Genomic DNA, 44,355 nt, shown 5'->3' on the forward strand with positions numbered 1-44,355 from the left:
AAAAGTTTAGTATTCAGTAGGTGTATTAAACTTACCCAAAATTATAATTCAAACAAAGTAAAGCACCAACAATTCGTTGGTGCTAATGTTTCACTTAATTTGGGACATTTTTAAAAATGATTGACAGTAAATTTTAAAATTAAGTACAAAATCCAAATTATCATTAACTATTATTATGATAATAGTTAATGATAATTTGGATTCTAACACTAAATCATCTCCTGGGTCGCTGCTAGAGATTCTAGAAGATGCATTGACAACTTCAGAAGGTGTTTAATTCTTTTACTGAAGTTTTCTATTTGTTAGGATATGTAACTTCCACTTATAGAAGTGAGAGATTTTCCTTCTAAAATGTCGTTAAACTATTAATTTCTACTTTGAAATAATGGCTTGCACTCTGCCAACCTGTCCATCTTCTAACATAACCTTTATTCCTCTATGATGTACTGCTGAGTTTGTTAGTATTCTTTGAACTACACCTCTAGTTAGGTTAGTTGTTCTTTGGTCCTTTTTTAACACAACATCTACTGTAGTACCAACTGGTACATTGCTTCTTGTTTGTCCTCTGTTATCATTTTGCGTATTCATGAGCTTGTAGTCTCCTTTAATAAAATTACTTAAAAACATATGTGTTATCTTAAATATAACCTTTATTTACATAAGCTTATCTAAAACAATACTCCATTTACCATTGTTTTGTCAAAATTAATTTTTTAAATGAATTTATTATAATAACTAATATGGAATAAAATAAATTAGTATGGAAATCCTACTATAGAAAATATTTTTTTAGAAAGGAGATATTGTGATGTTAGAATCATTATTATTCATACCTGACAATTTTATAAACCCAATTATATCATCTACTTCTATTATAATTGGTGCTATTTTAGGAGGAATCTTCAGTTGGTTCATAAATAAAAATTCTACCGCAATATCAATTAAGACACAAAGTAAAATTGAGAAAACTAATAGAGAATATGAGGAGCAAAATAAAGCATTAAAGCTCAGTGAATATGCAACAATTATTCAATTGGATATATGCACAACATTATTTCAGAGCTTACGAATGTTAAAAGAATTTGATAATGAGAACAAAATTAATATTTATCCTATCCCTATGAATTTTAATTATGCAAAATCGATTGTGGCTTTAGCAAATGATTTTAATCTGAAAGACATTAGTTACATTTATCAATTATATGGAATTATAGAAAAATTAAATAATGATACAAAAGGTTATCATTACGATGAAAAACATTATACTTTAATAAAAGAAGATTATGAGATGTTTATAAAAAAAATTTATGGAGACAATTTCTTAAAGGCTTTAGAATTTGATATTGATATAATTACATATGAAAAACTATATATGAATGAAATTATAAAACTAGGCTACAAAAATGTTCTTATTAAGTTACATAACATCACTCATTAAAGCCTATAAAAATGGAAATTAAGATAAATATTAAAAATAATAGAACTTTTGATAAAATATAATATTATTTTTTAATATTATATTGAAATTTTCAAAGAATTAAGATAAACTTATTAGTAGAGAACACAACAAGTTAAGTTTGAATGTATATAATAAAAATGTGGAAATTATAAATTAAACATAAATTCTATAGTATCTACCATTCTTGATTTGCTGCCGAAGGAGGAAGAATTTATGTCAAGCAATAATATTGAAATGATGAAAAAGATTATTGAAGAAAAGAAAAAGAGAAGTTCTGAGCAAAGTGGACTTTCAAGAGCTACTAAAGTTATTGGTAAAAAAAGTAAAGCAGCAAGAAGTACTAAAAAAACTGGTGGTGTATTTGATAAATAAAAAGTTAATCTTAATATGAACTTTATTACATAAAATAATTCAAATTAAATTAATAATAGTTAAAAATGAACTTCTATTTTAGGGGTTCATTTTTTAATGCAATCTTTTAACCATTTTAATAGTTTATAAAATTAACAATAAATTAAGCATACTGTGATGGTTATGAAAATACTTATACTATATAAAGAGTAAATGACATAAACAAAGCAGGAGGAATTTATGATATATCTTGATAATGCTGCCACTAGTTTCCCAAAACCGGTGGAGGTCTATTCCGAAGTATTAAATTGCATGGAAAATTATGCTGCTAATCCAGGTAGAGGGTCTCATACTATGGCGATTGAGGCTTCCTCTAAAATTATGGATACAAGGCAAGAACTAAGTGAACTTTTCAACATTCCTAATTTATTAAATATTATATTTACATGTAACGCTACTGAATCTTTAAATATTGGTATAAAAGGAATACTAAAGCCAGGCGATCATGTTATTAGCACAGTAATTGAGCATAACTCCGTTTTAAGACCATTGATTTATCTAAATAAAAAAGGGATAACGTATACTCTTCTCGGGGTAGATGAAAATGGATATTTAAATATCAACAATATAAAAAAATCAATACGTAACAATACTAAGGTTATTATAATAAACCATACTTCCAATGTATTAGGAACTGTTCAGGATATAAGAGGTATAGGTCAAATTGCGAAACAATATGGAATAATATTTATGGTTGACGCATCTCAAAGCGCAGGAGTTATACCAATAGATGTAGTACTTGATAATATTGACTTATTAGCTTTCCCTGGTCATAAAGGATTATATGGACCACAAGGTACAGGAGGATTATATATAAAAGAAGGGATCAATTTGGATTCATTTATTCAAGGAGGAACTGGGAGTGATTCACTGTCTATGAAGCAACCTAACTTTTTACCTGATAAATTTGAGAGTGGAACCTTAAATACACCAGGAATAGCAGGATTATATGAAGGAATAAGGTTCATTAGAAAAATAGGAATAGAAAATATAAGAAAACATGAAATTATGTTAGTAGAATATTTAGTAAAAGAATTAAGAAAATTATCTTATGTTAAAATTTATGGAGGAACTGATTATAAAAATAGGGGAGCGGTAGTTTCTTTAAATATAGACACTGTAGATGTATCTCAAGTAGGGGATTTTCTTAATAAAAATGGAATAGCGGCAAGAACAGGTTTTCACTGTGCACCACTAATACATCAAATAATTGGAACAGGACGAAGAGGAACAGTTAGAATAAGTCCAGGATATTTTAACAGTTTTGATGATATTGAAAAACTTATTAAAGTACTAAAAGATATACATGAAAAAAGACCCTTTTTATAGGGCCTTTTTATGTGTTTTAGTATTATTAGTATTACTGTGATTATCTTTCTACTACTAAAGCTGCTAGTGTTGGATTGTTAAAAGTTACAGTTGATGTTGTAGCTACCGTTCCAGCAGTAAGTGTAGCCGCTGTGCTTGCCGATATGAAATAAGTGCAACAATCACTTTCACAGTCACAACCATTATCGCAATCGCAATCACAAACAGTAAAAGCAATTATATCAGTTGCTGTTGCTGCTGTAGCATATACCCATGGATTTCCAATTACAGTTGCAACAGTTTCACCTTTACAAAGTTTGTTTAATTGGAATGTAACAGCCACTGATGTACCAGCTCCAGGTGCGACAACTATATTGGTTGAAAAATCAAATTTAACGCAGGGATCATGAAAACGACCTGTGTCTAAACTAATTGAAGCTAGTCTTGGAGTTAATACTGCAGTGCCAGGAGTACCTACAACGGTTCCTGATGTTGCTGTTACTGTTACTAGGCTTGAATCCTTACATTTTAATAGAACTTTAGTCCCTTCATCTTTTTGTTTTTTACAGCTACAATCTTTCTCATCTTGATAATGGCCTTTTGAATTAGAATTCATATATTTATTCCTCCTTAAATTTAAATGCATTATATTTAGTAAAAAGAATTCTAAATTGACTATTTACAAAAGCTGGCATATTAGAATTCTTATAGTATAATATATGATTTATACTTGCAAATGTTCTAATTAATTGTAATTTTTTTAGAAATTACTTACTCATCATCTTCACATTCATCATCAAATAAAGGCTTAAGTTTCTGATCCGGGAAGAATTTTGGAACTGGTGCTCGATCAAATTTTTCACAAGGATCATCTTCGCATTCCTCTTCGCATTGGCAAGGTATAGGACAATATCCATATGCAGGAATTAAAAGTTGAACAATTAGTTCGCATTTTACAATAAGATGAAATCCTAAGGTTATATCTAAAACACTTTCATCGCAATCATCCGTGCAAAAGATTCCATCTAAACATTCTGCTACTAATTCAAGCTTTATAATTTCAGAATCAAGATCACTAGATTTACCAGTTGGAACAGTTGTAGCAGATATTTGTGCAATTGAATCTGGACAATATAGTTTTGGTATTACTTCTGTACGATTAATCTCATAAAATTCACATTTTGTTTCTCCATCACAATTTATATATTCAGCATAAAATGAAATTACAAAACATACTATTACTTTTTTGTAACTAGGATTTTTTTTAAGTGGAATTTTCTCTACTGAAATAAGCTTTAACTTAAAATCCCTGCATCCTGTAAATACTCTTGGGTCATCAAGTGGATCACTTCTTAATTCAGCATCTGTATCTACCGTATCGGGTCCGCAACCATAAACTAAACATCTTTTAATTAAACATTGGTCAAAAACCTTTGGGATTTCAACACAAACTAGTTCTGACGGATCTGGAAGGTGTCCCTGCTTATTAATTACACCTGGTCTTGCAATAAAATCATTATGAGAAATAGTCATTAATTATCCTCCTTTTATGTTAAATGATACACTTTTAATTCGTGTTCTCTTTTTTATAGTATGCAGGTACACATAAGTTGTGATTGATAAATTTATTAATTTTAAAAAAATTTATAAGTTGCATTTTATTTTAAAAATTATATTATGTGAATATGATATGCAAGTTTTATCTAATAGTAAACTTATAAAAGGCTCGTTTTATTGAGCCATTTATTTACTACAGATTATGTGAAGCCTTAGTGATTTAGTGCTACCATAGCCCATATATTGCATTTTTAACACAATCAACTTGAGTAATTGAAATTTACTTTGTCATAGCTCTTACTCGCACTCTTCACAGTCATCATCATCAAATAAAGGTCTAAGCTTTTGATCTGGGAAAAATTTTGGAACCGGTGCTCGATCAAATTCTTCACAAGGATCATCGTCGAACTCTTCTTCACATTGTTTAGGTACTTGGCAATAACCATATGAAGGAATTAATAATTGAACAATTAACTCACATTTTACAATAAGATGGAATCCTAAGGTTATATCTAAAATGCTTTCACCACAATCGTCCTTAAAGAGAACTCCATTTAAACATTCAGCTACCAATTCAAGTTTTACAATTTCAGTATCCAGGTCAGTAGATTTACCAGTAGATATAAAAGTAGCGGATATTTGTGCTATTGAATCCGGGCAATATAGTTTTGATATGACTTCTGTACGATTAATTTCATAAAATTCACATTTATTATTACCATTACAATCTATAAAATCAGCATAAAATGAAACTACAAAACAAATTATCATTTTCTTATAATTAGAATTTTTCTTTAGTGGTATTTTCTCTATTGAAACAAGCTTTAGCTCAAAATCCCTACATCCTATAAATATTTTTGGATCATCAAGGGGATTACTTCTTAACTCATCATCCGTATCAACTGTATCTGATCCGCATCCATAAACTAAACATCTTTTAATAAGGCACTGATCAAAAACTTTTGGAATTTCAATACAAACTAACTCAGATGGGTCAGGAAGGTATCCTTGTTTGTTAACAAGACCAGGTCTTGGAATAAAATCATCATGAGTAATATCCATTATTTATCCTCCTTTTATGTCAAGCAGTACACTTTTAATTCGTGTCACTTATGGTATAGTATGCAAGTAAATATTAGTTGTGATTGATATACATTTCTATAACCTAAGCGTTAATTTAAAATCATATAATACAATATTATTTATGTACTATGTCTATTACTTCTAATATTAATTATTAGGTTATATATTACTTTATTATAAAATATAATTTCTATAAGGAGATGAGTGATATGACATTATGTAGTCCATGTTTATTATACGATGGTGAAGATCATATATGGAAATTCTATGTAAATGATAATAATGATTTACTATACAATATAATGTATTCTGAAGATAAATGGACTAAAGAGAAGAAAATTGATAATGATGTTTTAGATTTTGAGGTATGCTTAGATACTGATAACAAAATTTGCATTATATATAGTGTGAAAGTCGGAGAGCTTAAGTATTGTGTATGGGAAGTTAACAATTGGCTTGGAAAAACTATTTATACTTTTGAAAATAAAGACTATGATATGTTAGAATTAACTGTTATTACAATTCATAGATCAATAAATATATTTTTCATTGCAAAAAACAACTTAAATAAACTAAATTGTTCTCTAATTCATTTATGTTTAAATAAGGAGGAGAGTGTATTTAATACAATAGATACCATACCGTTTCAAAAGGATATTTTTTCTCATTATGAAGTACAAACTTTAGATAATGATAATTTATCTTTAATATTTATTAAAGGTGAAAAAAATGAATCAGCAATAAATGTCACAGAATACAAAAATAATAAATGGAGCATTCCAAAAAGATTATATGGCATTATCGGTAGTAGTGTTAATTTTTATACATCATTACATTTAAATAATATAAATATTATGAATATGTCTAAAGAAGGCTCTTTATATCTGTTAGAAAATGTACTAATCGAATCAGATGGGAAAATGAAAAGTTATAAAATACATGAAACTCCTGATAAACCTACTAATTTTTGTATAGTTGAAATAAAAGGAATCCTTTGGGCTATATGGTCTGAAAACAAAAATATTTTTGTGTCTTCATATAAACACAAATGGAGTGAACCTTACAAATATTATACAGACGTTACCGATGAATTTTTAATATACAAATATTTATCTTTAATTAATAAAAATAATGATATCAAATGTAGATATATATTAGGAACAAATTCTAAAGAAATAAAGTTAGTATTACCCACCTACACAAAAACTGTGGATCTTTCTACAATCAATAAAACAAATAAAAAAGAAACTCTAGATCCTTCTATTGAAACAGGCAAAAAAAATTTAAAAGAAGAAATTATGATTTTAAAAAAAAGCAACAGAGATCTGAAGAAAGAACTTATAGATTTGCAAATAAAATATCAACAAAAATTAAGAGTTATAGAGGAATCAGAAGATAATTTCTTTAGACTCACAACTGCAAAAAAACAAGCTGAAGAGAAACTTTCTATAATAGCTGAGATTCAAAAAACTTCTATGAAAAAGTTAAAGGTAATGGAAGTTGAAAAAATATCTAGTACGGTACTACTAGATAACTTAACAAATAAATCACAGCAACTTACTAATGAATATGAAGGATTAAAAGAACAAAAAATATCTAAATCTAATGTTATAAGTGACTTGAAAAATAAATTGCAACAATTAACTAATGAAAAGGAAGCATTAAGACAAGATTTAGATTTTGAAAAAAGCATCGGGATTGTAGATAGAATTTTTAAAAAAAGATCTTAAAAACAAATATAATATTAACATAAGAAACTCAAGATAAAATATTTCACTTAAATAAATAAACGAGCTTAGTTATCACAATAATAGTATGTTTTCATATTATAGAGTATCCAATAATTTCATTTAATATAAAATCATTTATAAACCTGATTAGCAACAAGGGGGGACTACAAGACTATGCAAATAGAAGAAACCGAGTATTTAGTTGTTTACCCAGGTCACAATAGTACAACACTTCTGTATCAAAGACTTTTAAAGAAGTCTTGCAATGTTGAATTAGTGTCAACACCAATAAAAATATCTTATGGTTGCAGTCTATCCATTAAATTTAAAGAAGTCTACATTGATATTGTTAATGCTGAAATTCTAAAAATTAGTATAAAACCCAAAGGGATATACAAGATCGTAAAAAAAGCAAAATTTAATAACTACGAAATGGTTTAGCTTACACTTATATTATTCTTGGATTTGGTTTTTCCGAATCCTTTTTTTTTATTTTGGGCATATTTTTTGAAGTTAAAGCATATTTTTTATTAATAAGGCTAAAGGGTGTGAGTAAAATGGATACAATTATAAGAAAAAAAATCTATTTTGTTTCAAATGTTAAAACTGGAACAATAACTATAATTGATGGTCTTTGCAATACAATATTAAAAGAAATTCCAGTTGGAGAAAGACCATTCAAATTAGCAATAAGAGATAATAATACCATTGGTGTTGCATGTGATGTCAATAATACAATTTCTTTTGTTAATTGCAAAAGTTACAAAATAGAAGAACACTTTATTTCTAATGATGGTAATTTCCTAATAGATAAGGCAAATCAAAAAATATATGTTTCAAATACTTCTGAAGTAATTATCTATGATATAAATTTAGATAAAATACTAAATCGTATTCGCGAATTCTCAGCAATTACTGATATAAAACTTAACATAAAAGGATCTAAACTATATGTATTAGACACATTATTGAAACAACTAAGAATTTATAATACTGATACTTATACACTTATAAATTCATTTGAAAATTTAGGTATTAATCCAACATGCCTTTTAATTTCAAAAGATGATAAAACCGCATATATTTCAACAAAGATTGATATTTTAAAAATAAATATTGATTCAAAACTTATCACTAACATAATTCTGCTCAAAGGATCTTTAATAACTGGAATGATAATAAACGAAAACACCTTATATGCATCAAACTTAGGGCTAAATAGAATAGAGTTAATCGATATTAATACTAATAAAGCATATAATTATGTTCTTACTTCAAGGCCTCAACCTACTAGTCTTTTTATAACTGATGACAATACTAAGCTATTAGTTTCTAATAGAAGCTGTGATGATTATGGTGGAATTGATATAATAGATTTAAAATCAAATTTTTTGATTAGTTCGATTCTCATGAATACAATTAATAGTCAGCCATATAATATTATTTCAATTAACATTCCTTTTACATACACTCCGAAAGTTGCAATTATCAATTTAAATGCAGTTAGTAACCAAATAGCAATATTAGCAAAACGAGTATTTTCCACATACATTGAAACTATAAAATTCCCTATAATAAGTTTTAATTTACCTAAAGAAACGAATTCTTCTTATATATATAAATATATGAAATTTGAACCGGGTATAATAGTGCCATCCACCGAATTCAGGAGTTATACCCCTACAACCTCTGAATTTTCAAGCATTAAATTTATTTTGAGAGTTAACTATATAACTTATTATCTTAAAAACAATATAAATAAAAGTATAAATGGTTTTTTTGAAAAACCTATAGATATTCTTTTAAATATTCCCAAAGAACGTAATTTACATGAATTTGAGCTTAATATTAAAACCACCACTAAATTTATAGATAGTCCTAAATTTCTAAACAATGTATTTAACTTTGGCGTTAGTACTTTAATGGAGCTAAAAGTAATAGGTGAAGATGAAATATATCTAACTAATTTAAAAGAAAATGATAATTTCGAAGAATTCACTGTTTTTGATAGCTCTATTTTCCCTGATGATACAATCATTCCTTTTTAAATACAATGCAATTAAAGTAAGTAGGTAGCACTAGAACTTAATTATTAAGATTCTAGTGCTCTTTTTCGTTTGGTTTTAATTCTTCTACTATAAATTTATCAAAATAAATTTCCTCTATAAAATTATTTTCATCGAAACTAGTTTTACGTCTTTTATTGTATTCATTAACATTAGGTTTCAGCCAATAAGGTGTTGAAATATCAAATTTGTAACATAACTCTGTTATACACATTTTTAGATTTTCTTGGTAACTATCATCTATTTCGGATATTGTAACTTCATCTCTTATAATTCTATTATCTTTTATTAATTTGCCCCAAATTTTTAACATTTCTGCCTCCCTTAATTGTATATCATATTAAAAAATATCATTTATTGTGTCTAATATTTTTTGCTAGTCCTAAGTTTATCATAATTATTAAATAAAGTCATGCTATATGTAATCATATTATAATCCTTTATGCAATAGTATAAATTGATTATTTTTGTGGAATATTGCACATACTTATTTTAATATATCTGTTAAATAAAATTTAAAAATATGTCTTGATATTTAATTTTTTAATTAATTATAAGTTATATAGTTGTGTGTTTAAGTATAAGACATAGGAGGGTTAAAAATACGTGGTAAATTTAGGTGTAATTCATTATGCATATATCATTATAATTATCATAATTACAATTATAATTTCTATAAAAAAAGATGTAATAGTTCCATGTATTTTAGGAATAGGGGTAATTGGTTATATATTTACAGGTAATAGCATAAGCGCTATTCAAATTATATATAAGGCTATAGTGGTATCAGGAAAAGAATTCATTGAAATAGTTGTAGTTATTGCATTGGTTAATGCAATGTCTAGTGCATTAAATGATTTGGGTGCAGATGAATTAATTATAAAACCTATAAAAAAATTAATGATAAACAAAACTATGTCATTCTTTGTTCTAGGTGTTACCGTAACGTTGACTTCGTGGTTTATTTGGCCAACACCAGCCGTAGTTTTTATAGGCGCCCTAATGGTGCCAGCAGCAATACAAGCTGGTTTGCCAGCAATATGGGCTGCAGTAGTTTTATGCCTATTCGGTAATGGCGTAGCTTTATCAAGCGATTTTGTCCTTCAAGCAGCACCATCAATAACTGCGAAAACTGCAAACTTACCTAATTCATTAGGAATAGTTAGAGAATGCCTTCCATTTTGGGGTATAATGAGTATAGTCACTATTACTATAGCATTTATACTTATGAGGAGAGACAAAACTACAGAAATCAAAATAAATAAAGCTTTAATTGGAACCAAGAAATCATCACAAAATAATTTAATAGGTACAAAGGCAATGGCAGTAGCTACGCCTTGTGTATTTATAATAGACATACTTTTTATAAAAAAGTTTAACTTCATAGGCTCTGAATCAACAGCCTTAATAGGCGGAACAGCGTCAATAATAATGATAATTTGCTCTATAATTAATACTAATTTTAAAACATCATTAGGTGAAGTTACTAAATATGTTAAGAATGGTTTCACTTTTGGTATAAACATTTTTGCTCCAATTATAATTATTGGTGCTTTTTTCTTTCTAGGAAGCGAAGGTACTGCTATTACAATATTGGGTAATGGAGCCACCGGAATTCTAAGTGACATAGGAGTATATGCTGCAAGTAAGATACCCTTATCTAAATATTCCGTCATAGGTATACAAACAGCAGTAAGCACTCTTCTTGGTCTTAGTGGCTCAGGCTTCGCTGGTCTTCCGTTAGTTGGGACTTTAGCTAATACATTTTCAACTACAATTAATATTGATAAAGAACAGGTTGCAGCATTTGGTCAAATAATTACCATTTGGATAGGTGGAGGAACTATAATTCCTTGGAGTGTGGTTGCCGCGGCAGGAATATGTAAGGTTGAACCTTTTGATGTTGCAAGGAAGAATATTATTCCTGTAACTTGTGGAATAGTTGCTACAGTAATATTAGCACTATTAATTTTATAATTATTAATACTAATACTTTAAGTAATAGTGACCAATGTCTTAATTAATGGTAGCATGATATATATACTAATATATTTAAGGAGAGCATGCATAAATGAATATTCAATTTTTCGGAACAAAAAAATGTTTTGATACAAAAAAAGCTGAACGTTATTTTAAAGAAAGAAATATAAAATATCAATTTATTGATTTAAATATTAAAGGACTTAGTAATGGTGAATTACAAAGCGTAAAAAAAGCTGTAGGATTAAATAATCTAATAAACACAAAGGCTAAAGATTATAAAAAATCTAACTTAAGCCAAATTAGGGGAGATGAGATTAAAGAAGACATTTTGTTGAAAAACCCCCAACTTTTAAAAACCCCTATAGTACGAAATGGGAAAGATGCCACTGTTGGTTATGCTCCAGAAATTTGGACAACCTGGGAATAGCAATGTTACATAGGAGGGGTTTAATGAATAAAGAACTAATTATAAATAAAACAATGGAATATGTAAAAAGCAAACTAGAAGGGGAAGGAACAGGGCATGATTACTTTCATATATTGAGAGTTTACAAAACTGCAATTTATATATGTGAAAAAGAAGGTGCAGATCTATTTGTGGTTGGACTAACTGCCTTATTACATGACATCGCGGATTGGAAATTTAATGATGGCAATAGTGATATCGGACCTAGACTTACGAGAAAATGGTTAGGAGACTTGGGCGTTGATGACTTTATTATTAATAAAATTAATATGATTATAAAAACTATGTCATTTAAAGGTGGTACTACAAACTCTAAACAAGAAACAATAGAAGGTAAGGTAGTTCAGGATGCTGATAGATTAGATGCAATCGGTGCTATAGGAATTGCAAGAGCTTTTGCATATGGTGGATATAAACAAAGAGAGCTATATAATCCAAATATTAAACCACAAAAATATAAAGATTTTGATCAATATAAGGTAAGTGTGGATACAACAGTTAATCATTTTTATGAAAAACTTTTATTACTGAAAGATTTAATGAACACTCAATCAGGTAAAACTATGGCAGAAGAAAGACATAAATTCATGATGACATATTTAAATCATTTCTTCAAGGAATGGGATTGTATTGAAACAAATTAAAAGTTAAGGTGGATTAACTTGCAACGTTAATCCACCACTTAAAGTTGCTCAAATTCTTCTAAGTTCGTCTATATTAACACATAGAATAGTTGCTATTGTTTCAATTATATTAAATGATGGATTTTTTTTACTTCCTCGTTCCAGTTCTTCTAAATAAGTTTGTGATACATGCACACTCAAATTCTTAGATAAAGTTGATATATCTTTGCTTGTTAAAGATTTATTAAGTCTTAATTCTCTAATCTTAGCTCCATTAAGCATATAAAAACCTCCTTATATAGATATATAATACATATAAGCTTATATCTTTATCATACTAAGTTGTACTACTTAAGTATACTATGAATAAAAGAAATAGCTATGTTACTATTATGGTTTTTTTGTTAAGATTAGAAGTGAATTAGAAAAAGTTGCTAGGTATAGAACATTTCATTAAAGCAGAGTTTAATAGTTGTAAAATTGATTTACAATTTGTTAACATATTCGCCATTCATGTGCCATAATGTATCTTTATTATATAATTATGACTAAAAATAATTGCATTAAAAAAACAAGGTATTACTGTTGGTATTATAAATACAAACTAATTTTATATATGATAAATTTGTAATTAAGGAGATTTTTATATGATGGAAACTATTTTGATAGTTGATGATGAAGAAAGAATTAGAAATCTTGTATCTATTTATTTAAGAAAGGAACAATATAATATTCTGCAAGCTGAAAATGGAATGGAAGCTATAAATGTCTTCAATAAAAATACAGTAGATTTGGTTATTCTAGATGTAATGATGCCAATCATGGATGGATGGGATGTATGTAAGGAAATAAGAAAGACTTCTAATATCCCAGTTATAATGCTTACTGCTAAATCTGAGGAAGATGACGAATTACTAGGTTTTGAATTAGGCACTGATCATTATATCACCAAACCTTTTGTTCCAAAGCTACTAGTCGCTAAGGTTAAGGCAATTATAAGACGAACTTATAGCACCGAGAGTGTTGTAAAAGAAGAAGACAACTTTGATGGGCTTGTAGTTGATAATTTAAGCCATGAGGTTACAGTCGACAATATAGAAATCAACCTATCGCCAAAAGAATTTGAACTATTAAATTATTTTATACTTAATAAAAGAATTGTATTAAGCAGAGAGAAAATATTAGATGCTTTATGGGGTATTGACTATTTTGGAGAGCTAAGAACAGTTGATACAGTTATAAAAAGATTAAGAGAAAAGTTAGGTGAAAAATCTTATCTTATATCAACAGTAAGAGGTACCGGATATAAATTCGAGGTGAGAAATGAAAAGTAAAAAAAGTATTACACGAAAACTTTTCGCTATAACTTCTATAGTTTTTGTGGTTTTCATAACAACTAATTTAATAGTGCAATCTGCATTTTTTGGTCAATTTTATATAAAATGGAAAAGAGACACTTTGTCGCATGATCTCGTTAAATTTAAAGATAAATATAGTTTGCTTAAAACAAATGATGAGGAGACTAGCTTAATTAGTACTTTTGAAGATCAGAATAGTTATAAGATAATTATAAGAGATAAAGCAGGTAATTTAAAATATCTTACAAAAACAGTTGACGCAAGAAAGGACTCTATAAAAGCAAGAATTATGGATCAACTAATGTCAAGTCAAATAGAAACTATAGGTGGGGTTGCTAAATTCAAAAAAGATAAAAAACCTTTAATCTTTCTTACCGATAATAACCTAGATTCGGAAGCAAGTGAGACTAGCATTTCCTACAGTGTTGCCGGCATTTCTTATGATGAAAAAAAAGATGAATTTATATATGTATATACTTCATTACAACCGGTAAATGAAGCAGTTCAAGTTATTAAGGAATTTTACTATTATTTTTATATAGGAGCCATAGTAATAATTTTATTCCTGTCTTTAATATATTCAAATATGATTGCAAAACCATTGATAAAAATAACTAAAACAGCAAGTAAAATGGCAAAGCTTGATTTTTCAGAAAAATGTGTGGTAAAAAGTAATGATGAAATTGGGGCTTTAGCGACTTCTCTTAACCTGCTTTCAGAAAATTTAAATGAATCTTTAACATCGCTTAAAGATGCTAATTTAAAATTAGAAAAAGATATTGAAAAAGAAAAAAAATTAACAGAAATAAGAAAAGACTTTGTGGCAGCAGTTTCTCATGAGCTTAAAACACCAATTACACTTATAGAAGGGTATACTCAAGCATTAAATGATGATATTTTAGAAGGCGAGGAAAAACAATATTTTATAGATGTAATAATGGATGAATCAAGGAAAATGAACAACTTAGTATCTGATATGCTAAATCTATCTCAACTAGAGTCAGGAAATTTTAATTTGGTTCAAGAAGATTTTTATATTGATGAACTAGTAAAACCACTTGCTAAGAAATTTTCATCCATGCTTAATGAAAAAAATATTAAACTTGGTATAAATTTAGTTCAAAACATAAAAGTAACCGCTGATTGGAACAGAATAGAACAAGTTCTAACGAATTATATGACTAATGCAATAAGGCATGCTAATAATGGTGGCTCCATAGCCGTAACAATTCTCGATAGAGAAGATACTGTCTGCGTTGAAGTTGAGAATAGTGGAAGTAAAATTGATGAAGCTGAAAATAATAAAATATGGGATACTTTTTATAAAATAGATAAATCAAGAACTAGAAAACTTGGAGGTACAGGACTAGGACTTTCAATAGTTAAAAACATAATATTACTTCATGGTGGTAGTTGTGGAGTATGCAACACGGAAATGGGAGTTAAATTCTATTTTATTTTAACAAAACACTAGTGACTTATAATTACAATTTGTATTATATTGTTTGAATAAGTCACTTCCTCTTTTTGAGTGATAGCTTTTTATAAAACTATCCAATTGTATTTGTACTTTTCACATTTACTTACTATATTATCAAGGTCAAAATTGTATAAATCATTATAATAATCGCAAACTAAACCATTCAATATAATAAAAGTTATATTGAATGGTTTAGTTTTTGTCTTAAATTACGCTTTTTACTCATTTTATATGTGATTTTCCTTGTTTTATGGTATACTTATGCATGTAAACATTATGTTTACATGCATAAACGCTTTAAATTCAATAGTATACATAAGTATACAATTATTTTTTATAAAAATTGATAACTAACTAGAACTAAATTTTCAAATGAATTGATAATAAATTGATAATAAATTGATAATAAATAAACCCAGATAAGTATTTTACATGATATTATTAATATTGTAGCGACCAGGAGATGATTTAAGAGGCAGTGACAATGTTTTAGTTATAAATAGGTTAAAATGTAAAAATAATTAAATTGATAATATAAAATACTGGTTTAAGAGAGGAAGTATATGATGGATGCAATATTAAGTGTAAGAATAAGTGATGAGTTAAAACAAAAGTTTAATGAATTAGCTCAAAGTGAGGGCATAAACAATAAAGAATTTATGGAGCAAGTAGTTAAATACTATGAATTAAATAGAGCAAGAGAAGAAGACAGTACTATGTCATCCGATATAAATGAATTACAAACAATAACAAGTAGAATTTCTGAGATATATATAAATATAGTCGAAAGAAATAGTATAAAAAGCTTAGAGGCAAAAAATGTTCATAAGAATGAACTAGTAGACAAAGAAAAAGAGGTTCAAAAGCTTTACGAAAACATCATTTCATTAAAAGAACAGAAAAAAGAAGAAAGCAAGAAAATTAACTTGCTTGAAAAAGAACAATCCGATAATAAACATATTGTTAAGGAATTACTGGAAAATACTAAAAGTTTGAAAACGCTAAATAACATGCAAGGTGAAAAAATATTAAAACTAAATGAAACCAATGAAAAATATATTAAATATAAAGACGAAATCTTAGTCCTAAAAACAGAACTTGGTAAACTAACAAATGAGAATATACAATTAAAACAGGACTTATCAAATAAAAATGAGGAAACTACAAAATTAACAAACCAGGTAAATGAATCAAATCAAATTAATAAGAATAATATAGATGAGTTAGAGAGAAAATCTAAACTAGACATTGAAATGCAAAAAGAAAGAGCAATTTTTCAAATGGACAAAGAGCTTTTAAAATTAAAAGAGCAACAACAATTAAAGATTCAAGAATTACAAGAAAGCTTTAATGAACGAATTAATAAATTACTAAAAGAAAAAGAGGAAGCTGCAGAGAAATTTAGAAATATGGTTTCAGAAATAAATAAAGCTCGAACTGAGCAGATTAGTATTAAAGAAAAGTAGCCTCATTAATATGTCAAACAGTTATAGAACAGAACATAATAAAAAAGATAAATATTAAAGGAGCATAACATATGGTTAAATCAATTATGAAAGACATATTCTTTCTTAATCAAAAATCAGAACTTGCTACAAAAGCAGATGTTCAGGTGATACAGGATTTGCTTGATACACTTAAAGCGAATAAAGAAGGTTGTGTAGGAATGGCAGCTAATATGATTGGTGTCAAAAAAAGAATTATTGTAATCAGTATGGGCGATATGAACGTTCCGATGATTAACCCTGTAATAGTGAATAAATCGGGTAAATATGAAACAGAAGAAGGATGTCTTTCACTTATAGGTGTTAGAAAAACTAATAGATTCAAAGAGCTAGAAGTAGAGTATTTTGATTCAGGATTTAAGAAGCGAAGGGGAAAATACTCAGGATGGATTGCTCAAATCATTCAACATGAAGTAGACCATTGTGATGGTATAGTCATATAGAAAAAAAGGTAAGAAATCTGTTTAAGGTGAAATCACAGCAATTAAAGGAAGATTAAGGTGACTGGCATGTTTTGGAAAGAAAATAATGTGTATAATGGAAGACAAATATAATATTACCTATAATCATAATTGTTAATGACTTCTATAATATTGTTAATTAAGTCAGTAGTTCTTTATATTGAAGTTTCTTATTTTACTTTTAGTATTGTATAATATCGGGCTCTCAATGGACAGTGATATAGTTAGGCACGTTCCGACTGCACCATAAAAAACACGAAGATCTAAAATTTAGATCTTCATGTTTTTTTAGTTTGTAATGAATTAGAGACGAGGTTTATACAACAGAAATTTTATTTAGCATTTATATCCAATACAGAAGTTCAATTAGTTAAAAAATTTATAATAATCTTACAATTATACTATAAAATTCTAAATAAGTAAATCAAATTACAGACAAAATTGACTAAATTGTTACTATATGATATTGTAATTAAGAATATACATATTTAGTTTTTATAAATATCAAAACAAAAGGAGTTATAATGAAATTTGAATATAAAACACTTGCTAATATTAGACACAAAGTTTTTACGGCTGTAAGTAAGATGGCTTTTGAAGACAATTTAAAAGAAATGGGAAATATTCCATATGAGATTGTTCCTGGAGATGTGGGTAAGTTTAGAGAAAATACATTTCTTGAAAGAGCAATAGTTAGTGAGCGAATCCGTTTGGCAATGGGACTAAATTTAAGATTAAGTGATAAATCAAGAGCAATTACGGAAGGATTAGAGGAGGCAACAAAACCTTCAAAATATTATGAACCACCACTTGTAAATATTATAAAGTTTGCTTGTAATTCTTGTCCAACAAATAGCTATGAAGTTACAAATATGTGCCGTGGCTGCCTAGCGCATCCTTGTGTAGAAGTTTGTCCTAAAGGTGCAGTTAGTATAGCCAATGGGAAAAGTGTTATTGATCAGGAAAAATGTATAAAGTGTGGTTTATGCGCTAAAGCGTGTCCATATTCAGCAATAATAAAACATGAGCGCCCGTGTGCTATGGCATGTGGAGTTGATGCAATATATACAGATGAATATGGTAGAGCATCAATAGATTATAGTAAATGTGTTAGCTGTGGAATGTGTTTGGTAAATTGTCCTTTTGGAGCAATATCTGATAAAAGCCAAATATTTCAACTAATTCAGGCAATTAATCAAAAGAAAGAAGTAATTGCAATTGTAGCTCCATCATATTTGGGGCAGTTTGGTAAAAATGTTGGATTTAACGATTTTAAAAAAGCGATGATTATGCTTGGATTTAAAGATGTTGTTGAAGTTGCAATTGGTGCAGATATTTGTACTATTGAAGAGGCAAATGATTTTATTAAAAATGTACCTGAAAAGCTTTCATTTATGGGTACATCATGCTGCCCTTCATGGTCTGCTATGGCTAAAAATTTATATCCGCAGTATGCCGAAAATATTTCAATGACTTTGACTCCAATGGTTTTTGCAGCTCGATTTGTGAGAGAAAAACATAAAGATGCACAAATTGTTTTTGTTGGACCATGTAGCGCGAAAAAATTAGAAGCTTCCAGAAAAAGCGTAAAAAGTGAAGTGGATTTTGTAATTACATTTGAAGAATTATCTGGAATGTTAGAAGCCAAAGAAGTAGAAATAATTGGTACAGATATAAGCTTGAGTAATGAAGCAACTGCGTCAGGAAGAGGCTTTGCGGTTGCCGGTGGAGTTGCTAAGGCTGTATCTGATTTGATAAAAAAAGAACATCCAGGGCGAGAAGTGAAGATTAAAGCTGCAAATGGGCTGAGAGAATGTAGAGAGATGTGTAATGATGCCATAAAAGGAAAGTATGATGGATATCTCCTTGAGGGAATGGGTTGTCCAGGTGGCTGTGTAGCTGGAGCTGGATGCATTGTCAAACCTAACATGTCTGGTTTTCAAGTTAAACAAGCAATTAAAAATTCTGAGCTTAAGATTTCAGATGAGTCTAAATATGCTGATAAGATTTACTTGTTAGATGAAAAAAATCTAAAGGAAGAATAGAAAATTAATGATCCAGTTGGAGTGAAATAAATTCACTTTGACTGGATTTTTTTAATTAAAAGATATGAGGAGATTATATGCAATTTTGCGTAATAGGTTATTATAGTCTAAGTTAGATAGCAAGAGATTAGAGGTTATAATTAACGCAGCCACGAGTGGATTAAGCTTTGAAATTTAAAGAGGTATGTCTTAGTGTTTATATGAAGTACGAAGCAATAGATTTATGGATCGAATTAGAGATTAAGTAGGATATGAGCAGTAGGAGGTCTTATAATGTGCAAGAAATTCAAATAAAGCATAAATCAGTTTTTTTCTATTTAAAGAACTGTTTTATTTGTAAATTCTATCTAGATAGCATACAATTTTATTATATTGGCTACATATTTAAGTCTTTCTTATTAGTCTTTCTTATTAGTCTATGTTAAAATTAATAAAGGCTATATAAATAGAATTGATTTTAGATATTCTATAAGCGAAGAAGTCTAACGTGGTTAATTTGCCACAATTAATATATAGAATAAGAAAAATACTCAATGACTTGCTAAACATCTGAATGCTATGAAAATAATTAAAAGTAGCTTTCAAAAATAACAAGTTAAAAAGGCAGTATAAATTTAAAGGATGGTGTATTAAATGTTAAATAAACGTAATATAGTAATAAAACCACAGCAAGAAGAGGAAATTCACGAAAATATAATGCCAGAAGAAACAAGGGTAACAATAACACCAAAAATAATAAAAGAACTATTAGATCAGTCTATAATAGGCCAAGAAGGCGCTAAAATAGAGTTATCTATAGAATTACATAATCATATGATAAGAATTGCAACCGGTATAGATATAGAAAAGCATAATATATTACTAACTGGACCAACAGGTACTGGAAAAACTTTACTAGCCAAAAAATTATCAGAGATTGCTCAAGTACCATTTGTTATTGGTGATGCTACAAGTTTGACCGAGGCTGGATATGTTGGTGATGATATTGAGAGTATGATATATTCACTTTTAGTAAGGGCAGATGGCGATATTGAACTTGCCCAGAAAGGAATTATATTTATTGATGAACTTGATAAGATAGCTAAAAAGGGTGAGACCATGACTATTACAAGAGACGTATCAGGTGAAGGAGTTCAGCAAGGGTTACTTAAGATGGTTGAAGGTAGCATTGTTAGAGTGCCAGAAGGTGGAGGGCGTAAAAATCCCACAAGTAAAATGATTGAAATAAATACAACTAATATTTTATTTATCGCAGGTGGATCTTTTGATGGTATTGAAACTATTGTAGAAAATCGTCTTAAATTTAGTCCAAATAATAGATTAAAACAGTTTAGTAAGCCAGGAGTTGTTAGAACATTAGGATTTAATGTATCTAGCACTGTAGAATCAACTGTAAAGAATTATGAAAAAGATTATGAATATACAAAGTATCTTAGATCTAACATAATTAAAAAAGATTTGCAGGAATTTGGATTGATTCCTGAGTTACTTGGTAGATTTCAAGTATTGTCAAATTTAGATCCATTATCAAGAGATAATCTTATTGAGGTACTTAAGCTTGATACTAGTGTATTTGAACAGTATAGAAAGATATTTTCTTATTTGGGTAAAACTCTTAAGTTTAACGATAATTGCTTTGAAGCAATTGCAGATATTGCTATTGAAGAAAAGATGGGTGCTAGAGGACTCGTTAGTATTGTTTCAAGAGTTTTAAGAGATTTAAGATATGATGCCCCTTCAGAAGACACTAAAGATTACTATATTGACAAAGATTATATACTTAATGTTTATGGTAAGATAAATAAAGATTTACCTATAAAAACTGATATAGAAGTTAAAGTAGAATCACAAGTAGCAGTTGAATCATTAGAAACTTCAAACCAATAGTATTATTATACTGACAGTATTATTTAGGTACTCTCATATATTAAATACTTGTTTAGTATATATGCTCAATAAAATAAGTTTACAATCATTAAATTAAAATGATTGCAGACTTATTTTTTTATAAATATACTTAACGGCTCTTTGCAAATTGCCACTTTAAGTTAGATATGTACTTTGATTTTATTATTGGTAGTAACTCGGATGGGATAAGAAGTAAAAAAACGAGATAAAAATAAAGGAGATTATTATGAAAAGAATTGCAATAATATCAGATATTCATGGAAATTTACCAGCACTAGAAGCAGTATTTAAAGATATTAGTGATAGAGGAATTAAAACTATTTATTGTCTTGGAGATTTAGCTGGGAAAGGTCCTAGTTCTGCAGAAGTGGTAGATAAAATCAGAGAACGTTGTGAAGTTGTAATTAAAGGTAATTGGGATTATTACATGTCTGAAGAATACAATGAACCTTTAATGTGGCATAAAAACAAATTAGGAGTTGAAAGGTTAAAATATATGAAAGAGTTACCCATATACAAGGAATTTTATATAAGTGGAAAATTATCAAGGTTATGTCATGCTTCTCCAAATGATCTTTTTCATCGAGTTTATCTTTCAACCGAGCAAAGCGAACGAATGAAATTGTTTACTCCGACGCCAACTCTAGCTATTGAAGCAGATGTAGTTGGATATGGAGATATACATAAAGCACACATAGATACTTTCAACGGAAAAACTACTTTTAATGTTGGAAGTGTTGGTAACCCATTGGACATAACCCAATCCTCATATGGAATAATTGAGGGTAAAATTAACGATAAAAATAAATCATCATTTCTTATATCTCTTGTTAGGGTACCATACAATATAAATTTAGCTATCAAACATGCTAGAGTAACAGACATGCCAGATAAGGAAGAATATATTAACGAATTAAAAACGGCAATATATCGAGGGCATAATACTAAATAATATTAATGGTATTTTCTCATAACAAATTCAAACTAAAACCCATTAGACCTGATTTTAGTGAAACATACCAAAAATTGCACCTGAAATAAAAGGTATTAGCCAAATAATCCACACAATAATACTAAATTTATGGAAATTAACCTTAGCTTTTTCATCATTTTTAATTAAAACAATTGTAGCCCAAAGTGCATGAAAAAGCATGAGAATTATTGCTAATAAACCTGTTACACCATGGAAGTTAATTTGAAAACCCTCGTTAACAATTTTACTCATAAGTGTTGTTCCTAAGGTATCGAATACTAACCCTAAGTAAAAAACTAGCAAATGCCATTTTTTTAATTCACCTTGTTTTTTTTCACTCCATACACCTATTGTATAAAGTATAAGTGCTAACGTAATAGACATAATTGCACAAATTAACATAATAATACCTCCTAAATTATAGTTTGCTATAATTTAATTTCATGTGAACAATGTTCATTTAATGTTAAAAAAATTACTTATATCAATACTTGTAAAGATTAAAGTAATTCTTTAAGAATAATTTCAAAGGATGAATACTTAAAGACGGGCATTTGCACCATTGTAATATAATTCATTAATATAAATTTAGCTGTTTCATAGGAATTTAATTTAAGATTAATTTTATTATTTCCTTCTTCTTTTAATAAAATTTTTTCTATCATAATTACTAATTTTTCTATATAAATATTTTGTTTTTCTAAGCTTTTTTTAATGCAGTCAGGATTTTCGTAAAGTTCGGGTTTAAGCCACACTTCTTTAAAAGTTTTAATGAAAATGCTTAGTTTATTAAATATTTCATTCAATTTATTATATAATGTATCATCTGAATTCAATATATCTTCAAGTATGTAGAAGTGCTCTTTCCAATAATCAGTCATCATATTAATGATAAGTTCTTCTTTATTTGAATAATAATTATATATAGTACCAAGTGCTATACCACATTTGCTTGATAAATTTCTCATGCTAAACTTCGTGTATCCTTCATTGTATAAAATTTCTTTTGCTTTGTTTAATATAAGCTGCTCTGGATTTTCAATTATTTTTGACAAACATAACACCTTCTAAAATAAATTATAAAGCTCACGTGAACAATGTTCATTATAAAATAATTAAACCTACTTGTCAATATAATCTTATCCTTATTGTATAAAGGAGCAAAATGGTTTTTATGAAAAAGTTTTTGGTAGTATACTAATGTTGGAAAAGATTATTTATATGAATGATAAAAAGCAAACTTATAATAATAATAATAAATATTAAAAATAGTGCTTTTAAAAAAGGTAATCGAAGAATAAATAAAGTTTAAGGAGAGAAAATTTATGATAGATTTAGAAACTCTAAGTGTAGAAGAAATGACTGGTCTTAATTACATGTGCTCATGTGGCAGAAATCATAGTGTTGGGATAGAAACTATAAAGGTTGGAAGTGGTGTTATAAGTCAGTTGCCAATTGTAATCAAACGTTATGAAGGCAGGAAAGTGTTTATTATAGAAGACACTCATACTTATGATGTTGCAGGTAAAAAAGTAGAATCTTTATTAAAAAACAAGTTTAAAGTAAGTAAATACATATTTAAAGAAGAACATTTACATCCTAGTGAATTATCTTTTGGTAAATTAATACTAGAAATTCCAGTAGATACATCAATTATAATTGCAGTAGGATCAGGTACTATTAATGATATCTCAAGGTTCCTTAGTTATAAGATTGGTATTCCATATGTAATTGTAGGGACAGCACCATCGATGGATGGTTATGCCTCAGTAGTCTCACCACTTATTCGAGATGGTGTTAAAGTTACTTATGACGCTGCATATCCACTCGCAATTGTTTGCGATATTGATATTATGAAGAGGGCTCCTATGCAGATGATTCAGGCAGGACTTGGAGATATCTTAGGTAAATATACAGCCTTAGCTGATTGGCATGTTGCGAATATTTTAAATGGTGAATATTTCTGCCCTGAGGTTGAAAAACTAGTCCTTAGTACTTTGAAAAAGTGTGAGCAAGCTTCAGGTGGCGTAACAAGTAGAGATGCTAAAACTGTAGAAAACATAACTGAAGCATTAATTTTATCAGGTATTGCAATTGGCATGGTTGGAGCCTCAAGACCAGCTTCTGGTGGAGAACACTATATGTCGCATTGTTTTGAGATGATGTTTATGAATAGTGGTAATAATACAAACTGGCTTCACGGTAATACTGTAGGTGTAGGTGTAGGTGTTGGAATTGTAGCTTATGCATATAAATATGCAAAAGACATAGATCTTAATGAAATACTTAAAAAGGGTGACTATTTACATCTGGATAAAAACAAATGGATGAAAAATATTACAGATGTATTTACTATAAGTGGTACAAACATTATTCAATTTAAGCAAGATAGTATTAATTTTAATACGAGTGAAAGAGAAGTTGCTATGCAAAAGATAGTATCTAAGTGGAGTGCTATAAAAAACATTTGTGATGTATTCGTACCAGAACCCACTGAAATAATTAAAACTTTGAAAAAAGCAGGTGCAGTGTGGAATCCTAAAGATTTAGGCTTTGATAAAGAAATATTTAGAAAAAGTTTTATTGCTGCAAAAGATATGCGTAATAAGTATGGCATTCTTCAACTTCTTGAAGATATAGGAAAGCTTGATGATGCTGCCGATTATATAACAAATATTTATTATAAATAAATGAGATATCACTCTACTTACCTCTATTTAAGGTAATTATGTTGAAATACATTCGACATGATTACCATTTTGTTTGTTTTAATGTTTGTTTAGGGTGTGTTACAAAACAACTCTTGTCAAATTAGCCAAAACTGTTTGTTTGTAATTATATGTAAAATACCAAACAGTTGTCCTTTGTGGTATACTTTAAACGGAAAATATGTTAATATATAGTAAAATATATGACGAATATAAAGTTAATATAATAAAAGGGGTTGTTTATATGAACATTGCTTATACCAAGGTAAGTTCAAATCAGCAAAGTGACGACAAACAATTTTCAGAACTTAAAATTTACAACATAGAAAAATGGTTCAATGAAAAATTAACTACAGTCGAAATCCGCCCAGAATTAAATGCAATGCTTGACTTTATAAGGTCTGGAGATACAGTTTACGTGTTTGATTTTAGTAGGTTTGCCAGTTCAACCACTGAACTTCTTGATCTAGGTGAAAAGTTAGAAAGTAGGGGAATTTATCTAAAAAGTATTAATGAAAAGTTAGATACTAGTACTGTAGCAGGTAAACTTATGTTTACTATGATTAAATCTATTGTCGAGTTTCAAAAGAATACTTCGTTAGAACGTCAACAGAAAGGTATTGCAATTGCAAAAGCAAATGGGAAATATAAAGGCCGTAAAAAAATTAATTACCCATTAAATTGGGAAGAGATTTATAACAAATATAAGGATAGAGAATTAACAGGAACTAGCGCAATGGAGTTATTAAAACTTAAAAGGAATACTTTTTATAAACTGGTTGATGAATATAAAAGGACAAAATAATTAATATAAGAAAAATATTTATGAAATATTATATTAATAAAAATAACGAAACTGTTGTATACTGTTTTGTAAAGGTAGTAATTAAAAAATGAAAAAAAGTATTTTATTATTAAAAAGGGGGTGTATAAATGATTAGGGACGCAAACTTAAATGATTTACATGATATTTTAGAAATTTATAATGATGCAATATTACATACGACAGCTATATATGATTATAAAGCTCATACTATTGAGGAGCGAATTCAATGGTATGAAAAAAAGATTCAAGAGGGATATCCAATAATAGTGTTTGAAGAAAATAGTAAGGTTATTGGATTTGCAACATTTGGATCATTCAGGCCATGGCCAGCGTTTAAGTACACTATTGAACATTCTATTTATGTTCATGAAAAATACAGCAATAAAGGGATAGGAACCACACTACTTAAAGAGATAATACGAATTTGTGATGAAAGAGAGTTTGCAACCATGGTAGCTGGAATTGATGGTTCAAATGAAAATAGTATAAAAATGCATGAAAAGTTAGGTTTTAAATATTCAGGTACTATAAATAAAGCTGGATATAAATTTGAAAAATGGCTTAATCTAGTTTTTTATCAATTAGAACTTAAAGGTCCTAATAATCCATTAGAGAATTAAAAAATAAAATTACATAGAAAGTAGGGGAGACATCATGTCTGAATTATGTGATATCTATAATATTAAGGGTAATAAGACCGAAAAAGTCTTTGAGCGTGGTGATGCTTTAAAGGATGGTCAATTTCAGCTAGTCACAGATATTTGGATTATTAATAATAATTTACAAATATTAATTCAAAAAAGATCTAAGAATAAAAAAATCTCTCCAAATATTTGGGCAACTCATGGTGGATGTGTAGCTACCAATGAGACTAGTGTAAATGGTTGTATAAGAGAATCTTATGAAGAAATTGGAATTGTACTTAAAATTAAAGATATAGAACTATTAATTAGAAGTACCAATGATAATTTAATTATGGATAGCTATATAGTGATGCAGGAATTTAATATTTCATCAGCTGTATTACAGATAGAAGAGGTTAGCGATATAAAATGGGTATCACTAAATGAATTAGAGGATATGGTTAAAAATAAATATTTCTTTAATTATCTAGAACTACCATACGTAATTAAATTTATTAATACCCAAAAATCAAATAGGCAATTATAACTATTACATATAATTAAACAATAAACTATTATAATACTTTATTGTTTAATAGGAAGGGGCTAACATGGAACCTTTTACAGAAAGAGTTGTGGAAATAATTAAAGGTATACCCACAGGTAAGGTCATGACATACGGTCAAATTGCAACGCTAGCTGGAAGCCCTAGAGGGGCTAGGCAAGTAGTTAGGATTCTCCATACCTTAAGTAAAAAATATAAACTGCCTTGGCATAGAGTTGTAAATATAAAAGGGGAGATTAGTATAAATGATTGTGAATCCCATAATGTGCAGAGAATGTTTCTTGAGAACGAAGGTATAAAATTTAATGAGCACAACTCTATCGATTTAAATGAATTTCAATTTAAATATTTGACTAAAATAATAAAAAATACTTCATAATAGTTTATGAAGTATTTTACCACTATTATTATTATGAGTACTATATAATAATAGAAAGTAGTAGCTAAGCCTTTCTACTTCTGAATATAAACACGATAATATTAACAGCAGATAACCCTACTAAAATGTATATAAATCTAGCTAGGAATGGTATACCTCCAAAGATTGTACTAACTAAATTAAAATTTAATAAACCTAAAAGTCCCCAGTTTAATGCGCCAACCAATACAAATATAAATGAAAGTTTGTCTATATTATTAAGTTTATACATAATTACCTCCACACTATTATAATTATTTCTAGTTGTTTAAATTATATTAGAAATATAATATTTTAGAACTATTTAATGACTTCTTTAGAGTATTATTAATATGAGTGGAGATGAATTTATAATTTCAAAGTTTATTTAGATTTTATAGCTAGCATATACGAACATTTACATTACTATTTACAATATTGTATGTTATAATATGAATGATAATCGTTTTATATCTTAATACGTACGTGTGGAGGCAAAATATGAGAAATACTTATAATACACCATTAAATAGTAGATACGCATCAAAAGAAATGAGTTTTTTATTCTCAGATGATATGAAATTTAAAACTTGGAGAAAGCTTTGGGTAGCCTTAGCTGAAGGTGAAAAATTATTAGGACTTAATATAACGCAAGCTCAAATTGATGAGCTTAAAGCCAATGTTGATAATGTAAATTATGAAGTTGCTGAGGAAAAAGAAAAGGAAATAAGACATGATGTAATGAGCCATGTATATGCATACGGTGTTCAATGTCCAACTGCAAAGGGAATAATCCATTTAGGAGCTACTAGCTGTTATGTAGGTGATAACACAGACCTTATCATCATGAAAAAGGCTTTATTATTAATTAAGAAAAAATTAGTTAATGTAATTAGTAAATCTTCAACATTTGCATTAAAATATAAAGATATTCCTACTTTAGGTTACACGCATTTACAACCAGCACAATTAACTACTGTAGGTAAAAGAGCTACACTTTGGATTCAAGATTTAGTAATGGATCTAGAAAATTTGGACTTCGTAATTAATAATATTAAGTTACTTGGAGTAAAGGGAACTACTGGAACTCAAGCTAGCTTTATGAACTTATTCGAAAACGATGAGAAGAAGGTTAAAGACTTAGATAAATATGTAGCAAATAAAATGGGATTTGTTGATACATATCCAGTTACTGGTCAAACTTATTCTAGAAAAGTAGATTCTATAATTTTAAACACACTTTCAGAAATAGCTCAAAGTGCTTATAAATTTAGTAATGATTTAAGAATACTTCAAAGTATGAAAGAGTTAGAGGAACCATTTGAGAAAAAACAAATCGGATCTTCTGCAATGGCATACAAAAGAAATCCTATGCGTTCTGAACGAATTAGTTCTTTATCTAGGTATATTATAGTAGATTCATTAAATCCTGCTATAACAGCAGCAACACAATGGTTTGAGAGAACACTAGATGATTCAGCTAATAAGAGAATATCTGTAGCTGAAGCGTTCCTCGCACTTGATGGAGTATTAAATTTATATATGAATATAGCAGGGAACATGGTTGTGTATGAAAAGGTAATTACTTCTCATGTGAATCATGAGCTACCATTTATGGCTACAGAAAATATCCTTATGGAAGCAGTTAAAAAGGGCGGAGACAGACAAGATCTTCATGAACACCTTAGAGTTCATTCTATGGCTGCAGCAAAACGTGTCAAAGAAGAAGGGCTAAACAATGATCTTATAGAAAGAATCATAAATGATCCAATCTTTAAGATGTCAAAAGAAGAGATTATAGCTGTAATTGATCCAATTAAATTTGTTGGAAGAGCACCAAGTCAAGTAGTAGATTTTATAGCGGAATATGTAAATCCAATACTCACAGCTAATAAAGATGCAATTGGCGTTGAAACAGCTATCAACGTATAATATCAAATATTATATAAATTAAACTGCAAAAGGCTATCAGTAAAAAAAACTGATAGCTTTTTAATTTTATAAAAATTAAAAAATTCTATTATATTTCAAAATAAGTATGATTTTACCCCCTCTTTTGTAGTATAATAATGTCGTGAAATGTAAGTTTCACGACATTATTATGTATTTTGGAGGTTATTATGAAATCTGATATTAATGGTATTTATAACAATGAACTCCCACCGTTTCTAAATGATTATTTTAATTATTTAGCTACTATTAAAGGCTGTTCTATTAATACGATTGTTGCTTATACTGCCGATTTGTCACTACTATTAAAGTTTCTAAAAATGTATAAGGGTTTAGTCTCTTCAGATAAGAACTTAAAGCTCGAAGACATTATAATTAGCGATTTAACCTTAGATGAATTAAAAACTCTTACGCTCCAAGATTTATACGCCTTTATCTCCTATCTTGGTAAATATAGAGCTAATGGCAATTATGCTAAGGCTAGAAAAATTGCATCCATAAAGTCCCTATTCAAGTATTTAACAACTAAGGCTAAAGTACTAACTGTAGACCCAACAATAGATTTAGAATCCCCCAAACTTGGCAAAAGAAGTCCCGTTTTTTTAACCTTAGATGAAAGTAAAGACCTACTTGAGGCTACAATCTCTCGAGATAAACATTCTATTCGCGACCATACTATTATTACATTATTTTTAAACTGCGGTCTCAGACTGTCAGAACTTTGCAGTATAAATTTATCTGATATGAAAGAAGATACATTATCTGTAATTGGGAAAGGAAATAAAGAGCGAACAATTTATTTGAATAAAGCATCACTTAGAGCAATCTATAAATATTTACCTATTAGGAATATGAAAATAGATAAAATTCATGTTGAGGATAAAGATGCCCTCTTTATAAGTGGAAAATTTGGAAGAATTAACAAAAGAACTGTAGAAAGAATTGTAAAAAAACATATTGGGGATGCTGGGCTCAATAAAAATAAATATACTCCTCATAAATTAAGACATACTTCAGCTACCCTTATGTATAAATATGGGAATGTAGATATTCGTAGTTTGCAAGACATATTAGGTCATGAAAATATTTCTACTACTCAAATATATACTCATGCGGACAATGAAAAACTAAGAAATGCTGTTAAGTCGAATCCTCTCTCTGATGAGCAATAGCAATAAAAAGGAGTATATAATATCACAGATGTGATATTATATACTCCTTTACCCTTTTACTCTATATAATTTGCACTTTCTGCTTATACCTTCTTTAGTCTTATAAGCCCTGGAAATTCTTCCTTAAGAAATTCTGAATTATCTTCTTCATCCTCAAGTAACTCTTTTGCTCCATCTATGTCATCTATAAATTCCCAAACCTCATTGTTTTCAGGTATGTATTTATCTTTATTCAGCTTTTCTTGCTTTTCCTCAGCTAAAAATGCTTCATAAGCTTTAATTTTTGACGCTTCCTCATCTTTCGATGTTTCTTCAACCTTATTATCTATTGTCCCTTCCTCGAGTGCTGGTTCATCAATTTTATCCACGTTATAAATATCATCATCTAACTTTCCAGTTCCCGCATTCTCAAAGACTTCGTCAATTTTTATAGCCTTAACATCAAAACCTTCAAGTTCTAAACATTTTCCACAGTTATCACATTTCTTATTTGAATTTAATTCGCAGACTTCACAATCACCACAGTCATTACAAATTTTCTTATTATTAAATATACAGTTTTTAGACATACAACACCCCACTACATTTATTTCAAATACTATCATAATAGACTATTATAACAAATAAGGTATCATTAATCAAATACTTATACAATTTGATTATCTATTATGCATTTTATATAGTCGTTTTTTACACTTATGCCCTAAAACAGAACATTTGTTTGATGTTTTTATATTTATATGGTATAATTTCAGCATGAATGTGAGGTGTTTACATGTTAACTCCAAAAAAAGATAAACAGAGTGAAATATATAACTTTATAAAAGATCAAGTTCAATTAAAAGGATATCCACCCTCAGTAAGAGAAATATGTGTAGCTGTAGGATTGAAATCCACCTCAACTGTTCATGGTCATTTAGAAAGATTAGAGAAAAAAGGATATATACGTAGAGACCCTGCTAAACCTCGTGCTATAGAACTATTAAAGGATTCTGTTATAAGAAAAGAACTTATAGATATTCCTATTATAGGTAAAATTACTGCTGGTGTCCCAATCCTTGCGGTTGAGAATGTTGAAGATACATTTACTATACCATTAAATTTTACCAAAACTAATAATGAACTATTTATGCTTAAAGTTTCTGGTAGTAGTATGATTGAAGCCGGAATATTAGATGGTGATCTTGCTATAATTGAGAAAGTTAATGCAGCTAAAAATGGAGATATAGTTGTAGCTCTTATTGATAATGAAGCAACTATTAAAAGATTTTTTAAAGAAAAAGGACATATAAGGCTTCAACCTGAAAATTCTACTATGTCCCCTATCATATTAGATGATTGTTCAATTTTAGGTATACTTGTAGGCATTTACAGAAAGTATTAACTATCCCTTTAAAATAAGCAAAAGAGACTATAATGATTAAATCATTGTAGTCTCTTTTGCTTTTCTACTATGTTGATAGGAGTAAATATAACATACATAAATATTTACATTTAAGTTATATAACTTTTGAAAGAGCTATTAATATTCCAATTTTAGCATGATCAAATGTTAATCCGCCCTGTAAATATGCTATATAAGGTTCTCTTATTGGAGCATCTGCAGATAATTCTATAGATGACCCTTGAATAAAGGCACCTGCTGCCATTATAACTTTATCTTCGTATCCTGGCATATCCCATGGTTCACACTGGGCAAATGAATCAATTGGAGAACCTGCTTGTATTCCTTTTATGAAATTAACTAACATTTCCTTATTCCCAAATTTAATAGCCTGAATTATATCACTTCTTCTATCAGTATATTTAGGAAGAACTTCAAACCCCGCAAGTTCCATAATTCTTGCACAGAAAATAGCACCCTTCAATGCCTCCATAGTTACGTGTGGGGCTAGAAACAATCCTTGAAATAAAGAACGCATTACTCCAAATGTTGAACCACATTCTCCACCTATGCCTGGAATTGTTAGTCTATATGAAGCTTGCACAACATATTCTTCTTTACCTGCAATGTATCCACCTGTTGGTGCAATTCCACCACCAATATTTTTTATTAAAGAACCCGCAACTAAATCTGCACCAACATCTGTAGGTTCTGTAGTTTCAATAAATTCTCCATAACAATTATCTACAAAACAAATTACATTTGGATTTATAGCTTTTGCTGCTTTTATAATTTCTTCTATTTCACAAATTAATAAAGCTTTTCTCCATCCATATCCAGTAGATCTTTGAATATGAACGAGCTTTATTGATTTATCTTCAATCATTGTTTTTTTCATTAGCTCTATATCAACCTTAGAATTATTTAATTCTAATTGTTTATATTTAACACCAAAATCTTTTAATGATCCTATATCTTTCTTATTAGTTATGCCAATTATGTTATGTAATGTATCATAAGGAGTTCCACATACAGAAAGCATGGTATCATTAGGTCTTAAATTACCAAACAATGCTGCCCCAATTGCATGTGTCCCATTAACAAAATGTGGCCTAACTAATGCACTTTCACAATTAAAAATTCTTGCATATACTTTATCTAATGAATCTCGTCCTATATCTCCATAACCGTATCCAGAAGAATTTGTAAAATGAGATTCACTAATTCTCTCATCTTGAAGTGCAGTCAAAACCTTAAGTTGGTTAAACTCACGTACTTCATCAAGCTTTTCAAATTCTCCTTGCACATCTTTTATTGCTATATCATAGAGTCCTATCGTTTTTAAATTTATTTTATACTTCTTTTGAAGGTATTCTTTTGTAATATCTAACATGATCCATGTCCCCTTTGTATTATGTATTTTAATTTACCTTATTAATAATAACATACATCTACTCTATTTTATTCATATTGTGCCCTTTATTTGAATTACCTCAGAATCAAAGGCTTCTATTCCTGCTTTTTCTTCTACTGCAACTTTATACATAGCTTTTGCCACAGTATTTCCGTATACAGGTTTATATTTTTTAAAAGTGCCGTTAAATATAAAGGGAATGCATTTTGAAATAACTTCTGCTGCTTTTTCACCAACTCTAAATTCTGATCTATCTCCTAACAGTAAAGAAGGCCTAAAAATTTTAAGGCCTCTTAACCATAAATTGCTAATGTCAGTTTCCATTTGACCTTTAACTTTCTTATAGAAAACAGCAGACTTTATATTAGCTCCCATTGCTGAAATTACAAGAAATTGGGATACATCATTTTCCTTTGCTTTCTTAACTAAAGAAACTATATATTCCAAATCAACTCTTTTAAAAGCTTCTTTACTCTTAGCTTTTTTTATCGTTGTTCCAAGGCAGCAAAATATATGATTAACCCTATCTTCAAGCTTATAGGTATCTAGCAATTCAAAATTAATTATTTTCTCTTCAAGCTTTTTATTATTTATTCCTGTAGATTTTCTAACCCAAACTATCACCTTTTCATACTCAGGAGCTTCTAATAAAACATTAACTAAATTTCCTCCAACAAGTCCTGTAGCTCCAACTACCAAAGCAATTTTCTTTTCCATACTTACTCTCCTTCTTTAGTTTTTATTTTTCATTATTCTTAACTTCTTCAATAATTTCTCTAACTGTTTCCATTAACTCCTCCCCCACTTTTTTATACTCAATTTCAAATTTTTCATTTTGATTTTTTATAAAGTACATTAAAGCATAATAAGTAGGCTTAAATTTATCATTTAGCATTAATTCTTTTTCATTAAATATATTTAATAATGAGTTATACTGTTTTTTAGCCATTAATAATATAAAATACTCATTAATAAACTTATTATATTTATCTGTATCATTGGCCACTTGTAAAAATAAACGAGCCTTTTGCATGGATTCTTCTATTTTATCCTTAAGAAGTAAGGTTTTCGATAATTCATAGACAGTGCTAAAATCCTTGCTTTCAGTTTTATTAATTAAAGTTTCCCTACTACACCAGGTTCCTAAAAAATCCACAAGCCATAACACCTGCTGTTTTTCTTTTTCGCCTCCAAATCTTATGAGATACCAGACGTTAAAGAATCGGTCCTTAATTTGATACATATAATTTTTCTTATTTACAGGTATTTTATTTATTACACCATTCTTTTCTAATTGATTTAGCTGAGCGGACACTTCTTTGCTTTGCATTCTTATTATACCTGCAATTTCTTTTGTAGTTATACAATCAAAGTTTAACGCTATAATATCAACAATTTCTTGTTGCACTGGAGATAAATTATCCATAACTTGTTTATAAATAGGTGTTAGTCTATCGGATAATGTATCTATGTCTTTAAAGACGAGTCCCATATTGCAACGTACACTATTGAAAAGTAATGACATTATTCTAGGCACACCACCAGTTAATCTTCTAAATGCTTCTATTTTTCCTTTATTGCTTTTGATTAGCTCGTTCATATCTTTCTTATTAAAACTTTCTCCTAATTTCTCAAGAAATTTATTAGTTTCCTCGGTAGTTAAGCCTTTCAACTTTATTATTTTAAAGAAGTCATAAAAAGGTTTATCATAATCAAAAGTAAATTCTAAAACATCTGAGGATGCTCCTATAAAACGAATCTCAGCAGAGGTTAATAAGATTTCTCTAAGTTTTTGTTGCTCAATAAGTTTAAACTTTTTCAAGATATATTCAGTATTATCTATTAGAAGTATTAATTTTTTATTTTTTTCCTTAAGTCTTTGTTCTATTATTTTAAAACAGATATCTTCGTAGTCATCTTCCTTGCTATGTTTATACATTTGATCATAAAGGCCTATAAATTCATTACTTTCTAGTTCAAGATCTTGTGCTACTACCTCCCAAAGCTTAAATAATCTACGTATATTATATTGTTCCTCTGGTAATATAACAGGAATAAGTCTTTCTTTTAACTGTGTATCCCCTTTTATTTCAAAGTATAACCTTTTAAGTAAGGTTGTTTTACCATACCCCTTTTGAGCCTCTATCATATAATGCTGCTCTGGATATATCATATCTGAACTTTTTATATCATTTATAATTTTTTGAAATTCTTTTTTCCTTATTACAAAGCTATCAACTAGCTCTTTCTCTGTTAAATTATTGGGGTTATAAAAACTTACACTACTAGTTTGCATACTTTTTACACCACCACATTCTTAATATTGGAGAAGTAAATGTATAAAATTTCCTCTCATCATCATTATTTATATATCCATCATCTATAAGAGTATTTAAGAGATCTTTATATGTTTCGCAAAGATTATATTTCACAGCTAAATTGTGTATTTCATTATAAGTTATCTTCTTAGCCTCTGATGTGGATATTAGATCTAATGTTTCTATAATGAATTTATAATCATTATTTTTGTACACCACAAGTCTCTCATGCCAACTACTAAATTTATTGTTTTCTTCTATCATGCGTTTAATTGCAACATCTACTGATTTATTATGTATGACGCATAAATTATCTTCATCATAAATATCCTGAATTTTATCCATAGCAAGTTGAATATAAAAAGGAATTAACCACTTAATCTCATTAAGCATATGATTTATAGTACCCTCGTCCATAGTAAAATCTAGTCCTTTAAGTAGCTCATTTATAAGATTTTTACCTTCTGATTCACTTAGTGGAGTGACTTTTACTATGTCTAGGTCATTTATAAACTTTGAAGAATCCATTCGTCTTGCAATACCCTCGAGGCTTATGGAACCTGTATATATAAATTGAAATTTATTATTTATATCACTATTTTGTCTTAAAACTCTATTACTCTGGAGGAGATGAACTGCATATGAGGTGCCTTCCTTTTGTTGAATGTTTTCTATTGTTTGAGCAAATTCATCTATCATTATAATTAATTTGTGCCCTTCTAAATCAATAGTTCTCATGATTTCTATAAATTTGTCATAATAATTATATTCAATATTTTTGCTAAACTTAACGGAATCTATACCAACCTCATCTATGCTTTTGAAAACATTTTTAGCTATATCCTTTATAGAATTAATTACTTTATCTCTTTTTCTTATTGAATCACAATTTAAAATAGCCTTTACAATTTCCTTATAATACTTATTCTCGTTATATACTGACTCTGTAATTACATAAACTACATAGTACTTCTCCCTTGGGTTATCTTCTACATATCTCATTAAAGATGTCTTTCCTACTCTTCTTGGAGCTGAAATTATAATGCTACTATCTGAATCAATTTTTCTCCATAATTTGTTTATTAGAATAGGTCTCTTGAAAAAGTTTTCACCTCGTGCAGCTTGACCAGTTGTAATTTTCATAATTAGCACCTCCTGCATTCCTTATATTTACAATTATACTTGACAAAAAATATATTGTCAAGTAATTTAACAAAATATTTTTTGTCAATTTAAATAAGGAACTAAAAAATAAATATTTCTTATGTAACCTTATTCATCTTTTTATACCCAAAACAATAAAATAAGAAACTACCTATTGAAAATAATATTAAATCATACAATATAATCCCTATACCTGTTATTTTACTGTATATATCAATTTGAAATAATGACATAACATTTAACTGCTCAACTAACCCAGTGCTTGGTAATATAACCCCTGTAACTACCACATAAAACAAAGGTAATAACAGTATCAAAAATTTACTTTTTGTTAACGTTGATATTCCTAAAATAAATGTTGAAAATGAAGCTGCACTAATAAAGGTTATAAAGAGTGAAATAATAATATAAGCAATTTTAGACTTATTATAAATAGGACTAAATGCCCCCACAACATCTGTATGAATATTGTTAATGCCATAAGCACTGATTAAAAATATAAGTAATATAGTATTAGTTATTAAAAATACAAACCCACTAACTAAGGCATTTACTATCAAACGACTAGTGAAATACACTTTTGGCTTTACTATTGTAAAAAGTTTGTTAAAAACATCCTTTTCCTTATCTATAATATAAGAATTAGAAAATGGAATACTAGCAAGTAATGGGGCGATAAAAGGAAGATAACTAAAACCACCAATTCTTATAAAATAATTAATGCCATCCACTCCAGGATGTGGGAATTTAATTTCACTGAAATAAGGTATTAATAGCAATACTAAAACTATTAGACTTGCTATTAAACTTTTTTTATAAAAAAAAGCTCTTTTAAAATCAAATTTTAAAAATGTTTTCATTTTTTTACTCCTCTCATTTATAAATTATATAAGCAGTTGATATTGATAATTAGTATTTATCAACCACTGCTCCAAGGCTAGAAGCCTTAATAAAAGATTTATTTTTAAGAAGTGTTAAAGAATCTTTATCACCAGTAACGACAACTCCTAAAATTTTTATATTATCTTTCGTAATTTTTACTTTATCCGTGCTTAACTTACTAAACAGAGTTTTATATACTTCTTGATAGGTTCCTTTATTTGTTTTTCCAGAGGAAATTGTATCAATAAAGTCTTTCTCAGGTGTTTCTTTATTTTTATCTGCTTCATCTATTGCTTTAATACCATATACCTCATTCTCATATAGTATAATACTAGGGCTTATTTGTTTTTCTCTTTTATTTACTGGTATCTCCTCTTCATTTGCTATTTTTTCAATATGAGAACCCAATTCAGTGACTTCACTTTTCGTATACGTATCCACCCAATACCAATTCAGTGTTACGTTTTGTGGTATCATATCCTTCACCTGAGAAATAATATAAGGTTTATCAAATGATAACGAGATTTCCATAACTTTATCTTCTCCAATTTTATTAAGTATTGCTAGATCGTCTCTATATTTAGTATATTTTACATTAGGATGGTAAAATTGCATTAGATTTTTGCCGACATTGTTATATCTTTTAGATTGTTCATCTCCACTAGCCTCATATAACAATCCACTAATATCACCATAAAGGCCATTTATTAACGGAACATAGCTATAAGATTCTTTGTTGTTACCATCAACAATAGCTTTGTTCCCTAAAAATCTATAAGTAACATAATCAAATTCACCAGTCAAAAGTCCATCATCCATTTGGTTACTTCCAATATATGAATTAGGGTGGGCTATTCTGTAATAATTTTCTAGCTCGATTTTCTTAGTATTTCCCAATTCGTTTAAAGTTGTAGCATTAAAGATTAAACCAACAAAACTTGCTACTGTGAATACTAATATACTAGTTATAACACCTCTTATGATAGAGAAAAGTTTTGCCTTTTTTATAACCTTATCAAAATTAGACGGACCTTTATCTTCAAACAATTCTTCTAATTTTTCTTCATCATTCATTATACATAACACCCCACTTATTTTTAAATTGCTCTCTTGCTCTAAATAAATATGTTTTCACTGTACTTTCATTTATATCTAAGACGTTAGATATTTCTTTATAGGATAAGTCCATATTATATTTTAGAATCAATAAATTTTTTTGTTCTACACAGATCATAATATCTATTAATTGCAACTCTAAAAAGCCATGATGATATTTGAGAAACATCTATTCCATCAATATATTTTAATGCTTTATAAAAAGTATCTTGTGTTATATCCTCTGCATCCTCCTGATTGCAACCTAACTTTATTAAATAACAATGTATAATATTCATCTTATCCATAAATATTTTGCTTATTAAATCATTTTTCATTTTATCCCCCTAACCTAAAGCAAAATATATGTTGAAATAACCATTTCAGAAGTCCCTCTATTACTAAAACGATTATAGGGCTAAAAAGTATACAACTAATTCATATATTGTTTTAATAGTATAATTTAGTTGCTTTTTAGAACATTTAAAAAACTATAAGAATTTATTATAAACTCTTATAGTTCTTATAGGTGTAAATTGTAAATTACTTATTAAAACTAAATTCATATTTTTACAAAAGTCATGAGTATTCTTTTCACTCCCATAAATTATCTATCGGTAAATCACATTTTTGAGACAGCTACGTTAAGTTGATTGGCAAGATTTTCAACATAATCACGTTTCCCTATAACAGCAAGCCATTCTTTTGGAATACTATCATAACCATAATATAGCCCAGCAAGGCCGCCTGCAACCGCTGCAACAGTATCTGTATCCTCACCAAGATTAACAGCTAATAAAACGCAGTCCTTGTAGTTTTTAGAATTAAGTAAGCACCAAATTGCAGCCTCAAGCGTATCAACCACATACCCACTACTTTTAATATCTTTGACAGGTGTTTTAGAAAAATTCATATTGCTCAGTCTTTTATAACAAGGCAGTTCATCAGCAAACTCATCATGTCTTTTGTAATAATCTAGTGCACTATGAATACCCTTTTCAATTGCTGCCACAAGATCTATATCTTCTGTTATTCTGCTAGCAACAGATATGTATATTCCACAGGCAATTAAGCTACGTTTATGTGCATGAGTAAGTGATGAAACATTGTGAATTATGTTCATCGCTTCATCATTTTCAGTTATATCTTTTCCATAAATAGATTGAAGATAAAATACAATAGGCAAAATTCTCATAAGAGATCCATTACCGTTATCACTATCAGCTAGGCCCCCACACTCTAATGGCGATATTCCATTTGCATACCTAGTCAATGCTTTTCTTGTTGCATTTCCAACATCAAATACCTCTCCATATGGAGTATAATCACCTGCATTAATCCACTTACTAAAGTTATTCATTATATCGTTATAATTAAGCCCCTTAGAAAGGCTATCTATTAGACATAACGTCATACTCGTATCATCAGACCATGTCCCAGCTTTCTGGTTATAGGTGCCAAATGAGCGCATATCAATTACGCGATTTTGTATAAGCGTTTCTCTGTTTTCAAATTCAACTGGCACACCTATTGCATCAGCAACACATGAACCCATTACACTATTTAATATATTGTTTATCATTCTTTCTCCCCTTTCATATATGTATCATTTAAATTTGTTATAAACCTAACATATACTCTCACCTATGAATTTCCCCATAATTTTTTTAAATTTGTTCCAGTATGGTGGATATTCATTACTACCACACTTACTAATTTTATTACTATCAGAAAAACTTATTTTAAGATTCCACTGTGTTCCGTCACATATATCATTATCATAATATTTATCTTTCCAACAGCTTATTTCTAAAGTAGTTAGTGCTTTTATAAAATCAAACCATTGTTCTGATGACAGAGGTATTTCTTTTAATAAGATATCTGGATTAAGATTAACATCACTCTTTGGATGTTTTAAATCTACAAACATTCCACCTGAAGTTTCTGCATACCTGATTAGCTTATTTTTTCTCTTTCCATCAATCAATATAAATTGAGATGTACCAAAATATCCACCCACGGAAAATTTAAACAAGGTCATCTCAGATAAAGGATATGGTTCATTGTAACCAAAATTCTGTTCGCAGATTTTGCAATGTCTAGACGGATTTGTTATTGTAAGACAACAACCACCTAATACTAAATCTCCTCGTTTCGCTGATTCAAATGCTTCACTCGTTGGCATACCATATAGTATCTTCACCGTATCCGTTGAACCACAAGCAGGACATCTTTTCTTAGTCATCTATGTCACCCCTTCTGTTTACAAACCTTTAATAGATTTATCTTTTCTTGCTTGATTTTGTCTCTGTTAATTTCTAACTATAAGAATAATGATCATATTTTATCTAAAAAATTTAAAGTTGAGGCTGAGAAGTATTGGAATAAGAATGTTTAGAGGATTAATTGAAAGTATCACTTACCTCTTTTATATAGGTAAGTGATACTTGTTGATATACAATGAATATTGACCCCCCTTTTACATTGAATGTTGACCCCAGCACCTTAAAATATTATTCTTATGAGTGAGTAGATTAATTAACTCATAAGGAGGAATCAGAGTGTAGGTGAAAGACTTGAGGGATTGGCATACGATTAAAAATATGTATAACAAAGGGGTACCAATAAAACAAATAGCACGTGAACTTAATATGTCAAAAAATACTGTTAAGAGTTTAATAAAGAAGGATGTGGAGCCCAAATATTTAAGGGCGATTAGCCCTACTATAATTGATGAACACAAAGATATCATTCGTAAATGGTATCTAGATAAAGATTATAATTTCAATGGTACGAGAATCTATAATGAATTGTGCAAATTAAAATATACTGGAACCATAAATCCGATATATAGATATCTTGATACCTTAAATGAAGAAAAGACTCTAATAAGTAGACGAGCTACTGTTAGATTTGAAACCCCTGCCGGGGATCAGGCACAATTTGATTGGGGAGAATATGTAATGCTTATAGCTGGTAAAAAAACAACAGTATATTGCTTTACTATGATATTATCCTATTCAAGGAAAAAAGCAGCTATTTGTTCATTATCAGCTAATGGCGTAGCCATTTACGAAGCTATACAAGACTTATTTATAGAGCTTGGTGGAGTTACAAAAGAGATTGTTATTGATAATCCAAAGGCCCTAGTTATAAAACATAAAAAAGGTGAAGAAGTAGATTATAATGACAGTGCATTAAAACTATTTACATATCTTAAAACCGAACCAAATGCATGCCTCCCAATGAGGCCTAGGACAAAAGGCAAGATAGAAAAGCCATATCAGTATATTGAAGAGCAATTCATTAAAGGAAGTAGCTTTAAGAGTGTTGATGCACTTAATGTAGAAATTAAAAATTTTATGAGGTCTTGGAATAAAAAGATTCATGGTACAACTAAAAGAATACCAGATGAAATGTTTGAAGAAGAAAAGAATAGTTTGACTAGATTAAGCAAGAAGCTAGTTATTGATACAGAATTGGAAACAAGAACTGTTAGTACGGATTCCTATGTAAATGTAGGCGTTAATAGATACAGTGTTCCAGTAAAATATGTGGATAGAAAAGTAAAAATAAGGATAGTATATGGCTATATTCTTGAAATATATGATTTTGATTTCGGTCTAATAAAGAAGTGGAATGTACTTGAAGGCAAAAATAAAACAATTGAAGATAAAGATGATTACAAAGATATTGCAGTAAAAGTTCCGCACTCGATTCCAGAGATTCGGAGGGTTTTTGAAAAAACATTTCTATATGGAAATGAATTTTATATACTGGCTTCTAGAGTAACAAAACAACCGCATTTTCACGCAAGAGAATTTTTAAAGTTAAAAGATTTATACGATGTTACTGATCTAGATATAATTCTTAAGCATTGTATAGATAACCGTATTTTAAAAATAGATGATATGAAGTCATTAATTAAAGAAAAATATTTAGAGCTAATTATTGAACATGAAAAAACAGGATTAGCCTTAGTTAAAGCAACTAAAAGCAAGTATACCTTAAATAACGAAAAAGAGTTAGTAAGGAACCTTTCTTACTATGGGAAAGGAGATCAAATTTAAAGTGAGAAGTGAAACAAGTGAAATTAACTCTGAGATACAGCGCTTGCTTAAACAGTTTCGACTTCCTGATATACGTGACAGATATGATGATGAAGTTAAAGTTGCAGTTGAAAATAATATAGGTCATAGAGAGTTTTTGTACAAGATTTTAAAAGTTGAAGAGCAAGGTAAAATGGACCGTTTAAGAATAAGAAACATTAAAAATGCCCATTTTGATAGTCAAAAAACTATTGAAGAATTTGATTTTAATTTTCCTACTAATATAAATAAAACAGAGGTTATTGATTTACTCACTTTAAGCTTTATGGATAAAAAAGAGAACATAGTATTTATTGGGCCACCAGGATTAGGGAAGAGCCATCTTTCTACTTCGATAGGTATGAAAGCATGTGAGAAAGGTAAATCAGTACTTTTCGTAAATGCAATTGATTTAATGGACGAGCTATATGATGCAATAAGTTTAGGCGCTTTAAAACAGAAATTTATTAAATTAGCTAAAATAGATTTATTGATAATTGATGACATGAATTATCTTAAAATGGATAAAGAAAAAGAGAGCATATTTTTTCAGTTAATCCGGCAAAGATACGAAAAAAGCTCTCTTATAATAACAACAAACTTACCTTTTAATAAGTGGGATGAGATATTTACTAGTGAATTAGCAGCTACAGCGGTGCTTGATAGGCTTCTTCATCATTCTCACGTTATAAGTATAACAGGCGATAGCCATAGAGTAAATAGGCATTTTAAGGAGGCGTAATCATTGAAAAATACAATAGATATAGATTTTGATGAGTTTGTTAATGTATTCAATGAAAAAGGCAAGAGTGAGTCCCAATTACTCGCAAAAGAAAAGTATAATCTTAGTTTTGTACAAATCAAGCGAAGAATGGATAGATATACTGACTATTGTTTTGATTTATCATTGAGAATGTATAAGCATAAGAAGCAAGAAGATATAATAACTGCTGAATTTATGAGCATAGATGAACTTAATAGTCATAAGACCAAAGATACTATAATTAGAGAAGTTGTGCCCCTTTCGGGGCCTGGTTCCAATTCAAGCTATGATGAACTTGTTAAGGATCTTATTAAAGATAGAATAATAATATTAAGTAAATATGTATCACTTGAGCAAGAAACAAGAAAATTAGTAATTAATACAAAGAATTTAAAACGAGACGATTTTGACCTGGTTATAATTTAAATGGGAGGGGGTCAATATTCAACGTAAATAGGGGTCAATTTTGCTTGACAATCGAGGGTGTAAATTATTTTGTGTATTCTCTTTCTTTAAGCAAAATAATTGAATTATTTAATTATGAAAAACTGTTAATATAGTTTATAGATATTGTTACTTTGTAATTACTT

At 28.8% G+C, this 44,355-nt stretch carries 47 protein-coding genes; 27 read left to right on the forward strand and 20 right to left on the reverse strand.

Features of this window, described 5'->3' with window-relative positions:
• Positions 1-372: 372 nt before the first annotated feature.
• Entirely contained in the window at positions 373-588 is a 216-nt protein-coding gene (locus KPL37_RS12675) for a YwbE family protein (protein WP_216108471.1), read from the reverse strand.
• Positions 589-808: 220 nt separating this feature from the next.
• Between KPL37_RS12675 and KPL37_RS12680 the strand changes: the two genes are divergently transcribed.
• The 3 genes from KPL37_RS12680 (at position 809) to KPL37_RS12690 (ending at position 3,199) form a co-directional block, all read left to right on the forward strand.
• The gene (locus KPL37_RS12680; protein WP_216149925.1) at positions 809-1,438 is read left to right on the forward strand and encodes a hypothetical protein; all 630 of its coding nucleotides are present in this window, start codon (positions 809-811) and stop codon (positions 1,436-1,438) included.
• A 234-nt stretch (positions 1,439-1,672) separates the two neighbouring features.
• On the forward strand, positions 1,673-1,831 hold the full coding sequence (locus tag KPL37_RS12685) for a hypothetical protein (protein ID WP_216149927.1): 159 nt from the start codon (positions 1,673-1,675) through the stop codon (positions 1,829-1,831).
• A gap of 219 nt (positions 1,832-2,050) precedes the next feature.
• Complete coding sequence (locus KPL37_RS12690) at positions 2,051-3,199, forward strand: aminotransferase class V-fold PLP-dependent enzyme (protein WP_216149929.1); 1,149 nt, start codon at positions 2,051-2,053, stop codon at positions 3,197-3,199.
• A 40-nt stretch (positions 3,200-3,239) separates the two neighbouring features.
• Here the strand turns inward: KPL37_RS12690 and KPL37_RS12695 are convergent, their stop codons facing one another.
• The 3 genes from KPL37_RS12695 to KPL37_RS12705 all read right to left on the reverse strand — a co-directional run bounded on the left by KPL37_RS12695 (position 3,240) and on the right by KPL37_RS12705 (position 5,797).
• Entirely contained in the window at positions 3,240-3,794 is a 555-nt protein-coding gene (locus tag KPL37_RS12695; protein WP_216149931.1) for a DUF4489 domain-containing protein, read from the reverse strand.
• A gap of 155 nt (positions 3,795-3,949) precedes the next feature.
• Complete coding sequence (locus KPL37_RS12700; RefSeq protein ID WP_216149933.1) at positions 3,950-4,711, reverse strand: hypothetical protein; 762 nt, start codon at positions 4,709-4,711, stop codon at positions 3,950-3,952.
• Positions 4,712-5,032: 321 nt separating this feature from the next.
• A complete protein-coding gene (locus KPL37_RS12705) occupies positions 5,033-5,797 on the reverse strand; it encodes a hypothetical protein (RefSeq protein ID WP_216149935.1) in 765 nt (254 codons plus the stop codon).
• 230 nt (positions 5,798-6,027) lie between these two features.
• Here KPL37_RS12705 and KPL37_RS12710 point away from each other — a divergent pair, with 230 nt between their 5' ends.
• The 3 genes from KPL37_RS12710 to KPL37_RS12720 all read left to right on the forward strand — a co-directional run bounded on the left by KPL37_RS12710 (position 6,028) and on the right by KPL37_RS12720 (position 9,596).
• Positions 6,028-7,548 carry a hypothetical protein gene (locus KPL37_RS12710; protein ID WP_216149936.1) on the forward strand — a complete coding sequence of 507 codons (1,521 nt, stop codon included), beginning with the start codon at positions 6,028-6,030 and terminating at the stop codon, positions 7,546-7,548.
• A gap of 174 nt (positions 7,549-7,722) precedes the next feature.
• Entirely contained in the window at positions 7,723-7,989 is a 267-nt protein-coding gene (locus KPL37_RS12715; RefSeq protein WP_216149938.1) for a putative Se/S carrier-like protein, read from the forward strand.
• Between the two features lie 116 nt (positions 7,990-8,105).
• The gene (locus KPL37_RS12720; protein WP_216149940.1) at positions 8,106-9,596 is read left to right on the forward strand and encodes a YncE family protein; all 1,491 of its coding nucleotides are present in this window, start codon (positions 8,106-8,108) and stop codon (positions 9,594-9,596) included.
• Positions 9,597-9,648: 52 nt separating this feature from the next.
• Here KPL37_RS12720 and KPL37_RS12725 read toward each other — a convergent pair whose 3' ends face one another.
• Positions 9,649-9,927, reverse strand: a complete 279-nt coding sequence (locus KPL37_RS12725; RefSeq protein ID WP_216149942.1) for a hypothetical protein — start codon at positions 9,925-9,927, stop codon at positions 9,649-9,651.
• Between the two features lie 293 nt (positions 9,928-10,220).
• Here KPL37_RS12725 and KPL37_RS12730 point away from each other — a divergent pair, with 293 nt between their 5' ends.
• The 3 genes from KPL37_RS12730 to KPL37_RS12740 all read left to right on the forward strand — a co-directional run bounded on the left by KPL37_RS12730 (position 10,221) and on the right by KPL37_RS12740 (position 12,707).
• The gene (locus KPL37_RS12730) at positions 10,221-11,591 is read left to right on the forward strand and encodes a TRAP transporter large permease (RefSeq protein ID WP_216149944.1); all 1,371 of its coding nucleotides are present in this window, start codon (positions 10,221-10,223) and stop codon (positions 11,589-11,591) included.
• 94 nt (positions 11,592-11,685) lie between these two features.
• Positions 11,686-12,024 (forward strand): arsenate reductase family protein, encoded by a 339-nt coding sequence (locus tag KPL37_RS12735; RefSeq protein ID WP_216149946.1) that lies wholly within the window; start codon positions 11,686-11,688, stop codon positions 12,022-12,024.
• A gap of 23 nt (positions 12,025-12,047) precedes the next feature.
• Positions 12,048-12,707: an HD domain-containing protein gene (locus tag KPL37_RS12740; RefSeq protein ID WP_216149948.1), complete on the forward strand. Its 660-nt coding sequence runs from the start codon at positions 12,048-12,050 to the stop codon at positions 12,705-12,707.
• Positions 12,708-12,755: 48 nt separating this feature from the next.
• On the opposite strand, the gene KPL37_RS12745 is transcribed toward KPL37_RS12740, so the two are convergent.
• Positions 12,756-12,968 (reverse strand): helix-turn-helix domain-containing protein, encoded by a 213-nt coding sequence (locus KPL37_RS12745; RefSeq protein ID WP_171297056.1) that lies wholly within the window; start codon positions 12,966-12,968, stop codon positions 12,756-12,758.
• 365 nt (positions 12,969-13,333) lie between these two features.
• Here KPL37_RS12745 and KPL37_RS12750 point away from each other — a divergent pair, with 365 nt between their 5' ends.
• The 7 genes from KPL37_RS12750 (at position 13,334) to KPL37_RS12780 (ending at position 22,395) form a co-directional block, all read left to right on the forward strand.
• On the forward strand, positions 13,334-14,020 hold the full coding sequence (locus KPL37_RS12750) for a response regulator transcription factor (RefSeq protein WP_281418688.1): 687 nt from the start codon (positions 13,334-13,336) through the stop codon (positions 14,018-14,020).
• Positions 14,010-15,518, forward strand: coding sequence for a HAMP domain-containing sensor histidine kinase (locus KPL37_RS12755; protein WP_216149950.1), 1,509 nt, complete (start codon positions 14,010-14,012; stop codon positions 15,516-15,518). The genes KPL37_RS12750 and KPL37_RS12755 overlap by 11 nt, the downstream gene beginning before the upstream one ends.
• 569 nt (positions 15,519-16,087) lie before the next feature.
• Entirely contained in the window at positions 16,088-16,990 is a 903-nt protein-coding gene (locus KPL37_RS12760) for a coiled-coil domain-containing protein (protein WP_216149952.1), read from the forward strand.
• Between the two features lie 71 nt (positions 16,991-17,061).
• Entirely contained in the window at positions 17,062-17,472 is a 411-nt protein-coding gene (locus tag KPL37_RS12765) for a peptide deformylase (protein ID WP_216149954.1), read from the forward strand.
• 542 nt (positions 17,473-18,014) lie between these two features.
• Positions 18,015-19,535, forward strand: a complete 1,521-nt coding sequence (locus KPL37_RS12770) for a 4Fe-4S dicluster domain-containing protein (RefSeq protein WP_216149956.1) — start codon at positions 18,015-18,017, stop codon at positions 19,533-19,535.
• A 633-nt stretch (positions 19,536-20,168) separates the two neighbouring features.
• The gene (gene clpX / locus KPL37_RS12775; protein ID WP_216149958.1) at positions 20,169-21,422 is read left to right on the forward strand and encodes an ATP-dependent Clp protease ATP-binding subunit ClpX; all 1,254 of its coding nucleotides are present in this window, start codon (positions 20,169-20,171) and stop codon (positions 21,420-21,422) included.
• 247 nt (positions 21,423-21,669) lie between these two features.
• Positions 21,670-22,395 (forward strand): metallophosphoesterase family protein, encoded by a 726-nt coding sequence (locus KPL37_RS12780; RefSeq protein WP_216149960.1) that lies wholly within the window; start codon positions 21,670-21,672, stop codon positions 22,393-22,395.
• 54 nt (positions 22,396-22,449) lie between these two features.
• Here the strand turns inward: KPL37_RS12780 and KPL37_RS12785 are convergent, their stop codons facing one another.
• Positions 22,450-22,818, reverse strand: coding sequence for an HsmA family protein (locus tag KPL37_RS12785; RefSeq protein WP_216149962.1), 369 nt, complete (start codon positions 22,816-22,818; stop codon positions 22,450-22,452).
• Positions 22,819-22,916: 98 nt separating this feature from the next.
• Positions 22,917-23,471 (reverse strand): TetR/AcrR family transcriptional regulator, encoded by a 555-nt coding sequence (locus tag KPL37_RS12790; protein ID WP_216149964.1) that lies wholly within the window; start codon positions 23,469-23,471, stop codon positions 22,917-22,919.
• A gap of 270 nt (positions 23,472-23,741) precedes the next feature.
• On the opposite strand from KPL37_RS12790, the gene KPL37_RS12795 reads away from it, so the two are divergent.
• The 5 genes from KPL37_RS12795 (at position 23,742) to KPL37_RS12815 (ending at position 27,517) form a co-directional block, all read left to right on the forward strand.
• Positions 23,742-25,106, forward strand: coding sequence for a sn-glycerol-1-phosphate dehydrogenase (locus tag KPL37_RS12795; protein ID WP_216149966.1), 1,365 nt, complete (start codon positions 23,742-23,744; stop codon positions 25,104-25,106).
• Between the two features lie 262 nt (positions 25,107-25,368).
• A complete protein-coding gene (locus tag KPL37_RS12800) occupies positions 25,369-25,929 on the forward strand; it encodes a recombinase family protein (RefSeq protein WP_216149968.1) in 561 nt (186 codons plus the stop codon).
• Between the two features lie 128 nt (positions 25,930-26,057).
• A complete protein-coding gene (locus KPL37_RS12805; RefSeq protein WP_216149970.1) occupies positions 26,058-26,570 on the forward strand; it encodes a GNAT family N-acetyltransferase in 513 nt (170 codons plus the stop codon).
• Positions 26,571-26,604: 34 nt separating this feature from the next.
• The gene (locus KPL37_RS12810) at positions 26,605-27,120 is read left to right on the forward strand and encodes an NUDIX hydrolase (RefSeq protein ID WP_216149972.1); all 516 of its coding nucleotides are present in this window, start codon (positions 26,605-26,607) and stop codon (positions 27,118-27,120) included.
• 64 nt (positions 27,121-27,184) lie between these two features.
• On the forward strand, positions 27,185-27,517 hold the full coding sequence (locus KPL37_RS12815) for an MGMT family protein (RefSeq protein ID WP_216149974.1): 333 nt from the start codon (positions 27,185-27,187) through the stop codon (positions 27,515-27,517).
• A 64-nt stretch (positions 27,518-27,581) separates the two neighbouring features.
• On the opposite strand, the gene KPL37_RS12820 is transcribed toward KPL37_RS12815, so the two are convergent.
• A complete protein-coding gene (locus KPL37_RS12820) occupies positions 27,582-27,788 on the reverse strand; it encodes a DUF378 domain-containing protein (protein WP_216149976.1) in 207 nt (68 codons plus the stop codon).
• 248 nt (positions 27,789-28,036) lie between these two features.
• Between KPL37_RS12820 and purB the strand changes: the two genes are divergently transcribed.
• Together purB and KPL37_RS12830 are read left to right on the forward strand one after the other, a co-directional pair.
• Positions 28,037-29,467 carry an adenylosuccinate lyase gene (gene purB, locus KPL37_RS12825; protein ID WP_216149978.1) on the forward strand — a complete coding sequence of 477 codons (1,431 nt, stop codon included), beginning with the start codon at positions 28,037-28,039 and terminating at the stop codon, positions 29,465-29,467.
• 188 nt (positions 29,468-29,655) lie between these two features.
• A complete protein-coding gene (locus tag KPL37_RS12830; RefSeq protein WP_216149980.1) occupies positions 29,656-30,657 on the forward strand; it encodes a tyrosine recombinase XerC in 1,002 nt (333 codons plus the stop codon).
• Positions 30,658-30,740: 83 nt separating this feature from the next.
• On the opposite strand, the gene KPL37_RS12835 is transcribed toward KPL37_RS12830, so the two are convergent.
• Positions 30,741-31,226 (reverse strand): hypothetical protein, encoded by a 486-nt coding sequence (locus tag KPL37_RS12835; protein WP_216149982.1) that lies wholly within the window; start codon positions 31,224-31,226, stop codon positions 30,741-30,743.
• 206 nt (positions 31,227-31,432) lie between these two features.
• Between KPL37_RS12835 and lexA the strand changes: the two genes are divergently transcribed.
• On the forward strand, positions 31,433-32,041 hold the full coding sequence (gene lexA, locus KPL37_RS12840) for a transcriptional repressor LexA (RefSeq protein WP_216149984.1): 609 nt from the start codon (positions 31,433-31,435) through the stop codon (positions 32,039-32,041).
• Positions 32,042-32,156: 115 nt separating this feature from the next.
• Here lexA and KPL37_RS12845 read toward each other — a convergent pair whose 3' ends face one another.
• The 10 genes from KPL37_RS12845 to KPL37_RS12885 form a co-directional block, all read right to left on the reverse strand.
• On the reverse strand, positions 32,157-33,434 hold the full coding sequence (locus tag KPL37_RS12845) for a methionine gamma-lyase family protein (protein ID WP_216149986.1): 1,278 nt from the start codon (positions 33,432-33,434) through the stop codon (positions 32,157-32,159).
• A 72-nt stretch (positions 33,435-33,506) separates the two neighbouring features.
• Complete coding sequence (locus KPL37_RS12850; protein ID WP_216149988.1) at positions 33,507-34,172, reverse strand: NAD-dependent epimerase/dehydratase family protein; 666 nt, start codon at positions 34,170-34,172, stop codon at positions 33,507-33,509.
• 22 nt (positions 34,173-34,194) lie between these two features.
• The gene (locus KPL37_RS12855; RefSeq protein ID WP_216149990.1) at positions 34,195-35,751 is read right to left on the reverse strand and encodes an ATP-binding protein; all 1,557 of its coding nucleotides are present in this window, start codon (positions 35,749-35,751) and stop codon (positions 34,195-34,197) included.
• Positions 35,741-36,916, reverse strand: a complete 1,176-nt coding sequence (locus tag KPL37_RS12860) for an ATP-binding protein (RefSeq protein WP_216149992.1) — start codon at positions 36,914-36,916, stop codon at positions 35,741-35,743. Before KPL37_RS12860 ends, KPL37_RS12855 begins: the two co-directional genes overlap by 11 nt.
• Positions 36,917-37,035: 119 nt before the next feature.
• Complete coding sequence (locus KPL37_RS12865) at positions 37,036-37,797, reverse strand: hypothetical protein (RefSeq protein WP_216149994.1); 762 nt, start codon at positions 37,795-37,797, stop codon at positions 37,036-37,038.
• 49 nt (positions 37,798-37,846) lie between these two features.
• On the reverse strand, positions 37,847-38,893 hold the full coding sequence (locus KPL37_RS12870; RefSeq protein WP_216149996.1) for an anti sigma factor C-terminal domain-containing protein: 1,047 nt from the start codon (positions 38,891-38,893) through the stop codon (positions 37,847-37,849).
• A complete protein-coding gene (locus KPL37_RS20265) occupies positions 38,886-39,104 on the reverse strand; it encodes an RNA polymerase sigma factor (protein WP_343216266.1) in 219 nt (72 codons plus the stop codon). Before KPL37_RS20265 ends, KPL37_RS12870 begins: the two co-directional genes overlap by 8 nt.
• Complete coding sequence (locus KPL37_RS12875; RefSeq protein ID WP_246578269.1) at positions 39,010-39,252, reverse strand: RNA polymerase sigma factor; 243 nt, start codon at positions 39,250-39,252, stop codon at positions 39,010-39,012. The genes KPL37_RS20265 and KPL37_RS12875 overlap by 95 nt, the downstream gene beginning before the upstream one ends.
• Before the next feature lie 284 nt (positions 39,253-39,536).
• Complete coding sequence (locus KPL37_RS12880) at positions 39,537-40,496, reverse strand: ADP-ribosylglycohydrolase family protein (RefSeq protein ID WP_246578270.1); 960 nt, start codon at positions 40,494-40,496, stop codon at positions 39,537-39,539.
• A 45-nt stretch (positions 40,497-40,541) separates the two neighbouring features.
• A complete protein-coding gene (locus tag KPL37_RS12885; protein ID WP_246578271.1) occupies positions 40,542-41,159 on the reverse strand; it encodes a hypothetical protein in 618 nt (205 codons plus the stop codon).
• Positions 41,160-41,481: 322 nt separating this feature from the next.
• Here KPL37_RS12885 and istA point away from each other — a divergent pair, with 322 nt between their 5' ends.
• Genes istA through KPL37_RS12900 form a run of 3 tightly spaced genes read left to right on the forward strand, consistent with a single transcriptional unit; the run spans position 41,482 to position 44,191 of the window.
• Positions 41,482-42,984 carry an IS21 family transposase gene (gene istA / locus KPL37_RS12890; protein WP_216149998.1) on the forward strand — a complete coding sequence of 501 codons (1,503 nt, stop codon included), beginning with the start codon at positions 41,482-41,484 and terminating at the stop codon, positions 42,982-42,984.
• Position 42,985: 1 nt separating this feature from the next.
• Positions 42,986-43,744, forward strand: a complete 759-nt coding sequence (gene istB / locus KPL37_RS12895) for an IS21-like element helper ATPase IstB (RefSeq protein WP_216150000.1) — start codon at positions 42,986-42,988, stop codon at positions 43,742-43,744.
• Positions 43,745-43,747: 3 nt separating this feature from the next.
• Positions 43,748-44,191: a hypothetical protein gene (locus KPL37_RS12900; RefSeq protein WP_216150002.1), complete on the forward strand. Its 444-nt coding sequence runs from the start codon at positions 43,748-43,750 to the stop codon at positions 44,189-44,191.
• Positions 44,192-44,355: the final 164 nt, after the last annotated feature.

This window comes from Clostridium frigoris (genome assembly GCF_018861865.1).
Lineage (GTDB): Bacteria > Bacillota > Clostridia > Clostridiales > Clostridiaceae > Clostridium_AD > Clostridium_AD frigoris.

Coding starts and splice junctions, on each gene's coding strand:
- KPL37_RS12675 (WP_216108471.1), bottom strand. CDS start 588: ATGAATACGCAAAATGATAACAGAGGACAAACAAGAAGCAATGTACCA.
- KPL37_RS12680 (WP_216149925.1), top strand. CDS start 809: ATGTTAGAATCATTATTATTCATACCTGACAATTTTATAAACCCAATT.
- KPL37_RS12685 (WP_216149927.1), top strand. CDS start 1,673: ATGTCAAGCAATAATATTGAAATGATGAAAAAGATTATTGAAGAAAAG.
- KPL37_RS12690 (WP_216149929.1), top strand. CDS start 2,051: ATGATATATCTTGATAATGCTGCCACTAGTTTCCCAAAACCGGTGGAG.
- KPL37_RS12695 (WP_216149931.1), bottom strand. CDS start 3,794: ATGAATTCTAATTCAAAAGGCCATTATCAAGATGAGAAAGATTGTAGC.
- KPL37_RS12700 (WP_216149933.1), bottom strand. CDS start 4,711: ATGACTATTTCTCATAATGATTTTATTGCAAGACCAGGTGTAATTAAT.
- KPL37_RS12705 (WP_216149935.1), bottom strand. CDS start 5,797: ATGGATATTACTCATGATGATTTTATTCCAAGACCTGGTCTTGTTAAC.
- KPL37_RS12710 (WP_216149936.1), top strand. CDS start 6,028: ATGACATTATGTAGTCCATGTTTATTATACGATGGTGAAGATCATATA.
- KPL37_RS12715 (WP_216149938.1), top strand. CDS start 7,723: ATGCAAATAGAAGAAACCGAGTATTTAGTTGTTTACCCAGGTCACAAT.
- KPL37_RS12720 (WP_216149940.1), top strand. CDS start 8,106: ATGGATACAATTATAAGAAAAAAAATCTATTTTGTTTCAAATGTTAAA.
- KPL37_RS12725 (WP_216149942.1), bottom strand. CDS start 9,927: ATGTTAAAAATTTGGGGCAAATTAATAAAAGATAATAGAATTATAAGA.
- KPL37_RS12735 (WP_216149946.1), top strand. CDS start 11,686: ATGAATATTCAATTTTTCGGAACAAAAAAATGTTTTGATACAAAAAAA.
- KPL37_RS12740 (WP_216149948.1), top strand. CDS start 12,048: ATGAATAAAGAACTAATTATAAATAAAACAATGGAATATGTAAAAAGC.
- KPL37_RS12745 (WP_171297056.1), bottom strand. CDS start 12,968: ATGCTTAATGGAGCTAAGATTAGAGAATTAAGACTTAATAAATCTTTA.
- KPL37_RS12750 (WP_281418688.1), top strand. CDS start 13,334: ATGATGGAAACTATTTTGATAGTTGATGATGAAGAAAGAATTAGAAAT.
- KPL37_RS12755 (WP_216149950.1), top strand. CDS start 14,010: ATGAAAAGTAAAAAAAGTATTACACGAAAACTTTTCGCTATAACTTCT.
- KPL37_RS12760 (WP_216149952.1), top strand. CDS start 16,088: ATGATGGATGCAATATTAAGTGTAAGAATAAGTGATGAGTTAAAACAA.
- KPL37_RS12765 (WP_216149954.1), top strand. CDS start 17,062: ATGGTTAAATCAATTATGAAAGACATATTCTTTCTTAATCAAAAATCA.
- KPL37_RS12770 (WP_216149956.1), top strand. CDS start 18,015: ATGAAATTTGAATATAAAACACTTGCTAATATTAGACACAAAGTTTTT.
- clpX (WP_216149958.1), top strand. CDS start 20,169: ATGTTAAATAAACGTAATATAGTAATAAAACCACAGCAAGAAGAGGAA.
- KPL37_RS12780 (WP_216149960.1), top strand. CDS start 21,670: ATGAAAAGAATTGCAATAATATCAGATATTCATGGAAATTTACCAGCA.
- KPL37_RS12785 (WP_216149962.1), bottom strand. CDS start 22,818: ATGTTAATTTGTGCAATTATGTCTATTACGTTAGCACTTATACTTTAT.
- KPL37_RS12795 (WP_216149966.1), top strand. CDS start 23,742: ATGATAGATTTAGAAACTCTAAGTGTAGAAGAAATGACTGGTCTTAAT.
- KPL37_RS12800 (WP_216149968.1), top strand. CDS start 25,369: ATGAACATTGCTTATACCAAGGTAAGTTCAAATCAGCAAAGTGACGAC.
- KPL37_RS12805 (WP_216149970.1), top strand. CDS start 26,058: ATGATTAGGGACGCAAACTTAAATGATTTACATGATATTTTAGAAATT.
- KPL37_RS12810 (WP_216149972.1), top strand. CDS start 26,605: ATGTCTGAATTATGTGATATCTATAATATTAAGGGTAATAAGACCGAA.
- KPL37_RS12815 (WP_216149974.1), top strand. CDS start 27,185: ATGGAACCTTTTACAGAAAGAGTTGTGGAAATAATTAAAGGTATACCC.
- KPL37_RS12820 (WP_216149976.1), bottom strand. CDS start 27,788: ATGTATAAACTTAATAATATAGACAAACTTTCATTTATATTTGTATTG.
- purB (WP_216149978.1), top strand. CDS start 28,037: ATGAGAAATACTTATAATACACCATTAAATAGTAGATACGCATCAAAA.
- KPL37_RS12830 (WP_216149980.1), top strand. CDS start 29,656: ATGAAATCTGATATTAATGGTATTTATAACAATGAACTCCCACCGTTT.
- KPL37_RS12835 (WP_216149982.1), bottom strand. CDS start 31,226: ATGTCTAAAAACTGTATATTTAATAATAAGAAAATTTGTAATGACTGT.
- lexA (WP_216149984.1), top strand. CDS start 31,433: ATGTTAACTCCAAAAAAAGATAAACAGAGTGAAATATATAACTTTATA.
- KPL37_RS12845 (WP_216149986.1), bottom strand. CDS start 33,434: ATGTTAGATATTACAAAAGAATACCTTCAAAAGAAGTATAAAATAAAT.
- KPL37_RS12850 (WP_216149988.1), bottom strand. CDS start 34,172: ATGGAAAAGAAAATTGCTTTGGTAGTTGGAGCTACAGGACTTGTTGGA.
- KPL37_RS12855 (WP_216149990.1), bottom strand. CDS start 35,751: ATGCAAACTAGTAGTGTAAGTTTTTATAACCCCAATAATTTAACAGAG.
- KPL37_RS12860 (WP_216149992.1), bottom strand. CDS start 36,916: ATGAAAATTACAACTGGTCAAGCTGCACGAGGTGAAAACTTTTTCAAG.
- KPL37_RS12865 (WP_216149994.1), bottom strand. CDS start 37,797: ATGAAAACATTTTTAAAATTTGATTTTAAAAGAGCTTTTTTTTATAAA.
- KPL37_RS12870 (WP_216149996.1), bottom strand. CDS start 38,893: ATGAATGATGAAGAAAAATTAGAAGAATTGTTTGAAGATAAAGGTCCG.
- KPL37_RS20265 (WP_343216266.1), bottom strand. CDS start 39,104: ATGTTTCTCAAATATCATCATGGCTTTTTAGAGTTGCAATTAATAGAT.
- KPL37_RS12875 (WP_246578269.1), bottom strand. CDS start 39,252: ATGAAAAATGATTTAATAAGCAAAATATTTATGGATAAGATGAATATT.
- KPL37_RS12880 (WP_246578270.1), bottom strand. CDS start 40,496: ATGATAAACAATATATTAAATAGTGTAATGGGTTCATGTGTTGCTGAT.
- KPL37_RS12885 (WP_246578271.1), bottom strand. CDS start 41,159: ATGACTAAGAAAAGATGTCCTGCTTGTGGTTCAACGGATACGGTGAAG.